The organism is Stappia sp. ABD4_338 (assembly GCF_056312175.1).
This window is the reverse complement of record NZ_CM149982.1, coordinates 1,581,607-1,636,245: the sequence shown is the minus strand read 5'-3', so window position 1 is coordinate 1,636,245 and position 54,639 is coordinate 1,581,607. Positions and strand designations below refer to the sequence as shown.

53 protein-coding genes, 1 tRNA gene and 2 riboswitches (1 of these 56 only partly in view) are annotated in these 54,639 nt (G+C 66.0%); of the genes, 21 read left to right on the top strand and 33 right to left on the bottom strand.

The features are described from left to right. Positions 1 to 1,099, top strand: partial view of a citrate synthase/methylcitrate synthase gene (locus ACYX4S_RS07545; RefSeq protein ID WP_476362451.1) — the 3' portion only. Its footprint begins 8 nt before the window's first position; 1,099 of the gene's 1,107 nt are visible here — the last part of the coding sequence; the start codon falls outside the window, past its left edge; it ends in the stop codon at positions 1,097 to 1,099. A 138-nt stretch (positions 1,100 to 1,237) separates the two neighbouring features. Here ACYX4S_RS07545 and ACYX4S_RS07540 read toward each other — a convergent pair whose 3' ends face one another. After that, positions 1,238 to 2,104 carry an alpha/beta fold hydrolase gene (locus tag ACYX4S_RS07540; protein ID WP_476362450.1) on the bottom strand — a complete coding sequence of 289 codons (867 nt, stop codon included), beginning with the start codon at positions 2,102 to 2,104 and terminating at the stop codon, positions 1,238 to 1,240. A gap of 103 nt (positions 2,105 to 2,207) precedes the next feature. Here ACYX4S_RS07540 and ACYX4S_RS07535 point away from each other — a divergent pair, with 103 nt between their 5' ends. Then, positions 2,208 to 3,080: a LysR family transcriptional regulator gene (locus ACYX4S_RS07535; protein WP_476362449.1), complete on the top strand. Its 873-nt coding sequence runs from the start codon at positions 2,208 to 2,210 to the stop codon at positions 3,078 to 3,080. 45 nt (positions 3,081 to 3,125) lie between these two features. Here ACYX4S_RS07535 and ACYX4S_RS07530 read toward each other — a convergent pair whose 3' ends face one another. The 9 genes from ACYX4S_RS07530 to aptA all read right to left on the bottom strand — a co-directional run bounded on the left by ACYX4S_RS07530 (position 3,126) and on the right by aptA (position 10,803). Continuing rightward, on the bottom strand, positions 3,126 to 4,007 hold the full coding sequence (locus ACYX4S_RS07530; RefSeq protein ID WP_476362448.1) for a nickel/cobalt efflux transporter: 882 nt from the start codon (positions 4,005 to 4,007) through the stop codon (positions 3,126 to 3,128). 12 nt (positions 4,008 to 4,019) lie between these two features. Further along, positions 4,020 to 4,283: a metal-sensing transcriptional repressor gene (locus ACYX4S_RS07525; protein WP_422068912.1), complete on the bottom strand. Its 264-nt coding sequence runs from the start codon at positions 4,281 to 4,283 to the stop codon at positions 4,020 to 4,022. A 117-nt stretch (positions 4,284 to 4,400) separates the two neighbouring features. Then, positions 4,401 to 5,057 (bottom strand): energy-coupling factor ABC transporter ATP-binding protein, encoded by a 657-nt coding sequence (locus ACYX4S_RS07520; RefSeq protein WP_476362447.1) that lies wholly within the window; start codon positions 5,055 to 5,057, stop codon positions 4,401 to 4,403. Continuing rightward, positions 5,041 to 5,838 (bottom strand): cobalt ECF transporter T component CbiQ, encoded by a 798-nt coding sequence (gene cbiQ, locus ACYX4S_RS07515; protein WP_476362446.1) that lies wholly within the window; start codon positions 5,836 to 5,838, stop codon positions 5,041 to 5,043. The genes ACYX4S_RS07520 and cbiQ overlap by 17 nt, the downstream gene beginning before the upstream one ends. 3 nt (positions 5,839 to 5,841) lie before the next feature. Beyond that, a complete protein-coding gene (locus ACYX4S_RS07510) occupies positions 5,842 to 6,474 on the bottom strand; it encodes a cobalt ABC transporter permease (RefSeq protein WP_476362445.1) in 633 nt (210 codons plus the stop codon). Beyond that, positions 6,471 to 7,097 carry a cobalt transporter CbiM gene (gene cbiM / locus ACYX4S_RS07505; RefSeq protein WP_476362444.1) on the bottom strand — a complete coding sequence of 209 codons (627 nt, stop codon included), beginning with the start codon at positions 7,095 to 7,097 and terminating at the stop codon, positions 6,471 to 6,473. Before cbiM ends, ACYX4S_RS07510 begins: the two co-directional genes overlap by 4 nt. A gap of 29 nt (positions 7,098 to 7,126) precedes the next feature. After that, positions 7,127 to 7,924 carry a DUF4198 domain-containing protein gene (locus ACYX4S_RS07500; protein ID WP_476362443.1) on the bottom strand — a complete coding sequence of 266 codons (798 nt, stop codon included), beginning with the start codon at positions 7,922 to 7,924 and terminating at the stop codon, positions 7,127 to 7,129. Between the two features lie 163 nt (positions 7,925 to 8,087). Then, positions 8,088 to 8,303: riboswitch (cobalamin riboswitch) on the bottom strand. Between the two features lie 125 nt (positions 8,304 to 8,428). Then, on the bottom strand, positions 8,429 to 9,292 hold the full coding sequence (locus ACYX4S_RS07495; protein ID WP_476362442.1) for an inositol monophosphatase family protein: 864 nt from the start codon (positions 9,290 to 9,292) through the stop codon (positions 8,429 to 8,431). Positions 9,293 to 9,459: 167 nt separating this feature from the next. Then, a complete protein-coding gene (aptA, locus tag ACYX4S_RS07490; protein WP_422068916.1) occupies positions 9,460 to 10,803 on the bottom strand; it encodes an omega-aminotransferase AptA in 1,344 nt (447 codons plus the stop codon). 134 nt (positions 10,804 to 10,937) lie between these two features. Here aptA and ACYX4S_RS07485 point away from each other — a divergent pair, with 134 nt between their 5' ends. Next, on the top strand, positions 10,938 to 11,507 hold the full coding sequence (locus ACYX4S_RS07485; RefSeq protein ID WP_293721440.1) for a cupin domain-containing protein: 570 nt from the start codon (positions 10,938 to 10,940) through the stop codon (positions 11,505 to 11,507). A gap of 17 nt (positions 11,508 to 11,524) precedes the next feature. Here the strand turns inward: ACYX4S_RS07485 and ACYX4S_RS07480 are convergent, their stop codons facing one another. Beyond that, a complete protein-coding gene (locus ACYX4S_RS07480; RefSeq protein ID WP_293721438.1) occupies positions 11,525 to 11,770 on the bottom strand; it encodes a hypothetical protein in 246 nt (81 codons plus the stop codon). A gap of 153 nt (positions 11,771 to 11,923) precedes the next feature. Next, the gene (locus tag ACYX4S_RS07475) at positions 11,924 to 12,715 is read right to left on the bottom strand and encodes an extensin-like domain-containing protein (protein ID WP_476362441.1); all 792 of its coding nucleotides are present in this window, start codon (positions 12,713 to 12,715) and stop codon (positions 11,924 to 11,926) included. A 165-nt stretch (positions 12,716 to 12,880) separates the two neighbouring features. Between ACYX4S_RS07475 and ACYX4S_RS07470 the strand changes: the two genes are divergently transcribed. Next, positions 12,881 to 14,185, top strand: a complete 1,305-nt coding sequence (locus ACYX4S_RS07470) for a DUF2254 domain-containing protein (RefSeq protein ID WP_476362440.1) — start codon at positions 12,881 to 12,883, stop codon at positions 14,183 to 14,185. Positions 14,186 to 14,230: 45 nt separating this feature from the next. On the opposite strand, the gene ACYX4S_RS07465 is transcribed toward ACYX4S_RS07470, so the two are convergent. Genes ACYX4S_RS07465 through ACYX4S_RS07440 form a run of 6 tightly spaced genes read right to left on the bottom strand, consistent with a single transcriptional unit; the run spans position 14,231 to position 19,594 of the window. Then, positions 14,231 to 15,331 (bottom strand): energy transducer TonB family protein, encoded by a 1,101-nt coding sequence (locus tag ACYX4S_RS07465; RefSeq protein ID WP_293721432.1) that lies wholly within the window; start codon positions 15,329 to 15,331, stop codon positions 14,231 to 14,233. After that, complete coding sequence (locus ACYX4S_RS07460) at positions 15,328 to 15,936, bottom strand: ExbD/TolR family protein (RefSeq protein ID WP_476362439.1); 609 nt, start codon at positions 15,934 to 15,936, stop codon at positions 15,328 to 15,330. Before ACYX4S_RS07460 ends, ACYX4S_RS07465 begins: the two co-directional genes overlap by 4 nt. Positions 15,937 to 15,940: 4 nt before the next feature. Continuing rightward, positions 15,941 to 16,324: an ExbD/TolR family protein gene (locus ACYX4S_RS07455; RefSeq protein WP_293721428.1), complete on the bottom strand. Its 384-nt coding sequence runs from the start codon at positions 16,322 to 16,324 to the stop codon at positions 15,941 to 15,943. Beyond that, positions 16,314 to 17,048: a MotA/TolQ/ExbB proton channel family protein gene (locus ACYX4S_RS07450; protein ID WP_293721426.1), complete on the bottom strand. Its 735-nt coding sequence runs from the start codon at positions 17,046 to 17,048 to the stop codon at positions 16,314 to 16,316. The genes ACYX4S_RS07455 and ACYX4S_RS07450 overlap by 11 nt, the downstream gene beginning before the upstream one ends. A gap of 9 nt (positions 17,049 to 17,057) precedes the next feature. Next, positions 17,058 to 17,513: a hypothetical protein gene (locus ACYX4S_RS07445; RefSeq protein WP_476362438.1), complete on the bottom strand. Its 456-nt coding sequence runs from the start codon at positions 17,511 to 17,513 to the stop codon at positions 17,058 to 17,060. A 17-nt stretch (positions 17,514 to 17,530) separates the two neighbouring features. Then, positions 17,531 to 19,594 carry a TonB-dependent receptor domain-containing protein gene (locus tag ACYX4S_RS07440; protein WP_476362437.1) on the bottom strand — a complete coding sequence of 688 codons (2,064 nt, stop codon included), beginning with the start codon at positions 19,592 to 19,594 and terminating at the stop codon, positions 17,531 to 17,533. A 417-nt stretch (positions 19,595 to 20,011) separates the two neighbouring features. Between ACYX4S_RS07440 and ACYX4S_RS07435 the strand changes: the two genes are divergently transcribed. From ACYX4S_RS07435 to ACYX4S_RS07420, 4 genes are all read left to right on the top strand, one after another. Then, positions 20,012 to 21,085, top strand: a complete 1,074-nt coding sequence (locus ACYX4S_RS07435) for a hemin-degrading factor (RefSeq protein WP_476362436.1) — start codon at positions 20,012 to 20,014, stop codon at positions 21,083 to 21,085. 96 nt (positions 21,086 to 21,181) lie between these two features. Further along, a complete protein-coding gene (locus ACYX4S_RS07430; RefSeq protein WP_476362435.1) occupies positions 21,182 to 22,066 on the top strand; it encodes a heme/hemin ABC transporter substrate-binding protein in 885 nt (294 codons plus the stop codon). Between the two features lie 15 nt (positions 22,067 to 22,081). After that, on the top strand, positions 22,082 to 23,191 hold the full coding sequence (locus ACYX4S_RS07425) for a FecCD family ABC transporter permease (RefSeq protein WP_476362434.1): 1,110 nt from the start codon (positions 22,082 to 22,084) through the stop codon (positions 23,189 to 23,191). Continuing rightward, positions 23,188 to 24,063 (top strand): heme ABC transporter ATP-binding protein, encoded by an 876-nt coding sequence (locus tag ACYX4S_RS07420; RefSeq protein WP_476362433.1) that lies wholly within the window; start codon positions 23,188 to 23,190, stop codon positions 24,061 to 24,063. The genes ACYX4S_RS07425 and ACYX4S_RS07420 overlap by 4 nt, the downstream gene beginning before the upstream one ends. 21 nt (positions 24,064 to 24,084) lie before the next feature. Here ACYX4S_RS07420 and ACYX4S_RS07415 read toward each other — a convergent pair whose 3' ends face one another. The 3 genes from ACYX4S_RS07415 to ACYX4S_RS07405 are packed head-to-tail and all read right to left on the bottom strand — an operon-like array spanning position 24,085 to position 26,253. Then, positions 24,085 to 24,516 carry a Fur family transcriptional regulator gene (locus tag ACYX4S_RS07415; RefSeq protein ID WP_293721412.1) on the bottom strand — a complete coding sequence of 144 codons (432 nt, stop codon included), beginning with the start codon at positions 24,514 to 24,516 and terminating at the stop codon, positions 24,085 to 24,087. After that, positions 24,513 to 25,364: a metal ABC transporter permease gene (locus ACYX4S_RS07410; RefSeq protein ID WP_476362432.1), complete on the bottom strand. Its 852-nt coding sequence runs from the start codon at positions 25,362 to 25,364 to the stop codon at positions 24,513 to 24,515. Before ACYX4S_RS07410 ends, ACYX4S_RS07415 begins: the two co-directional genes overlap by 4 nt. Beyond that, complete coding sequence (locus ACYX4S_RS07405; protein ID WP_476362831.1) at positions 25,354 to 26,253, bottom strand: ATP-binding cassette domain-containing protein; 900 nt, start codon at positions 26,251 to 26,253, stop codon at positions 25,354 to 25,356. Before ACYX4S_RS07405 ends, ACYX4S_RS07410 begins: the two co-directional genes overlap by 11 nt. A gap of 268 nt (positions 26,254 to 26,521) precedes the next feature. Here ACYX4S_RS07405 and ACYX4S_RS07400 point away from each other — a divergent pair, with 268 nt between their 5' ends. The 6 genes from ACYX4S_RS07400 (at position 26,522) to ACYX4S_RS07375 (ending at position 32,664) form a co-directional block, all read left to right on the top strand. After that, positions 26,522 to 27,589 (top strand): zinc ABC transporter substrate-binding protein, encoded by a 1,068-nt coding sequence (locus tag ACYX4S_RS07400; protein ID WP_476362431.1) that lies wholly within the window; start codon positions 26,522 to 26,524, stop codon positions 27,587 to 27,589. A gap of 201 nt (positions 27,590 to 27,790) precedes the next feature. After that, on the top strand, positions 27,791 to 29,005 hold the full coding sequence (locus tag ACYX4S_RS07395) for a GTP-binding protein (RefSeq protein WP_476362430.1): 1,215 nt from the start codon (positions 27,791 to 27,793) through the stop codon (positions 29,003 to 29,005). Positions 29,006 to 29,053: 48 nt separating this feature from the next. Beyond that, positions 29,054 to 29,265: riboswitch (cobalamin riboswitch) on the top strand. Between the two features lie 123 nt (positions 29,266 to 29,388). Beyond that, on the top strand, positions 29,389 to 29,871 hold the full coding sequence (locus ACYX4S_RS07390) for a DUF1636 family protein (RefSeq protein ID WP_476362429.1): 483 nt from the start codon (positions 29,389 to 29,391) through the stop codon (positions 29,869 to 29,871). Continuing rightward, positions 29,868 to 30,689 (top strand): ABC transporter ATP-binding protein, encoded by an 822-nt coding sequence (locus ACYX4S_RS07385; protein WP_476362428.1) that lies wholly within the window; start codon positions 29,868 to 29,870, stop codon positions 30,687 to 30,689. The genes ACYX4S_RS07390 and ACYX4S_RS07385 overlap by 4 nt, the downstream gene beginning before the upstream one ends. 37 nt (positions 30,690 to 30,726) lie before the next feature. Further along, positions 30,727 to 31,674: an ABC transporter substrate-binding protein gene (locus tag ACYX4S_RS07380; RefSeq protein ID WP_476362427.1), complete on the top strand. Its 948-nt coding sequence runs from the start codon at positions 30,727 to 30,729 to the stop codon at positions 31,672 to 31,674. Between the two features lie 3 nt (positions 31,675 to 31,677). Beyond that, positions 31,678 to 32,664, top strand: coding sequence for a FecCD family ABC transporter permease (locus ACYX4S_RS07375; protein WP_476362426.1), 987 nt, complete (start codon positions 31,678 to 31,680; stop codon positions 32,662 to 32,664). Positions 32,665 to 32,682: 18 nt separating this feature from the next. On the opposite strand, the gene ACYX4S_RS07370 is transcribed toward ACYX4S_RS07375, so the two are convergent. Continuing rightward, positions 32,683 to 33,156: an Lrp/AsnC family transcriptional regulator gene (locus ACYX4S_RS07370; protein ID WP_476362425.1), complete on the bottom strand. Its 474-nt coding sequence runs from the start codon at positions 33,154 to 33,156 to the stop codon at positions 32,683 to 32,685. A gap of 195 nt (positions 33,157 to 33,351) precedes the next feature. Here ACYX4S_RS07370 and ACYX4S_RS07365 point away from each other — a divergent pair, with 195 nt between their 5' ends. From ACYX4S_RS07365 to lpdA, 5 genes are all read left to right on the top strand, one after another. Further along, positions 33,352 to 34,503: an acyl-CoA dehydrogenase family protein gene (locus tag ACYX4S_RS07365; RefSeq protein WP_476362424.1), complete on the top strand. Its 1,152-nt coding sequence runs from the start codon at positions 33,352 to 33,354 to the stop codon at positions 34,501 to 34,503. A gap of 77 nt (positions 34,504 to 34,580) precedes the next feature. Next, positions 34,581 to 35,813, top strand: a complete 1,233-nt coding sequence (locus tag ACYX4S_RS07360; RefSeq protein WP_476362423.1) for a thiamine pyrophosphate-dependent enzyme — start codon at positions 34,581 to 34,583, stop codon at positions 35,811 to 35,813. A 1-nt stretch (position 35,814) separates the two neighbouring features. Then, on the top strand, positions 35,815 to 36,828 hold the full coding sequence (locus tag ACYX4S_RS07355; RefSeq protein WP_422068937.1) for an alpha-ketoacid dehydrogenase subunit beta: 1,014 nt from the start codon (positions 35,815 to 35,817) through the stop codon (positions 36,826 to 36,828). A gap of 3 nt (positions 36,829 to 36,831) precedes the next feature. Continuing rightward, complete coding sequence (locus tag ACYX4S_RS07350; protein ID WP_476362422.1) at positions 36,832 to 38,172, top strand: dihydrolipoamide acetyltransferase family protein; 1,341 nt, start codon at positions 36,832 to 36,834, stop codon at positions 38,170 to 38,172. Positions 38,173 to 38,176: 4 nt separating this feature from the next. Further along, the gene (lpdA, locus tag ACYX4S_RS07345; protein ID WP_476362421.1) at positions 38,177 to 39,568 is read left to right on the top strand and encodes a dihydrolipoyl dehydrogenase; all 1,392 of its coding nucleotides are present in this window, start codon (positions 38,177 to 38,179) and stop codon (positions 39,566 to 39,568) included. Positions 39,569 to 39,795: 227 nt separating this feature from the next. Here the strand turns inward: lpdA and ACYX4S_RS07340 are convergent, their stop codons facing one another. From ACYX4S_RS07340 to ACYX4S_RS07330, 3 genes are all read right to left on the bottom strand, one after another. Further along, a complete protein-coding gene (locus ACYX4S_RS07340; RefSeq protein WP_476362420.1) occupies positions 39,796 to 41,157 on the bottom strand; it encodes a TRAP transporter large permease in 1,362 nt (453 codons plus the stop codon). A 47-nt stretch (positions 41,158 to 41,204) separates the two neighbouring features. Beyond that, positions 41,205 to 41,732: a TRAP transporter small permease subunit gene (locus ACYX4S_RS07335; protein WP_293721392.1), complete on the bottom strand. Its 528-nt coding sequence runs from the start codon at positions 41,730 to 41,732 to the stop codon at positions 41,205 to 41,207. Positions 41,733 to 41,812: 80 nt separating this feature from the next. Further along, complete coding sequence (locus ACYX4S_RS07330) at positions 41,813 to 42,844, bottom strand: TRAP transporter substrate-binding protein (RefSeq protein ID WP_476362419.1); 1,032 nt, start codon at positions 42,842 to 42,844, stop codon at positions 41,813 to 41,815. A 387-nt stretch (positions 42,845 to 43,231) separates the two neighbouring features. Here ACYX4S_RS07330 and ACYX4S_RS07325 point away from each other — a divergent pair, with 387 nt between their 5' ends. Together ACYX4S_RS07325 and ACYX4S_RS07320 are read left to right on the top strand one after the other, a co-directional pair. Further along, entirely contained in the window at positions 43,232 to 43,693 is a 462-nt protein-coding gene (locus tag ACYX4S_RS07325) for an Lrp/AsnC family transcriptional regulator (protein WP_422068941.1), read from the top strand. Between the two features lie 259 nt (positions 43,694 to 43,952). Continuing rightward, a tRNA-Cys gene (locus ACYX4S_RS07320) sits at positions 43,953 to 44,028 on the top strand. Positions 44,029 to 44,173: 145 nt separating this feature from the next. Here the strand turns inward: ACYX4S_RS07320 and ACYX4S_RS07315 are convergent. The 8 genes from ACYX4S_RS07315 to ACYX4S_RS07280 all read right to left on the bottom strand — a co-directional run bounded on the left by ACYX4S_RS07315 (position 44,174) and on the right by ACYX4S_RS07280 (position 54,373). Next, positions 44,174 to 45,730, bottom strand: coding sequence for an amino acid adenylation domain-containing protein (locus ACYX4S_RS07315; RefSeq protein WP_476362418.1), 1,557 nt, complete (start codon positions 45,728 to 45,730; stop codon positions 44,174 to 44,176). A 15-nt stretch (positions 45,731 to 45,745) separates the two neighbouring features. Next, positions 45,746 to 47,092, bottom strand: coding sequence for a hypothetical protein (locus tag ACYX4S_RS07310; protein ID WP_293721388.1), 1,347 nt, complete (start codon positions 47,090 to 47,092; stop codon positions 45,746 to 45,748). A gap of 86 nt (positions 47,093 to 47,178) precedes the next feature. After that, positions 47,179 to 47,850: a YggS family pyridoxal phosphate-dependent enzyme gene (locus tag ACYX4S_RS07305; protein ID WP_476362417.1), complete on the bottom strand. Its 672-nt coding sequence runs from the start codon at positions 47,848 to 47,850 to the stop codon at positions 47,179 to 47,181. Positions 47,851 to 47,915: 65 nt separating this feature from the next. Beyond that, positions 47,916 to 49,199 (bottom strand): TRAP transporter large permease, encoded by a 1,284-nt coding sequence (locus ACYX4S_RS07300; protein ID WP_476362416.1) that lies wholly within the window; start codon positions 49,197 to 49,199, stop codon positions 47,916 to 47,918. Beyond that, positions 49,196 to 49,897, bottom strand: a complete 702-nt coding sequence (locus ACYX4S_RS07295; protein ID WP_476362415.1) for a TRAP transporter small permease — start codon at positions 49,895 to 49,897, stop codon at positions 49,196 to 49,198. The genes ACYX4S_RS07300 and ACYX4S_RS07295 overlap by 4 nt, the downstream gene beginning before the upstream one ends. Before the next feature lie 32 nt (positions 49,898 to 49,929). Then, a complete protein-coding gene (gene dctP / locus ACYX4S_RS07290) occupies positions 49,930 to 51,252 on the bottom strand; it encodes a TRAP transporter substrate-binding protein DctP (protein WP_476362414.1) in 1,323 nt (440 codons plus the stop codon). Positions 51,253 to 51,464: 212 nt separating this feature from the next. Next, positions 51,465 to 53,138, bottom strand: coding sequence for a dihydroxy-acid dehydratase (ilvD, locus tag ACYX4S_RS07285; RefSeq protein WP_476362413.1), 1,674 nt, complete (start codon positions 53,136 to 53,138; stop codon positions 51,465 to 51,467). A gap of 224 nt (positions 53,139 to 53,362) precedes the next feature. Beyond that, entirely contained in the window at positions 53,363 to 54,373 is a 1,011-nt protein-coding gene (locus ACYX4S_RS07280) for a LysR family transcriptional regulator (protein WP_476362412.1), read from the bottom strand. Between the last annotated feature and the right edge of the window lie 266 nt (positions 54,374 to 54,639).

The window sequence follows — 54,639 nt, the reverse complement described above, 5'->3', positions numbered from 1 at the left end:
CGACCTGACGTCCATCGAGCCGGGCCTTGATAATGTGGTCGCCGCCGAGACAAGGCTGTGTCTTGTCGATGGTGCGGCCGGCCGGCTGGTCCTGCGTGGCCATGATCTCGCCGACCTTGCGGACTGGAGCTTCGAGGCCGTTCTCGGCCTGCTCTGGGAAGACCTCGCCCCCGCCCCGACGACCGAGGACGACATCCGCAGAGCGCTCGGTGCCGCACGGCACACCGTCTTTGCCAGGACGGAAGCACTGCTCCCGGCGACCGACACACTCTCTCCGGTCGAGGCACTGCGGCTGCTGCTGTCGTCCCTGGCGGATTCCGAGGACACACCGCATCATGTCCTGGCCGTGGCCGCGACGCCGGTCTTTGCGGCCGCCATTGCGCGGCGCCGGGCCGGCAAGGCTCCACTGGAACCGGACGCTTCACTCGGTCACGCCCATGATTTTCTGCGCATGTTGCATGGCAAGACACCGGCTCCCGACCATGTCCGGGCCCTGAACGCCTATCTGGTCACCGTCGCGGATCACGGACTGAACGCATCCACCTTCGCCGCGCGGGTCATCTCCTCCACGCAGGCCGGGCTGCTTTCGGCTGTCGTCGGCGGCCTCTGCGCCTTGAAGGGCCCCCTGCACGGCGGCGCTCCCGGTCCGGTTCTCGACATGCTGGATGCCATCGGGAACGAGGCCTGCATCCGCCCGTGGATCGAGGCGGCGCTGGCGAATGGCGAGCGTCTGATGGGCTTCGGGCACCGCATCTATCGCGTCCGCGATCCACGTGCCGATGTTCTGAAAGGCGTCGTCGGAACGTTGCGCGATGGTGGCACACGCATCGCCTTTGCCGAGGCGGTCGAGGCCGAAGCGCTGGCGCAGCTTGCCCGCAAGAAACCGCTGCGCCCTCTGGAAACCAATGTCGAGTTCTACACCGCGCTGGTTCTCGAGGCGCTCGGCATCCCGCGCGACAGTTTCACCAACATCTTCGCAATCGGCCGCATGGCCGGGTGGACAGCCCATGTCCTGGAGCAGGAAAAACTGGGCCGGTTGATCCGGCCGCAATCACGCTATGTCGGCCCTATGCCTGGCGTGCAAACCCTGGCCGTATAGTCGGCAAACGCAAGAGACCGGGCGGCGAAAAGCACGGGAGGGAGCCCCCTCTCCTCCCGATGCCCGCCGCCCGGTGCGACTGACGGTTGTGAAGCCGTTTCCCTCACCGCGCGCCACGAGTTGCCGGGGAAAAGGCCGTCACGCCGCACGCCCCTGCCGGGATGCCTTGGCAAGGAAGGCGACCAGGAGGTCGGCGATCTCCTCGGGCCGGTCCTCGGGCGCGAAGTGCCCGGTATTTTCAAGCACGCTCAGCTCGGAACCCGGGATCGTGCGGTGCAGGCGCTCCGCCCACGTGACGGACTGCCAGGCATCATCCGCTCCCCAGATAATCTTCACCGGCAGCCTTCCAAGTTCGGGCAGGCGGTCCGCCACTTCCATCGTGTGCTTCGCCTGATAATGGCGCGCCTGATGCTGAAAGTAGCTGCCCTGACCGATCGGCCCCGAAATCATGTCGACGTAGGTCTCGAGCGGCCCTGCCGCAAAGGCCTCCTTGTCCCAAACCGCCGACAGCAGCCACTGGCGGAAATGGGCACGATGCTCGTCGTCGGGCGCCTTGATCAAGGCTTCAAGCCCCGCGGCCAGTTGCTCCTGGGCCTGCCTGGAGGGGGAACTGTCGAAACAGACCGCATCCATGAGCGTGAGCGAACGCAGCCGATCAGGATGGAAAACACCGAAACGTTGCGCGATCCCGCCGCCGAAATCATGGCCGACGAGATGCACCGTATCCAGGCCCCAATGCGCTAGGAACTTTTCCAGCAGCGGAACCTGCGCGCTGACCGAGGTATCCACGGACGAGTCCACGGGGCGCTCGGACTGGCCATACCCCAGCAGGTCGTAGACGTGCACCTTGTATCCGGCCGCCACGAGACGTGGCACGACGTTGCGCCAGATCAGGGAGGAAGACGGCGTCCCGTGCAAGAGCACGACCGGCTCGCCTTCCCCATGCACCCCATAGGCCAGCCTGTTTCCATCGACTACGGCATGATTTTCCAGAATATGGCTCATCTCGGTCTCCAGTTGCGGTTGCCGAGCGCAATCTAGGTCACGGACGAAAGTGACAAAAATGAATTGATTTCCTGTTTTAAGCGATATCTGTCATGTTCACGACATGACTCCGAAACTCGACATCGGCGCACTTCAGGCGCTCTGCGCGATCAGGGACCACGGCGGCGTGACGCGGGCGGCACACCATCTGGGTCTCTCCCAGTCGGCCGTGTCCCACAAGATCCGGCGCCTTGAGGAAGGACTTGGCTGCACGCTTCTCAACCGTCGGCCCGGACAATCGGTCTTCACGCCGGAGGGGGAGCGCCTTCTCCACTACGCCCGTCGCATTCTGGCGATCAACAATGAGGCCGTCGCAAGCCTGAGCACCGATCCGCTGAGTGGCCTGATCCGCCTTGGCATCACCGAACAGGCAACGCATGGCGCATTGGCCCGCGTCCTCGGACACTTCACGCGATTGCAGCCCGACGTCACGGTCCTTACCGACGTCGCCCAGAGCCTGACGATTGCCGCCCAGCTTGACCGGGGCGAGATCGATATCGGCATCTTCCAGATTTTCCGGGACCGGAAGCGCCACGATGACCTTCTGCTCTCCGAGAGCGAACTGGTCTGGGCGAAGTCGCGCGACCTGGAGCTCGACTGGCAACAGCCGATCCCGTTCCTCGCCTTCGATGACACCTGCTTCTATCGCCGCTGGGCCATGGAAGCGTGTCCGCTGCCTCCGCATGGCTTTTCGACCGTCATGAGATGCGCAAGCCTTGCCGGCATACTGTCCGCTCTAAAGTCCGGCCTGGGCGTCACGTTGATCAGCGCTGATCATGTGGGCCCTGAAATCGAGGCCATTGCAGACGGCTTCGCGCCTCCGCCCCACGTCGCAACCGTCGTACGTGTCGGCAGGAATGCAAGCTCGCGGGCGGTTCAGGCACTCGCAAGACAGATCATGGGCGAGGAAGGGTATCGCTCCGGCAAGGCTGCCTGACCGGCGATCTGGAGGGCCGGCCAAGGGTTCCCATCTATGACGGCATCAGGGATGACCGTGGCCGATCGCGGAGACGATCATCACGATGCCGAGCAGACAGATGAGGACGGCCGACGCGAAAGGGGCCTTCTGCAAGAGCCTGTCGAGCCACGGCGTCCGGTGGGCTGCATAACGAACTCCCACGGCCGCCGTGACGCCGACGGCAACGAGCGTCACCGCCAGGCCAATACTGAATGCGGCAACCAGCGTGAGGCCAAGGGCCATCTTCTTGAGCTGAAGGCACAGCAGAAGCACCGTGATCGCGGCGGGACAGGGTATCAACCCGCCGGAAAGGCCGAGCAGGATGGTCTGCAGCGTCGATGTCCGGCCATCCTGCACCCGAGCCTCGATCTGGCGAGCATGTGCCATCGTGTGAGCATCCGCCTGCGCGATGTCGCGGGGATGCCGGTGACCGGCGCTCCCCCCATGGGCATGAGCGTGAAAATGATCATGCCGATGAGGGGCCGCATGATGCGCGGACACTCCGGCCGGAACGGCATGGTGTCTGTGAACGGGCTCATGTGAGAAGTCGCGGCGGTGCCCTCTCCGCTCCCCAAGGGCCTGCCGCAGGACCCAGAGGCCCACGCCCACGATGATGACGCCGGAGACCGCCATGAGAACCGGCTCGAGATCGTCCCCGATCAGTTCATTGCCATAGCGGAGTCCGAGGATCGCAAGCAGCCAGACGATGACGACATGCGAGGCCGCCGCCGAAAGGCCAAGCAACAACGCCTGAAACGCGGTGCCGCGGATGGCGATGATATAGGCCGCCATCATGGTCTTGCTGTGCCCGGGCTCAAGCCCGTGCAGGGCTCCCAGCACCAGCGCCATTGCAAACAGCAGCAGCGGATTCTCCGCCCCCGCTGCGACGGCAGCGTTGATATCCATCGCACACGCCTCTCAAAGATACTTCGAGATCTCGCGAAACTCGGCGACGAGAGCGGCCTGATCCCTCGGTTCGTTGGCGCTGCCCTCGAGACAGTGATCGATGTGATCGTGGATGAACACGCGCTTCGCCTGCTCGATCGCCTTGCTTACGGCATGGAGCTGCTGGGCGACGTCAACGCAGGACCGCCCGTCCTCGATCATCGAGATCGTTTTCTGCAAGTGGCCGGATGCCCGCTTCAGGCGCTTGACCACATCACCGTGCGTTTCGTGCTTCATGCCTGTATCCTATCCCCCTGGAGGGGATATGCAAGAACGGATATTACACGCATTTCCGGCGCAGCCACCCCTTCCGCCAAAACCGCGAACGGCATGACTCGTTTATGAGGGCGTCACCTAGGCCCTTGCGACAAGGCCCCCGTGCTCCAGGCGCAGCGCACGGGTCGCGAGCCGGGCCCGGAAATCGGCATCGTGGGAGACGACGATCATCGCCTGGGGCAGTCCGAGAAGGATCTCGATAAGCCGCGCCTCGTTCTTCTCGTCGAGCGCATTCGTCGGCTCGTCGAGAAGCAGGACATCCGGCTCCATGGCAAGCACCGTCGCGAGGCTGACGAGCCGCTTCTCTCCACCTGAAAGCTTGTACGTGATCCGGTCCCGCAGAAACGTCAGGTCGAGCTGCTCGAGCACCTCGTCAACGATCCGCGACGCTTCCGTCCGGCTCTTGCCAAGGTTGAGCGGGCCGAAGGCCACATCCTCCGCCACGGTCGGACAGAAAAGCTGGTCGTCGGGATCCTGGAAGACGAAGCCGGCGCGGCGCCGGACGTCATGAAAGTCGGCCTCCTCCCGACACTCGCGCCCGAAGGCGCGCACCATGCCCCGGGACGGCTTCAGCAGTCCGACGATCATCCGCAGCAGCGTGCTCTTGCCCGCGCCATTGTGACCGCTGATCGCCAAGCGCTCGCCCGTGTGCAGGGTAAGCGAGGCCCCTCTCAACACGGGCGCATGGCCGTGATAGCCGAAGTGGAGGCCATCCAGTTCAATAAGCGGTGCCATTGCCCCACTCCAGGATAAGCAGCGTGCCGCCGACGACAGACGCCAGCGCCGCGAAAACGGCATCGCGCTTCGAGAAACGCATCGCATCGAGAAGCGGAATGGCACCCGTGAACCCTCGGCATTTCATCGCCGCGAGGATCCTTTCGGAGCGATCGACGGATCGCACGAGCATCATTCCGACGAGGAATCCGATGGACTTGTAGGTATGAAGCGAGTTGCGAAGGCGGAATGAGCGCACCTTCATCGCACCGCGCAGCCTCTGGTACTCCTGATGAAGCACCGAGATGTAGCGCACGGTGAACATCAAAAGATGCACGAGTGTCTCGGGTGTCCTGAGCCTGTGCAGCGCATGTCCGAGCGTCACCGGCTCCAGCGTTCCCACGAGCACCATGAGCATCAGGATGACCGCATTGGCCTTGAGCGCGATCTCCGCTGCCTTCAGAGCGCCCTCGAGCGAGAACGGAAAGCCGAATACGAAGAAGAGCGGCGTGCCCGGAACCGTGAACGGCAACAGCACGAGCATGAAGATGATAAAGCCGTCCATCGCCGCCATGCGCCGCAGCGTTCCCTTCAGCGGCAGACGGGTGGCGAGCAGCATGGCCAGCGAAACGCCGAAGCCGAGCGCCAGCACGGCCAGGCTCTTGAGGCTGACGACAAGGACCGCGAAGAACAAGGCGGCCAGAAGCCGGCTTCTCGGGTCGAGACCGTCCAGAAAGTTTTCGGTACGCGCGCCGTCCGCACCGATCAGAACCTTCGGACCCGACGAGACGAGGTGTCCCATCGGTCAGGTTCTGGCCATCTTGCGCCGCGCGGCGACATAGAAGAACACGCCGAACAGACCGGCGATATAGCCCATCCCGCCAAGGATCGTCTGCAAGTCGTTCTTCTCCTTGTAGGCGGCGATCTCGCGGCGCAAGGGCGTGACCTCCCTGTGGATCATCTCGCGAAGGAGTTCCCGGTTTTCAGCCAGAACCGCCGCATCGGCCGCGGCACTATTCGTGTTCGCCGCAACGGATACGCTTCCGGCTCCCGGGCTCTTCGCCGCATCACCGGACACGCCGGGGGCCGTGGCCGACCCGGCTCCTGCAATCCGGGGCAGTTCCTCCAGGCCCATGCGAACCTCGGCGACGTGCCCTGCCCCCAGGTTCGCCCTGAACACATGCACAACCCGGCTAGTCGGCGTGAACGAGAAGAAGCCGTCCTCGTCGGTCGTTGCCTCGCCGAGCTTGGCGCCGTCCTCGTCGAACACCTCGACCAGCGTGTTTGCGGCCATGTCACCGTTCGAGAAGCCGACTTCCCCCTCGATCATGCTGCCGCTTGCAAAGACCGAGGCAATGACCTTGTGGGCAAGGGCCGACTGGAAGGAGGCCAGGGCGAAAACCAGTCCGACGATGACGGACACTGTCACCTGTTTCATGCGACGCTCTCCGAAGATGCCTGCAGTCCGATAAAAAGCTCCGGCTTGACCTTGCGCGCCAGGTAGACGGCGAAGCCGGTGAGGATGCCCTCGATTGCCATGACCGGGATGTGGGCGAAGAACACGAGCTTGGCGGCGGGCATGAACTCCTCACCGCTCATGGCAAGCGAAAGGCCGACGAGGAGCGTCGTGAAGACGATCGAGAGCGCACCGCCAATTCCGCCCACGACGGCAGCGACAACCGGTGATCTCGCGGCCAGCCCCGACCGACACAGGTAGTAGACCGCCACCGCCGGCAGCGCGATGTTCACCGTGTTGACGCCCAGAACGGTAAGGCCGCCGAAGCCGAAGAAGATCGTCTGCAGAAGCAATCCGACGAAAAGCGCCGGAAAGGCAGCCCAGCCGAGCACGAGCCCGGCCAGACCGTTCAGGATCAGATGGACGCTCGAGGGCCCGATGGGCACATGGATCAGGGATGCCACGAAGAACGAGGCACTGAGCACTCCGGCCGCGGGGATTTTCTCCATGGGGAGCTTGCGCAAACCCATCGCGATGCCGCCGGCGGCCAGCACGGCCCCGGCAACCACCACACCATGCGACAGTGCGCCGTCGACGATATGCATGCACGCCTCCTCCGGCCCGGGCCTGCCCCTTACTCGACGTCGTAGGCGCGGACCCAGATAACCGCATCCTGGCTGAGTTCCTTGCCCTCATGCTCCTTCACGGGACCGGAACCAAGCGCCGCGAACCCCCAGAATCCCGCCTTGGGAATGCCGAAGGTGAAGTATCCGTTCTCGTCCGAGATCGCGACCACAGCACCGCCCGGCATCGGGGATGCCTTGGGCGCCACCGGCGTGTTTGCGTTCATGTCGGGCTCGGCCGCCATGTATTCGATCTCGATCTCGGCGCCGGGGACCGGCTTGCCCTCGGACAGGACACGCCCGGAGAACGTCGAGCCGGCAACGATGTTGGTCGGCCGGTTCAGCGGCAGGATCTCCGTGACAAGTCCCTGCGGCTCCATCCAGTCGGTCGGCATCTCGTTGCGGTTCACGTAGGACTTCGTGATCTGCTGGATGAAGATGTCCTCGCTCTCCTCGTAGTAGGGAGCGGGCTCCACGACGAGCACGTAGTCGCCGCTGCGTTTCACCGGCAGCGTCGCGTCGAAGGCCGCGGCCTCGTTCTCCGTTCCCGCGAAGGTGATCGGCTTCAGGGATCCCTTGAGATCGATCTTCTCGCCGCGATGGACGGCGTAGAACTGGATCGGGTCGCCCATGTCCATGACATGACCGTTCTCGAAGGGGTGCCAGAAGATGAGTTTGACCGGAACGTCACCTGCCTTTTGCAGGTTCACCTCGGGCGTATAGGCGAGCTGGAAATGCGCCTGCGCGGCAAGCGGAGCGAGAAGAGATGCGGCGCAAAGCGCACCGAGTCCGAGCCTCGAGAAATTCATGTAGCGTCCCTCTCAATGGGCCGCCGGCTTGAACAAGCCGGCACGGTCGACTGAAAGGACGATCGGGGAAGGATGCGGAAAGCGGAGACGGAATTCACCTGTCGCTCACCCGCGTGACGCTCACCCCGGCGTCCGGTTGCGGTGGTCACGAGGCTGCCCAAGGCAGATCGTGACATCAGCGGCAGGTCTCCTGGCTTGCGGGTCATCGCCTGAACCGGCCTTCCCGGCGCATAGCGCCAGTGGCATCGTCGGTTCCGGCTCTCCGCTCACAGTTGCGGGGGCAGCCACGGTTTCGGTCCCTGTTGGGTACGCCTCACCGTGTTCCCTTTTAATCCCAGGGCCAGACCTGACCCCGAGAACCGTTGACGCGACAACATGGCCCCGGCCGTTCCGGCTTGTCAATCACAAGTCGCGACCCAGTTGAGACACGCCGGGCAAGGCGACGCGTCAACATCGCCCGCATCAGCGCGGAACATCTACCGGGACACAGGAGAAGACCCTACGTCAGCCCTTGGTTGAAGCCATTCGCGCGACATCGAGCGCGACATCCCTGCTCGAAGCGATGATGAGCGGACCGTCACTGCGTGCCGGCAGATAGGGAGCGGTTCCTGCAACCGTTGCGTGCCCGCCCGCCTCGGCGACGATCAGCGCACCGGCGGCGTGGTCCCACGGCTTGGGTTCCGGAGAAACCGCGTAATCGGCGTAACCGAAGGCGATGGTGCGATACTCGTGGCAGGAGCAGCGCAGGGCCCGGGTCGGCCCGAGCGGAGCGAAGCGGGCCATCACCGGCGCCCGGTCCATCGGCTCGAACAGGTCGACCGGAACGAATCCCTGCAGCCGGCCCGCCGGCGGACGAGGCCGGGTCGTGAGACGGCGAGGCGTACGGCCGGGCGCCGAGAACCAGGCTCCCTGCCCCTTGTGCGCGACGATCCAGTCATCGAGGACCGGATCATACAGAAGGCCGAACACCGGCTGCCCGCGCTCGACAACGCTCAAGATGACGCCAAAGGCCGCGATACCCGACGCGAAATTGCTGGTTCCGTCGACGGGGTCGATGACCACACAGGTCTTCGCATCTTCCATCAGAGCAAGAAGATCGGGCGTCTCGGAGACCGCCTCCTCGCCGATCACGAGCGCGTCGGGAAGAAGATCGCGCGCGGCGATGGTGATTGCCGCTTCCGCCGCGTGATCGGCGATGGTCACGAGATCATCCGGCCCGGCCTTGGTGTCGATCTCCTCGTCCGCCAGGTTCCGGAAGCGGGGAAGGATCTCCCGCGCTGCCGCAGCCCGAACGATCTCGATCAGCGCCGCCCCGGTCGCCTCGTCAATGCCGGCCACCAGTCCCTCGCCCGTTGCACCATCGTTCACCGCATCATCCTTTCGTACCCGTGACGGGCTGCATGTGCTTCGTCAGCAACCCGTTGATTCGACGCGAGAGTCTAAAGCCCCGTCATTGCGATTTGTTGTCAGAGTCAAAAGCGCCCGGAGGCTGAGCCTCCGGGCGCGGCAATCGCTGCGGTGCGGCGATCAGACGATCATTCGCAGACCTTCAGGGCATCACGGACACATTCCGCCATGCGTGCGACTTCGCCCGGCTCCACGATCAGCGGCGGCGACAGCGCGATGATGTCGCCGGTCACTCGGATCAGGACGCCTTCCTCGAAACAGCGCGTGAAGACCTCGTAGCCACGCGCGCCGACCTGACCGGCCCGCGGCGCCAGTTCGATGCCCGCGACCAGGCCGATGGTGCGCACATCGATCACATGCGGCTCTCCGCGAAGCGCGTGCATCGTGTCGCTCCACAGGGTCTCGAGCTCCGCCGCGCGGGTCAGGAGCCCCTCGTTGGCGTAGATGTCCAGCGTGGCAAGGCCGGCCGCGCACGCGACCGGATGGCCCGAATAGGTGTAGCCGTGGAAGAGTTCGATCGCGGCCTCGTCGCCCTGCATGAGCGCGTCGTGCACGTGGTCCTTGGTGAAGACCGCGCCCATCGGCAGCACACCGTTGGTCAGCGCCTTGGCGGTCGTGAAGATGTCCGGCTCGACGCCGAACCGGTCGACCGCGAACGGCGTTCCAAGACGGCCGAATCCCGTGATGACCTCATCGTAGATCATGAGGATGCCGTGCCGGTCGCAGATCTCCCGCAGGCGCTTGAGGTAGCCCTTCGGCGGCACCAGAACGCCCGTGGACCCCGCGACGGGCTCCACGATCACCGCCGCGATGGTGTCGGCGCCATGAAGGCCGACCAGCCGCTCCAGATCATCGGCCAGTTCCGCACCGTGTTCCGGCTCGCCGACGCTCCACGCGTTGCGCTCCAGGTCATGTGTGTGGCGCATGTGATCGACGCCGGGCAGCATCGCGCCGAACTGGCGGCGATTGCCCATGATGCCGCCGACGGACATGCCGCCGAACCCGACGCCATGGTACCCGCGCTCACGGCCGATGAACCGGGTGCGGGTCCCCTCCCCGCGAGCCCGGTGGTAAGCGAGCGCGATCTTCATTGCGGTATCGGCGGACTCGGACCCCGAACCGGTGAAGAAGACGTGGTTGTAGCCCTCCGGCGCGAGATCGGTCAGCCGCTCGGCGAACTCGAAGGCGATGGGATGGCCGAGCTGGAACGACGGCGCATAGTCCAGCTTCTGGAGCTGCCGGTACACCGCTTCCGCGATTTCCTCGCGCCCGTGACCCGCGTTGCAGCACCAAAGGCCTGCGGTGCCGTCGAGCACCTCGCGTCCGTCATCCGAGCGGTAATACATGCCCTTGGCCTCGGCGAGCAGCTTGGGAGCCGCCTTGAAGCGCCGGTTCGAGGTGAACGGCATCCAGTAGGCGTCAAGCGGGCGATTGTGGCCGGCCTGTCCGGCTCCGGGCAATGTCTGGTCCATTTGGCTGTTCCTTCTCGGAAGTGTCCCCTCTCACGAGAGAACACGGTTCCGGATCGGGGAAACAGTCTGTTTCTTCCATGTCATAACTTATTGATCTAACATATCGCGAGCTCCAAACGTTCAGGATCGTAAACATGCAAGGCGATGAGGACGAGTTCGTCAGGACCCTTGGCCCCCGCCTGAAGGCGGTGCGGGTCTCGCGCGGCCTGTCCCAGCGTGCGCTTGCGCGCAGGGCCGGTGTCACCAACGGCACGATATCTCTGATCGAATCGGGGCGCATGAACCCCTCCGTCAGCGCCCTGAAGCGAGTGCTCGACGGCGTTCCCATCGGCCTGTCCGAGTTTTTCGCCTTCGAACCGGAGCCGGAGGAGCAGGTGTTCTTCGCGGCGGAGGACCTGACCGAGATCGGTCGCGGCGGCATTTCCTATCGGCAGGTCGGCGGCTCCCTCTTCTCGCGGTCGCTGCAGATCCTGCACGAAACCTACCAGCCGGGCGCCGACACGGGCCGCGTCATGCTCACCCATACGGGCGAGGAAGGCGGTGTCATCGTCAGCGGCCGGCTGGAGGTCACGGTCGGCGAAAGCCGGAAGATACTGGGACCGGGAGATGCCTATCTCTTCGACAGCACGCGGCCGCACCGTTTCCGGGCGGTCGGCCGCGAGCCCTGCGTCGTCGTCAGCGCCTGTACACCGCCGACGTTCTGAGGCGGGAGCGGGCCCGGTCAGGACTGACCGGACCAGAGGCCGCGCGAGGTCACATAGACAAGACCGAAGAGGTAGATCCCCGTCAGGGACAGCATCGTCACGATGAGCAGGGGATATCCGAACCACGCCAGCGCGATAAACCAGAGTGCCGCGATGTTGAAGGCGAAGGCATAGCGCTCGAAGGTTCCGCCGAGCCTGGCGCTGCGCAGCATCCAGCCGAGCACGGGAATGTATTCGAGAAGGCGGGTGGGCCTGTTCGTCATGGGGGTATCCGTCCGTTTTGTCAGATGCCGGTCCGAACGCCCGCACACCTTGCGCGGAAGCGCCCTCCTGAGGACCGGCTCACCCGCGCAAATTCGTGCGCCCCGCCCTGTTGTGCCATGCGACGCACCGCCCCTGCGACAAAAGGCGCGGTCCTAGCGGCAGTAGGGCGAACGCCGGGGCTTGGTGTCGAAATGCAGATGGTCGTCGTGATAGGCGTCCGCGCCAGGACCCAGAACCGTGGTGAAGGGACCGCATGCCGCCGCACGCAAGGCACGCTGGAACCTTGCACCGGCATCGTCGTCCCCGGCTTCCAGGGGACGCACGTCCCACCGCGCGCCGTTTTCCAGCACCAGCCCACGCACGTCGATCGCACGCCCGAAGGCATGTTCGCTGAGCTGTGCACCGGACTGCCGGTTGCGCCCGCGACACTCGTAGGCCCCCGCGACACGAACCGCCGCGACGGGACTGGACAGGGTTTCCTCGGCCATCGGAAAGAGCTTGGTCGCGGTGAAGGTCGCGAAGGCGAGCGCGGTCCGGCAGGAAAGCTCGGCCTCGGGCGAGATGCGCATCCCCCCGACGGCCGAAAGCGCGACCGGCTCGGTCATCCCGCAGTCGCCGGGCGCCTCTCGCGCCTCCAGCGGGCGCACGCGCGCGCCGAGATCGGATAGCGCCGCGAGGCACGCCGACAGGGCGTCCGAACCCGACACCTCCGGAGCCGGCTCACTCCTTTGCGGTGTTTCCGGCTTCTGGCGAGGCAGGTCCTTCCGTCCGGCCCCGGAAACGTCGGCCTGCCCCTGCTCCGGAGCCACCGCGCCCTCCCCCGGTTTGTCGCGCGGCACCTGGGCATTGAGTGCCTGCGGCACGGCGATCATGGCCACGACAAGACCCAGGCGGACAAGACCCGCCCTTGAACGGTTTGCGGCGACGGGGCGATGGCCAGGCATGGGGTGCTCCTTGGTGAAAGGGATGGCCCCGGCCGGCGCTGCCGCCCGGAAAGCGTGAGATGGACTCGGCGCAAAGGGCGCCTATCCTGCGGGATGTCGACGGCGCCCTTTTGAGGGGAACTCCTCACGGCCTGGAACGTTCCCACACGGTAGCGGAGAAAACGCGTGGATCCATCAACTCTTGCCGTCCGGCTGCGTCGTCTGGTGCGCGGTTTCTTTTTCCTCCCCGGCCTTCTCGCCGGATGCGGCGTCCTGCTGGCGGCCGCGACGGTGGCCTTCGACCGCACCCAGCTTGCCAGCGACCTGTTCCGCGAGCTTCCCTATCTCAAGATAAGCGCCGTGGGCGCGCGCTCCGTGCTCGGCACCATCGCCGGCGCGATGATGACCGTGCTCAGCCTGGTCTATTCCCTGACACTGGTGGTGTTCACGCTTGCGGCGGGAAACATCGGGCCGCGCCTGCTCGAGACCTTCACCGACAACCGGGTCAACCAGACCACCATCGGCCTGCTGGGTGCTACGTTCCTGCATTCGCTGATCGTTCTCTACCTGCTTGCCGACGGCGACGTGCCCAGGCTCGCGGTCGCCGTCGCCATTGCGCTTGCGACGGTGAGCTTCTTCTGGCTCGTCTATTTCGTCCACGACACGGCAAGCAGGGTCATGGTGGACAACGAGATCGCCCGCACCCAGCGCAGCCTTCGCTCCGCCGTTGCGCGCCTCCTCGCGGATGAGCCCCGCGAGGCTCCCGACGACCGGAAGAGCCTGCCGGACGAACCGGGCACGCCGGTCAGGTCCACCCGTTCGGGCTATGTGACGGCCGTCCAGCAGGACCCGCTTCTCAAGACCGCGAAGGAGTGTGACGGCTTCATCCGCATGGTCGCGAGCCCGGGGCACTTCTTCATCGCGGGCCAGCCGCTTGCCTATGTCTGGGGGGAGCCGGACGAGAAGGCGATCCGCGCCGCGGTGTTCATCGCGGACGCGCGCGCGCCGGACGGCGATCTCCAGTTCAACATTCATCTCAATGTGGAAATCGCGCTTCGAGCGCTCTCGCCCGGAATCAACGATTCCTATACGGCGATCAGCGCGCTCGACCAGCTCTCGGCATCACTTGCCCTGATCCTGCAACGCGGCGTGCCCTCGTCGCTTGTGTGCGACGGCGACGGAAACCCGCGTGTCTGGATCGAATTGCTCGAGGTCAAGGACATGGTCGGCACCGCCCTTCATCCGCTGCGCCGGGCCACGCGTGGCAACGTCATGGTCAGCCTGCGCCTTGTCGAGGCCATCGGCCGCATGGCGCTCGTCACCAGGCCCGAGCACGTGCCGATCCTGACGAGACACCTGACGCTGATCGCCGAGGACGCCCGCGCCGCGATCCCAAACTCCGGCGATCGAAGCGCCGTGGCCAATGCCATTCGCCGTGCCCGCGAGGCTCTTGGCCACGCAAGGCGCCATAACGACGATGATGCGGGCTGATTCAGCGCGGCGTCCCACGCCCCGCGTGCAACCGCCAGCCGGATATCACTTGACCCCGATCGGCACGGTGAAGGGCATGGAGCGGCGCCCGAGTGCGGGCGGGATCGGCGGGAACGGCGCGGCACGACGCACAAGCGACAAGGCGGCGGAATCGAAGCGTCCGTTTCCGGAGCTGCGGACAAGCTTTATCGAGCTGACGCCACCGGATGATGTGACGACGAACCTCACATGCGCATCCCGATTGGCGTGACGCAGATCCCGAACGCTCCGCCTGGCCCTCTGCAACCGGCGCAGGACCTGCCCCTGATAATTGGAAACACTTGCGTTTCCGGCTTCGACGCGAGCCGTCCTGCGCTTCGCGCCACCGGCCTGCGCGGTCGCCTTGGCGCGACCGCCGGCCCCCTGCGAGCCACCGCTCTTGCGGGCCCGTGCCGGGGCTTTCTTCTGCCGGTTGACCGTCTTGGCCTTGCGGGCCGGAGCCTCGCGCTTCACCTCGGCAATCTTGAGATCCTTGGGCCGGCCGCGCGGCATCGGCACGGCCTGCGGGGTATCCGCTTCAACGACATCCTCGCTCGTCACGGGCTTCGCGACTGCGGTCTCGGGCTTCTTTGCCTCGCTTGTGTCCTCGGCGCGCGCCGTTTCGACGGGTGCCGCCACGGCATAGGCGACCTCGGCAGGAGCCGAGGACGACAGCTCCGGCCCCTTGGCCGCAACCGTTTCGACCGGCTCGGCATCCGTGGCGGCGGGTGCCTGCACGGTTTCCGGGGCTTCCACCGGTGTTTCGGTGGCTTCGGCGGTGGAGACTTCGGTCGCCGTTTCAAGAACGGGAACCTCGGTCGGATCCGTGGCCTCGGGCGAAACGGACTCCTCGAGCGCGGTCGATTCCTCAACCGCCTCATCCGCTTCGGGCGCGTCGACGGGCTCGATCACCTGCTGAACTTCGGTCTCGGTGACCTCTTCCCCCTCTTGTGAGGTGCCGGCCTGGATGACGTCGGCGAAAACCTCGCCGATCTCAGCCGACATGGCCGGGCTGCCGCCGGTCATCAGGGCCGGTTCGCTGCCCGAAAGATACACGCCGGCGGCGCCCGCGTGCAGGGCAAGGGACGCACTGAGCGCCACCGCCAGATGCCAGGTGCGAAGCTTCATTGCTCGGCTCCCGCTGTTGCCGGAGCAGCGGCGCCCGACGGAACGGCCACGCCGTCCGCATCGTCTTCGGTGGCCGCATTCTCCGTGGTCTCCGCCCCCGGCTCCACGTTCTCGTCCTGCCCCGTGGTGACAAGCGACACCTTTGCCGCCCCGAGCCTGTAGAGCCCGTCGACAACCTCCAGCAGCCGGTCGGCGGCGAGATTGCGGTCGGCGGCCAGCATGACAGGCGGACCGTCACGCGGCGCGGGGCCGGAGACCGTCTCACCGCCCTCTTCGGGCGCGACCGTTGCCGGAACCGGATCGGCCAGCGCGGCGGGCGTATTGTCAGCCTCGCGCTCGGCCTCCTGGCGCCTCAGCACCATGTAGGCCTCGGGCGTGATCGCGTTGCCGCGATAGCGCAACTCTCCCTCGGCGCTCACGAAAAGAGCATCGGGCGGAGGCAGCGGCGGCGCTTGCTCGGTGCGCACGAGTTCCACTTCCGGGTCGACCGGCGGCGAAAGCTGCCCGGCGATCAGGAAGAAGATCAACATCAGGAACACGACGTTGATCAGCGAAATCGTGCTTTCCGCCTTACGCTTCTCGACCGGATTTGGAAGTCTGATCATAATCTTATCTCGCCAGAACGACCTTGAGCCGTCCGCCTGCCCGCATCATCTCCAGCGCAGAGACGAGGTTCTGCGCCGTCGCGCCCTCACGCGGCACCAGAAGCGCGGACGTCGCGCCACTCTGCAGCAGTGCTTCGACCATCACCCTCCCCACGTCCGGATCGGGAATGCGCTCCCCGTTGATCGAAAGCCCTTCGGCATCGACGGTGGCGAACACATCCGGCCTTGCCGCCGACCCGCCACCGCTTCCCGGAGCCGAGAGCTCCACGCTGTTGAAGCGCGTGAAGGTCGACGAGAGCATGAAGAAGAGCAGAAGCAGGAAGATCACGTCGATCAGCGACGTCAGCGACACCCTTCGGCGCGCCGGACGCGGCATGTCAATACGCATGGGCGACCCGCTTTACCGGCTGCACCTGATCGGCCATGTCCTCACGCCCGGCGATGGACGCCATGTCCGCCTCGACCTCGGCCGGATTGCGCGTCGCCTCGAGGATCACGGCCGAGGACAGCGTCTCGATCGCCACCCGCTCGTTCTCGATCAGACCCTCGAAGAAGGTCACGACAAGCGAAACGGGCATGGCAAGCGCAAGGCCGGCCGCCGTGGTGAGAAGCGCGACCCAGATACCGCCCGCGAGCAACGAAGGATCGACCGCATTTCCGGCCCCCTGAAGCTTCTGGAACGCCTCGATCATGCCCAGCACCGTACCGAACAGGCCAAGCAGCGGCGCAAGCTGCCCGATGGTGTCGAGTGCGCGGATGCCGCGTCCGAGACGGTGCAGGCGGATGGTGGCGATACGCGCCACCTCGTCCTCGATCCACGCCTTGTCGGCACCATGCTCGCCAGCCGCCGACATGGTCGCGGAGACCGCCTGGCCGGTCGGTCCGCGCGCGCCCGCGAGAAGCTGACGCGCCTCGATGTGGCGGCCATGCACCCAAAGCCCCACGGAACGCTCGGCCGCCCCCCTGCGCCCCACGCCCTCGATGAGGAACTGCACCAGCTTGATGAGGATGATGGCCAGCGCCACGACGGACAGGGCGCCGATCAGGCTGACGACCGGGCCACCGAGCACGAGAAAGTCGGTGACCTGGGCCACGAGGTCGGAAAACGGCATGTCGCGCTCCTACTGCACGAGGGAAATGTCGGCGCGGCTGGCAAGCTCGAGCCGGGCCGAACAATGGGGAGCCGATCCGTCTCCGCACTGGGCCGGACCATTGACCAGGATGCGGCCGAGACCGTCGCAGGAAACGCCTGCGAGGTCGAACTGGCGTACCGAGGTCTTGCCTTCGGCAAGGGCGCCGAAGTCGAAGGTGGTCAGCCGGTCGACGAGCCCGTCCTTGTTGAACAGGACGAACTCGTAACGCGGCTGCGGCACCTCGGCGCCGGTGCGGTTGGAGACGACGAATGTCAGACGGCAACCGCCCGAGGAGGTCGCCGCGAGCGTGTTGAGCTCGATCGCCAGCCCGTTCGCCCTGGTACCGGAGGCGGGCTCCGCCGCCTCCTGCGCCCTTGCCGTTCCCGACCAGGCCGCGACGAGGGTCAACACCACCGCCGCCGCCAGTTCAATGCGTCGTCCCATTGCAGGCTCCCTGAGGTTCACCAACCGATCGTCTTGGCGAGGGTCAGCTTGAACGTCCGCCCCTTGCCGTCGTCGCCGGCCAGATTGTTTTGGTACCGCTTGTCGAAGAGGTTCTCGACGGAGGCCCGGAATTCCAGGCCCGCGAGCGTGCCCTCGTCCGGCTTCCAGTCGGCGAAGAGGTCATGCACCGCGTAGCCCGCGAAGGGGCCGGTCGTCGCACCGGTGGAAATCGACCCGGCGAACAGGCCGCGCCAGCCGACGGCAAGATCGTACTGCGGGATCTTGGCGCCGAGCGTCATGGCCAGGGTGTCGGCCGGGATCGTGTTCAGCGTCGCGCCCGTCGACTTGTCCTCGCCGTGAACGTGGCTGTACGCCAGGCTGGCGAAGGCATAGTCCGCGTCATAGGCGGCCTCGACCTCGACACCGTAGATCTGCGCGTGCGTGACGTTCTGGTAGTAGGTGACCGGCGTCGGCAGCCCGGTGTTCGGGTTCGGCACGATCATGTCGCGCAGGTCGTTGAAGAACGCCGTGGTCTTGAGCTGCAGGCTGTCGCCGTCGCGCACCAGATCGTATCCGGAAATCGCGAAACCGGCCTCGACTGCGTTGGACGTCTCCTTCTGGAGGCCCAGGCTCATCGTGCGCCCGCCAGGGTAGTCGCCATTGGGGGCGTTGGAGGAGAACAGTTCGTCAAGCGTTGGAACGCGCTCGGTGTGAGCCACAGACCCGAACAGCGAGAAGGTCTCGTTCAGCTTGTACATGGCTGCAAGCTTGGGGGAGAACGCGGTCTCGTTCCGGGTGCTGGCTCCGACGATCCCGTTCGCGGGATCAAGCGTGATGAAGTCGACGCGCGCGCCAGGAATGATCGTCAGGCGGTCGTTCCAGGTGAATTCGTTCTGGAAGAAGACACCGAACTTGGTGTCCGTTCCTTCCGGATGGAAGGAAGCCGGCCCCATGGTCGTGGTCGCCGTGCGCTCCTGATAGGAGCCCTGGGCACCGACGGTCAGGTGATTTGTGTAGCTCTCGCCCGTCCACTCGAAGGTGTTCTCGACGCGCGCGGCATAGGTCCGGTAGCCGTAGTCGCTGTCGGCGAACAGCGGGCTCGGGATCGGCGCGGACGCGTTGCCCTGCCAGACCTGGGTGTCGGAGACCGAGAGATTGATCTTGAGGTCGAGCCAGGGATTGTCGCTCGCCGGGTTCTCGTAGGAGAGAACAGCCGTCTGGTCGGTGATGTCGCGGTCGATCGTGCCGAAGACCGGGAAGGTGCCCGTCTGCGAATAGTCGGTGTCGTTGTCGTTGCTCTGCCAGCGCTCGTAGGAGAGCCGCAGCACCTGCTCGTTGTTGACGCCGAAGCGGTGCGTGACCTTGGCAAGGCCGGAGAAGGACTTGAACGCGGAGCCGGAGACCTTGATGCCGCCGCCGGCGTCATAGTCGTTCGAGCGGCGGAAGTTGCCGTTCAGGAGGACTTCGGTCTGCTCGGAAAAGGCATAGGCGGCGGTCAGGGACGCAAGCACGCCGGCCTTGTTGGAATCATACATGGTCTTCAGGCGCACGGCGCCCGTCTGGCCGTCCGCCAGCAGGTCCGAGGCATCCTTGGTGGTGAAATTCACCACACCGCCGATCGCGCCGGCGCCATAGAGCGTGGAGGACGCCGGCCCGCGCAGGACCTCGACACGCTTGTAGAGCTCGGGATCGGAGAAGAAGGAGCCGACGCGGTACTGCTCGTAGAACTTCACCGCGCCGTCGACACTCACGATGATCTTCGATTCGTCGGCCGAGGTGAGGTCGCCGATGCCGCGAATGTTGAAGGACTGGCCCGCCACGCGGTCGGAGCCGACCACGGTAACACCCGGAACCTGCCGGAAAATCTCGCCGATCGTCATCGGCTGCTCGGCATCGATCGCCTCCTGGTCGAGAACGGTCACCGCCTGCGGCGTGTCGATTGCGACCTTCTCGAGGCCCGCGCCGATCACGACACGGTCGAGAAGCGTTGAATTCCCGGATGCCTGATCCGCGTCATTCCGGTCTTCGCCCGCCACTTCCGTCCGGTCTGCCTGCTGGGCGTAAGCGGCACCCGCCGCCATGAAAACACCTAGCGCAATTCCACCGGACAGCAGAGCAAGACGCCCCGCCAGGACGCTGCTTCCACTTGAGCTCACGACACCCATTCCCCTGTATCTCCGCACATTCTGTCGTTCGCTAGCTGGCGTGCGCTTGCTTGCTTTCGGATTGTTGAAAAAAGTTGAGACCTCAACTCAGGTATTGAACCCGATACAAAACATGAGTTATTCAGTCAAGTAACAGATCGTTAGTTCGATCTCGTCCACAGCCTCCGGCCCGCTAGCCAGCGACACTCGCCCGCCAAGCCTGAAACGACGGCACCCGGCGAACGCCAGCGAAGGATCGGAACCATTTGAGTTTCGCGCCATCCGCGCTGGTACCCGTGCTCCGCTTCGGCGACCGGGCCGGTTTCGCGGCCTCGCGCCGAATGAGGTGACCTGATGACCACACCGACGACCGACTTCGAGAAGATCAGGCGGATGCGCCGCGAAAACCCGAAGATGCGCGAGCGCGATCTTGCCAACACCCTTGAGGTGAGCGAGGCCGACCTCGTGGCGGCCGAATGCGGATTGGGCGCGCGTCGAATCGAGGTTCGCTTCGACGAGATCTTCAAGGGCCTGGCCGACGTGGGTGAAGTGCTGGCGCTCACCCGCAACGAAAGCGCCGTGCACGAGAAGCCGGGCGTCTACGACCGCTTCATCCCCGGCAAGGGCGCCGCGATGATGCTTGGCGCGCAGATCGACACCCGCATGTTCCCCGCTGTCTGGAAGCATGGCTTTGCGGTCGAGAAGACGGCTGAAGACGGCTCGGTGAAGAAGAGCCTTCAGTTCTTCGACAAGCACGGCGACGCCGTGCACAAGATCCATACCCGCGAGGCCACGGACATGGCGGCGTGGGATGCGCTGGTCGAAAGCCTGGTCGCCGGTGACCAGGCGCCGGTCCTGTCGCCCGCCGCGGTTCCGGCGGAAAAGACCGAGCGGACGCCGGCCGATCCCTCCAAGGCCCCGGAGCTGCGCGAGCGCTGGCAGGCCATGACCGATACGCATCAGTTCCACGGCATGCTGCGCGAACTCGAGCTCCATCGTCTCGATGCCCTGGCCATGACCGGCGAGGAGCGCGCCTGGAAGCTGCAGTCCGATGCCGTCGTGACCATGCTGCACAAGGCGGCGGAAACGGCCGTGCCGATCATGTGCTTCGTCGGCAGCCGCGGCTGCATCCAGATCCACACCGGGCCGGTCTCCAGGATCGCGGCCATGGGCCCCTGGATCAACATCATGGATCCGGGCTTTCACCTGCACCTTCGCACCGACCACATCGTCGAGGTCTGGGCGGTTCGCAAGCCCTGCGACGCCGGCCATGTGACCTCCATCGAGGCCTATGACGCCGATGGCACGCTGGTCATCCAGTTCTTCGGAGAGCGCAAGGAAGGCCTCGACGAGTTGCCCGATTGGCGCACCCTCGTCGAGGAGCTGCCCCGCGCGACCGAGAACGAAACCGTTCTCGAACCGGCCTGACCCGGTCGACCACGCCACGAACGTCGTCTTTTCCGGCCCTGCCGCGACCTGTTTCGCCAGCGCGCGTCGCGGGGCCGGAGCATGAAGGAATTTCGAATGCGGTTCTTTTCCTCAACCCGCGCCCTGGCGCCCCTCGCCGGTGCCGCCCTCACCTTTCTCGCCGCCGCTCATCCGGCGGTCGCCGATGGCGATCTTTCCGGCGCACAGCGGATCGTCTCCATCGGTGGCGACGTAACCGAGATCGTCTACGATCTCGGCGAGCAGGACCGGCTCGTCGCCCGCGACACCACCAGCTCCTTCCCGGAGGCGGCGACGGACCTGCCGGACGTCGGCTACATGCGTGCCCTTGCCCCGGAAGGCGTTCTGTCGGTGAAGCCCGACGGCATTCTCACCATCGAGGGCAGCGGACCTCCTCAGGCGCTGGACGTTCTCGCCCGCGCCGGAGTTCCGGTCGCGACCATTCCCAACGGTTTCACCCGTGACGCGGTCGTGGCCAAGATCGAGGCGGTCGGCAAGGCGCTCGGCGTTCCGGAAAAGGCCACCCCCCTTGCCGAAAAGGCCGGGAAGAGCCTCGACGAGGCCATCGCGGAAGCCCGGGCGATCGACCGCGACACCCGCGTGCTCTTCATCCTGTCCATGCAGGGCGGACGCATCATGGGTGCCGGTTCCGATACGGCCGCGGCCGGCATTCTCGAGCTTGCGGGCCTGACCAACGCCATCACCGGCATGACTGGCTACAAGCAGCTCAGCGACGAGGCCGTGATCGCGGCGGCACCGGATGTCGTGCTGATGATCGACCGTGGCGCGGGTCATGTGGTCGACCCGGAGGAGCTGTTCTCCAACGCGGCGCTCTCCCAGACGCCCGCCGGCCGCGAGCACCGGCTCGTGCGCATGGACGGTCTGTTCCTGCTCGGCTTCGGTCCGCGCACGGCGGAGGCGGTACGCGACCTGTCCTCGCGCCTTGCCGCCGACGGCCTCTGAGATCGGAGCGCAGCAATGACCGTCGCCTCGCCCCCCGACATGCCGGTACGCACGGGCGTGCTGGCCGAGGCGCGCCAGGGAAATCGCGAGCCGCTCGCGCGGCTCGCGATCCTTCTCCTTGGCCTGTTTCTTGTGCTGGTCTGCGCGCTCGCGCTTGCAACGGGACCGCTTGACCTCGATCTCTTCCGGGTTGTCGGGGAGCTCTTCGGCGACCGGCGCGAGGATGCCGTCGGCGCACTTCGCGACAGCGTCATCCTGTGGCAGGTACGCCTGCCCCGCGTGCTTCTGGGCGCCTGCGTCGGTGCCGCCCTCGCCGTGTCCGGCGCGCTCATGCAGGGCCTGTTCAGAAACCCGCTCGCGGATCCGGGTATCGTCGGTGTTTCGGCCGGCGCCGGCCTCGGCGCGGCATTGATGATCGTGCTCGGCGGAACGATCCTGGCTCCCTTCTCGGCCTTTGCCGGGTTTTACGCGCTGCCGTTCGCCGCGTTCATCGGCGCCCTTCTGACCACCTTCACCCTCTACCGGATCGGCACGCGCGGCGGCTTCACCTCGGTCGCCACGATGCTGCTCGCCGGCATCGCCCTCGCGGCCCTCGCCGGTGCCGCCACGGGCCTGCTGATCTTCGTCGCCGACGACCAGCAGTTGCGGGACCTGAATTTCTGGGGCCTCGGCTCGCTTGCCGGCGCGACCTGGGAAAAGCTCTCGGCCGTCGCGCCGATCATCGCCATCGTCTTGTTGTCGATGCCCTTCTTCGCGTCGGGCCTCAACGGCCTGCTCCTGGGCGAGGCCGGCGCGGCGCACCTTGGCGTGCGGGTGCAGCGCCTGAAGGTCGGCAGCATCGTGGCCGTGGCGGCCGCGACTGGAGCTTCGGTGGCGGTCAGCGGCGGCATCGGGTTCGTCGGCATCGTCGTGCCTCATCTCCTGCGCCTGACAATCGGACCCGACCACCGGCACCTTCTTCCCGCCTCGGCCCTTCTCGGCGCGAGCCTCCTGATCCTCGCCGACACGGTAAGCCGCACGGTCGTCGCACCGGCCGAACTGCCGATCGGCATCGTCACCGCCATCGCCGGCGCACCCGTCTTCCTGTGGATCCTTCTCGGCCGAAAGGGCCTGACAAGCCTATGACCGCAAAGCTCGCCTCAATGACGCCGGCCGCCCCTACCCCACGCCATGTCCTGGAGGCTCGCGACGTCTCGCTTGCCTATGGCAAGCGTACCGTCGTCGACCAGGTCAGCCTGACCGCCGAGGCCGGCGCGCTCACCGTGGTGATCGGCCCCAACGGATCCGGCAAGAGCTCGCTTCTTCGTGCCCTCACGGGCGAGGCCGCGCACACCGGCGAGGTGGAACTCAACGGCCGGTCGCTTTCCGGAATCGCGCCCGAGGAACTGGCGCGCGACCGTGGTGTCCTGGCCCAGCACACCGCGCTGGCGTTTCCGCTTACGGTCGCCGAGGTCGTGCGCCTCGGGATTCGCCGCAATCTCTCCATGTCGGCACGACAGGCGCACGCACGCATCGCAGAGGCGCTTGAAAAGGTGGACCTCTCCGGTTTCGCGCCGCGCCCCTACCACAGCCTGTCCGGCGGCGAGCAGCAACGCGTGCATCTTGCCCGCGTGCTGTGCCAGGTCTGGGAGCCCGTGTCCGACCATGGCCCGCGCTGGCTGTTTCTGGACGAGCCGGTGTCGAGCCTCGACATTCACCACCAGATCATGATCATGGACGTCGCGGCGGACTACGCCCGCCGGGGCGGCGGCGTCGTGGCCGTGCTGCACGACCTCAACCTGACGGCCCTTTTCGCCGATCAGGTTCTGGTGATGAAGGAAGGACAGTTGCTGGCGCGGGGACGCCCGGCAACGGTGCTGACCGACGCGATCGTGTCGGAGGCTTTCGACCATCCCTTGCGCGTCGGCGCCGTTCCGCGCGCGGGAATGCCCTTCATCCTGCCGCAAACCTCCGGCGACAACGCCACGCAGGGGGCAACCGCCGCAGCGCGCGGCTGAGACGCGGCCTTTGCCCGGTGATCAGGCCGGTGCGTTCACGCGCTGCCCGCTGCGGCACTGGCCGCAGCGCCCCCTCAGCTCCACCGTCGACTTGCGCAGGGCAAAGTCAGCCTCCAGCGCAATCCCGTCGAGAGCGTGGGACAATGCATGGTCGTTCAGTTCCGACACCTGACCACAGATGTCACAGATCGTGAAGGCCACGGTCGAATGGGTCCCGCAACCGGGATGGCTGCAGGCGACGAAAGCGTTGATGCTTTCAAGCCGGTGCACCATGCCGATCTCGACCAGCTTTTCCAGCGCCCTGTAGACCTGCGGCGGCGCGCGAAAGCCCTCGGAGCGAAGCTGGTCCAGGATCGTGTAGGCGGTAAGCGGCGCATGGGCCCGCGAGAGCGCCTCGAACACCAGCGCCTGATTGCGCGTCAGATCCGCACGGCTCGCGTCATTCAGGGTCATTGTCCGCTCCTCTCGTCATTCGGCGCCGGCGCGCGATCGCGCCCGCGCAGCACCCGCATCAGCATACCGGCGGCCGGTGTCATCGCCAGGATGAACAGTGCGAGCGCCGCCACCACGATCGACGGCCCGGACGGTGTATCCCAGTTCAGCGAGGCTTCCAGCCCCCCGATCACCGCGATCACGCCAACGAGACCGGCAAGCACGGCCATCTGTTCCGGGCCCGCCGCCAGACGCCGGGCGGTTGCAGCGGGGATGATCAGCATGGCGGTAATGAGCAGAACGCCCACGATCTTCATCGATATGGCGATCACCGTCGCCATCAGCACCATGAAGATGAAATCCGCCCGTTCCGGCTGAAGCCCTTCCGCCTCGGCCACGTCGCGGTTGACCGTCGCGGCGAAAAGCGGCGTCCAGATCAATGCGAGAATCGTCAGCACGACGGCCCCGCCGCCGTAGATCAGCGCGATGTCGAGGCGCGAAACGGCCAGGATGTCGCCAAACAAAAAGCCCATGAGATCGATGCGGACCCAGCTCATGAAACCGAGTGCGACGAGCCCGAGCGCGAGCGAGGAATGCGCCAGAAGCCCGAGCAATGCGTCCGACGAAAGCGTTGCCTTGCGCCTCAGGAGCAGCAGGGCGAGCGACACCAGAACCGCGGTCACGAAGACGGCCAGCGTGACGTTGACCTGCAGCAGGAAGGCCAGCGCCACACCCAGCAGGGCGGCATGGGAAAGCGTATCGCCGAAATAGGCCAGCCGCCGCCACACGACGAAACAGCCGAGCGGCCCCGCCACGAGGGCCACGCCGATCCCCGCGACGAGCGCGCGGGTGAAGAAATCATCCAGCATCGCGCCTGCCCTCCCCGATCCCGTGGTCATGTGTGTGACCGGGCTCATCGCCATGCCCGTGGTGATGGCCGTCTTCCGGGTGACAGTGTTCCGTGATCGACCCATCGGCGTGGCGCACGCGCCCGTCGGGCAGATGGGTGTGATCGTGATGATGCTCATAGACGGCCAGCGCCGGGCTCGCGCGACCACCGAAAAGCCGGCGGTACGCCTCGCTCGAGGCAACCGCCGTCGGCGCGCCGGAACAGCACACGTGTCCGTTGAGGCAGATGACGTGATCGGTTGCCGCCATGACCACATGCAGGTCGTGGGAGATCAGCAGGATACCGCAGCCAAGGTCGTCGCGGATGCGTCCGATCAGGTCGTAAAGCGCGCTCTCGCCGGAGAAATCGACGCCCTGCACGGGCTCGTCGAGCACCAGCAGATGCGGCTTTCGCGCGATGGCGCGGGCCAAAAGCACTCGCTGGAACTCGCCGCCGGACAGAAGCCGGACCTCCGCGCGGGCGAGATGGGAGACGCCTGTCGCGGCAAGCGCCGCCTCCGCCTCGTCGCGGGGCACCGGCCCGGTCAGGCGCATGAAGCGCATCACGTCCAGCGGCAGGGTCCAGTCGACCGTCACCTTCTGGGGCACGTAACCGACCCTCAGGCCGGCGCGACGTTCGGAACGCCCCTCGGTCGGCTTCAAAAGCCCGAGCGCCATCCGCGCGGTGGTGGACTTGCCCGACCCGTTGGGGCCGATCAGGGTCACGATTTCCCCCGGCCTCACGGCCAGGTCGACCCCGCGCACCAGCCAGCGCCCGTCGGCGAACACCCCGGCCCGCTCGAGCGCCACAAGCGGCTCGCTGCCGCCCGCACCGGCAGGCGCGGCACCACGATCACGCTCCTTGCTCATTTCGTCATCCATGTGCTCTCGCCAGCCGCCCCGGCTCGCCGGTTCCCTGCGCTGCGAACGGGATAGCGGGACTGTCCACCGGCGACAAACAAAACCTGTTGCCTCCCCTTATCTCACACGTTATAGAGTAACACAACAACGTGATATTATAACAAATCAAGGCTGAAAGTTGACGCGTGGAAGCACTGCGCGTCATCGAAATTGACGTCCGGCCCTGGCTCGGACGCCCTCTGAAAAGACCCAGACCCGAAAACGGAAAGTTTGCGCCATGCCCCTTCTTCGCAGCTCAATCGTGTCCGCGCTGCTCCTGTGCTCGACAAGCACGATGGCCCTGTCCGAGACACCGAATGTGGTCGCCTCGATCAAGCCGGTCCACTCTCTGGTCGCGACGATCATGCAGGGCGTGGGAAGCCCGCAGCTCATCCTGGAAGGCGCGAGCTCGCCCCACACCGCGAGCTTCAAGCCCTCGCAGGCCGGGATGCTGGAACAGGCCGACATCGTCTTCTGGATCGGCGAGGACCTCGAGCCCTTCCTGGAAAAGCCCATCGAGACCATCGGCTCGAAGGCGCATGCGATCGCGCTCGGCGAAGCCCAGGGTGTCACGCATCTCGCTCCGCGCGAGGGCGGCGCCTTCGAGGCACACGATCATGACCACCACGGCCATGCGGATCATGACGATCACGCCACGCACGATCATGATCACGGCGATCACGATCACGGGCATGACCATGAGGAGCACGCCCACGAGGGTCATGACCACGATCACGACGGGCACGATCACGATTCCCACGCAGGCCATGAGCACGGCCACGGCGAGGTGGACCCGCATGTCTGGCTCGACCCGGAGAATGCCCGCGCGATGGCCCGTGTCATCACAGAAGAACTCGTCGAGCACGACCCGGACAACAAGGCCGCCTACGAGGCGAACCTTGCAGCGCTGAACACGCGCCTCGACACCGAGACCGCAGAAATCCGCGACATGCTGGCGCCGGTGAAGGACAAGGGCTTCATCGTCTTCCACGATGCCTACCAGTACTTCGAGAAGCGCTTCGGGCTCGCGGCGGCCGGATCGATCACCGTCAGCCCCGAGGTCATCCCCGGAGCCGAGCGCGTGAGCGCTATCAAGGCCAAGATCGGCGAGCTGGGGGCGACCTGCGTCTTCGCCGAACCGCAGTTCGAACCCAAGCTGATCACCGTCGTCACGGAGGGCACCAACGCGCGCACCGGCACGCTCGATCCGCTCGGCGCCGCCCTGCCCGCCGGCCCCGACCAGTACTTCGGGCTGATGAACGATCTGGCCACCTCGCTGAAGGACTGCCTCGCCGGCGAGAGCTGACCCGGCATCCGGTCCTGGCCGGGCACGCCCGTCCGGCCAGGGTCGCCCCGACGCCGTGCCGCCACCAAACCGCGCAGCGGAGTCCGCGCGGCTTTCTTTCGGCCAGATTTGTTATGTTATCTCATAATATAGAGATGACAACGGGGCCTGCCGTCCGCTCACAGGACCGCCCTCCCACTTCCGTCTCTTGAGGACACCAACATGCCTTCCCTTCCCGAAAAGCTTCCCGTGACCGTCCTGTCCGGCTTTCTCGGCGCCGGAAAGACGACGCTCCTGAACAGGATCCTCTCCAACCGTGACGGACTGCGCGTCGCGGTGATCGTGAACGACATGAGCGAGGTCAACGTCGACGCCGGTCTCGTGCGCGATGGCGGCGCGGATCTCTCGCGCACCCGCGAACAGCTCGTGGAGATGACCAACGGCTGCATCTGCTGCACCCTGCGCGAGGACCTGCTGACGGAGGTCTTCCGCATTGCCGGGGAGCAACGCTTCGATCATCTGCTCATCGAGGCAAGCGGAATTTCCGAGCCGCTTCCGGTCGCGGCGACCTTCGCCTTTCGCGACGAGAACAATGTCAGCCTCGAGGATGTGGCGGAAATCAACTCCATGATCACGGTCGTCGATGCGGCGAACCTGATCGCGAACTACGGCTCCAACGCCTTTCTCGCCGAGCGCGGACTGGAGGCGGCGGAAGGCGACGACCGCAGCCTCGTCGACCTGCTTGTCGAGCAGATCGAGTTCGCCGACACCATCGTGCTCAACAAGGTGAGCCTCGCGGACGCGCGCGAGTTGCAGGCGGTGCGCAAGATCGTGCGCGCGCTCAACACCGACGCGCGCGTGCTGGAGACGGATTTCGGCAACATTCCGGTTCCCGAGCTTCTTGGCGCGAAGCACTTCGATTTCGACCGTGCCCAGTCCCATCCGCTCTGGTTCAAGGAGCTCAACGGTTTTGCGGACCACGTGCCCGAGACCGAGGAATACGGCATTCGCTCCTTCGTCTATCGCGCCCGGCGCCCCTTCGCGCCGCAGCGATTGAAGGCGTTCATCGATCGCTCCTGGCCAGGCGTCGTGCGCACCAAGGGCTTCTTCTGGCTTGCGACCCGCCCGCGCCACGTCGGGGAAATCAGCCAGGCGGGCGCCCAGGTGCGCACGGAAAAACGCGGTCTGTGGTGGTCGGCGGTTCCCAAATCCTACTGGCCGGAAGACCCCGCCTGGGCGTCGGCCATGCGCCCGATCTTCGATTCCCGGTGGGGCGACCGGCGCCAGGAGATCGTCTTCATCGGCCTGGACACAATGGACGAGGCAGCACTTCGCGCCGACCTGGATTCCTGTCTGGTCGACGACGACGATTTCCGCCCCGACCTCTGGACCGGGTTGCCGGACCCCTTTCCCGCCTGGCAGGCCGGGACCGACTGAACGGGACGGCAGGCAAGGCGAAAGCGGTTGCCGCGGGGCGGCCAATCTGCCACTTTTCGTGGTGATGGTTGCCTGCGGAGAATCTCCAAGGGCATGAAAAGGGAACACGGTGAGGCGTACCCAACAGGGACCGAGACCGTGGCTGCCCCCGCAACTGTGAGCGGAAAGCCGACCCCATGTGCCACTGTCCGGACAGGACGGGAAGGCGGGGGAGGCAGCGACCCGCGAGCCAGGAGACCTGCCATCATGGTTTCACCAATTACCGGACGGGGTGTTCCGGGAAGGCGACATGGCAATATCCGGACAGTGCAGGCTTTCCATCTTGCATCGTCCCCCGGCCATCGGTCTTCCCCTGCCCCGCTCCCTCGACCGGCAGGATAAGGATGGCCAGCGACCTGACCTCCTCCATCATCGGGCATGACGACCCGGCACGCTCCGGCACCGCAAGCGCGATCGTCACCGTCTGCAAGACCTGTCGCGCCCGGCACGTCGACGAGGATGGCGCCACGCACTACGGCGAACGCGTCGGCGAGGATGTCTCGAGACGTCTGGCCGAGGCCCTGTGCGCGCTTGAGCTCGATGAGCGCGTCGCCCTTGCCGACGTCGGCTGCATGGCCGGTTGCGGGCGCCCCTGCTCGGTCGCGGTCCAGGCCGTCGGCAAGGCGGGATATCTCTTTGGCGACATCGTCACGGACGAGGAGGTGGCGGCAATCGCCGCCTTCGCGGGCCAGCACATCGGCCTCGAGGACGGATGGTGCTCCTCGCTTCAACGCCCCGAGGCACTGAAGCGCAAGACACTGGCACGTCTTCCCGCTCCCCTTCCCCTCCCGCCGCTGGCCGGCGCCCTTCGCGAGGCAGCGGAATGAGCCACGAGACCGGACAGGAGGTCACCCTCGAACTTCTCGGCCTGGGCTATGCCACCGCACGCGGCGACGCCCTTGTCGCGGATGTGTCCTTCCACGTCCACGCCGGCGAGATCCTTGCGATCGCGGGGCCCAATGGCGCTGGCAAGAGCACGCTGGTGCGCATGATCGCCGGGCTGATGCCCGCCGGCTCCGGCGAGATCAGGCTCGGCGGGCGCCCCCTGACCGATATTCCGATCGCGGAACGGGCCCGCTCCGTCGCCTATGTCGGCCAAAGCGAGGAGCCCGACGGACGCCTGTCCGTCACCGAATATGTCGCCCTCGGGCGGTTGCCGCACCGGCGCGCGCTGGATGCCCGCGCCCATCGCACGGCGGTCGCCGAAGCGCTCGCCGTCGCCGGCCTCTCCTCCCTTGCGCCTCGCACCATCGGCAGCCTGTCCGGCGGCGAGCGCCAACGTGCCAAGATCGCCCGGGCCGTCTGCCAGACACCGAAGCTTCTGGTGCTGGACGAGCCGACCAACCACCTCGACCCGCGTGCCCGGGGCGATCTGCTCAGCCTCGTTGCCCGCCTGGGCATCACCGTCATCGCCGTCCTGCACGACCTGACGCTGATCGAGGATTTCGCCAGCCACGTTGCACTCATCGACGACGGACGCCTAGCCGCCTACGGCCACCCGCAAGAGGTCCTGTCCGGCGCGAGGGTACGCGAGACCTTCGAGGTCGACATGCACCGGCTGCCCCACCCCTTCGAGGACCGGCTGCTCTGCGCCCTCGACATCCCCATCAGCCGGCCCATCAACCGGCCCGTCCCCTCGCGCTGAACCACAAGTCCCTCCGCCTCTGACCGAAAGACCCGTCATGCTCCGCATCCCGACCGCTCTCGCCGCCCTTCTTCTCGCGGGGACGGCACAGGCCGCTCCCGTCACCGTCGACAATTGCGGCGAGCCGCTCACCTTCGAGACCACGCCCGAGCGCATGGTGACCCAGGACATCAACATCTCGGAGATGGCCTTCGCCCTTGGCCTTCAGGACCACATGGTCGGCGTCAGCGGCATCAGCGGCTGGTACAAGACCACGCCCGATTTCGAGAAGAAGCGCGGTGACCTGCCGGAAATCGCGCCGAAGTACCCTTCGATGGAGAACCTTGTCGCCTCCGGCGCGGATCTCTTCTTCGGCGGCTGGTACTACGGGATGAAGCCGGGCGGAGACGTGACGCCGGAAACGCTTGGCCGGCAGGGCATCAAGACGCTGATCCTCACCGAGAGCTGCATCCACGTCGACAAGGAGCGCCCCGCCGCATCCCTCGACCTGCTTTACGGCGACGTCGAGCGGCTGGGAAAGATCTTCTCGCGCGAGGACGAGGCCAACGCTCTGGTGGAGGGCTGGAAGTCCCGTGTCGCGGCCGTTCAGGAAGCTGTCTCCGGACGCGAGCCCGTCAAGGTGTTCCTGTATGATTCCGGCGAGGACAAACCCTTCACGGCGGGCCGCTTCGCCATGCCGACCGCGATGATCGAGGCCGCCGGCGGACGAAACGTCACCGCCGACATGGAGACGAGCTGGGGAACCACCTCTTGGGAGGCGGTCGCCGCCGCCGACCCCGATTTCATCATTCTGCTCGACTACCAGGACAGCGGCGGCGCCGACAAGCTGTTCGCCTTCCTGCAGGCCCATCCCGTTCTCGGGCACCTCAAGGCGGTTCAGGAAAACCGTACCCTGCCCCTGCGCTACGAGGAACTGACGCCCGGCCCCGCGAACATCGACGGCGTCGAGAAGATCGCCCGCGCCCTCTATCCGGACGCCTTCTGAGCCATGCGCCTTGTCTTGCTCGCGACCGTCGGCGTGCTGGCGGTCGCGATTCTCGTCATCGCAGCCATTGTCGTGGGCTCGACGCCGCTGCCGCTGGAAACGGTGATTGGCGCGCTTGCGGGCGGGCCACAGGCGGAGACGCCGCTCGGGCGCATCGTCACCGACCTGCGCCTGCCGCGCGCCCTGCTTGCGCTGCTGACGGGCGCCGGGCTCGGTATCGTCGGCTGCCTGCTCCAGACCACCACGAGAAACGATCTGGCCGACCCGTTCCTGTTCGGGCTCTCGTCGGGTGCCGCGGCCGGCGCCGTGTTCGTCATCACGGTCACCGGCGACCTGCTCGGGATCTGGACGCTTCCCGCCGCCGCCTTCACCGGCGGCATGGCCGCCTCCATCGTCGTGCTGGCGCTCACGGCAAGGCTCGGCGACAAGGGACCGGCCCAGCTCGTGCTTGCCGGTCTCGCGGTCTCCTTCCTGTTCATGGCGCTGACCAACTACCTGGTCTTCGCCGGCGACCAGCGCGCCGCCCATTCGGTTCTGTTCTGGACGCTTGGCGGCCTCGGGCTCGCCCGCTGGGAAATCCTTCCGGTCGCGGTGGCCGGCCTTGCCGCCGTCCTGGCCTTCGCCGGCCTCAACCACCGGCGGCTCGATGCGGTTCTGGCCGGGGAGGACACCGCCCGCACGCTCGGTATCGACGTGGGGCGGCTGCGCAAGATGACCTTTCTCGTCTGCGCCTTCGCGACCGCCGCCTTCGTGTCCCTAACCGGCGTGATCGGCTTTGTCGGCCTCATGGTGCCGCACATGGCGCGCGCGCTCACCGGACCGCTGCACGGCGGGCTGATCGCCATCGCCGCGCTCATCGGCGCGGCACTCCTTCTTGCAAGCGATATCGCCGCACGCACCCTGCTCGCCCCCCAGGAACTGCCCGTCGGCATCGTCACCACGGCGCTGGGAGCCATCTTCGTGCTGGCCCTCGTCGGCCGCCGGTCCTGATCCGCTGGCGCCCCGGGTTTACACCTCTTCCGGAACGCAGGAGGTGACCCGTTTCAGGCAGCGCAACGAGAAGCTGGAGCGCGAGTTGCGTAACCCCTCGACGCCAAAGAGGTGCTCGCGCAGGAACTGCTCCACACCCTTGGTGCCATTCGCGGCGATCTTGACGAAATAATCGTACTCACCCGCCATCATGTGGACCTCCAGCACGTCCGGAAGCGCCGCCATCGCCTTGCCGAAGCTCTCCAGCGCCGTGGCATTGTGCCGGTCGAGAGAGACCTCGATCATCACCGTGTCGTCGAGGCCGAGCGCTTCGTGGTCGAGCACCGCCGTATAGCCGGCGATCACCCCCTCCTCCTCCATTCGGCGCACCCGCTGCCAGCACGGGCTGGGTGACAGCCCCACCTTTCGCGCAAGATCCGTGTTGGACAGCCGGCCATCCTCCACCAGCGCCCGGAGAATCTTGCGATCTATCTCGTCGAGTTGTCGGCTCATGAAATTTTCCTCTGAGATGTATGGCCGGTCCGGGACAGCCTTTCTCATATTGGCGGTTTCGAAGCAAATTCGAAAAGATATTCCGATGCGTTCCAGCCACACTCTCCGAAGTCGGGCGGCCGGGTGCCGTCACGGGTCGGGGGGGAGCCGGCCCGGACTGTTCCGTGGCCCGTGATACGTTGAGGAGGCGTCTTCATGGAATTTGCCCTGTCGGAAGAACAGGCCCTCATTTTCGATACGGCCCGTGCCTTCGGCGCGGATGCGATCGCGCCCCACGCCTATGACTGGGAGAAGGAAGGCACCATCCCCCGCGAGGTTCTGCGGGCCGCCGGCGAGCTCGGCTTCGGTGCCCTCTACGTTCCCGAGGAGCTTGGCGGAACGGGGCTTACCCGCCTGGACGCGACGCTTGTCTTCGAGGCGCTTTCCATGGCATGCCCCTCCGTCGCGGCCTTCATTTCCATCCACAACATGTGCCTCAACATGATCGCCAAATACGGCGGCGAGGCCCTGCGCGACCAGTGGATGGAGAAGCTTGCGAGCCTGGAGGCGGTCGCCTCCTATTGCCTGACCGAGCCCGGCGCCGGCTCCGACGCGGCATCGCTTCGCACCCGCGCGGCGCGCACGGACACCGGCTGGTCCCTCACCGGCAACAAGGCATTCATCTCCGGCGGTGGCTACTCGGACGTCTATGTCGTCATGTGCCGCACGGGCAACGCCGGCCCGAAGGGCATTTCCACCGTCCTCGTTCCCAACGGCGCCGAGGGCCTGAGCTTCGGCGCCTTCGAACGCAAGATGGGCTGGAAGGCCCAGCCCACCGCGCAGGTGCAATTCGATGCCTGCGAGGTGCCCGCCGACCATCTCCTGGGCGAGGAAGGACGCGGCTTCTCCTACGCCATGGAAGGGCTCGACGGCGGCCGTCTCAACATTGCCGCCTGCGCGCTCGGCGGAGCCCAGGCCGCCCTCGACGCCGCCCTTCGCTACACGGGCGAGCGCACCGCCTTCGGCCAGAGCCTCGACCGCTTCCAGGCCCTCCAGTTCCGGCTTGCCGACATGGAAACGGAGCTTCAGGCCGCACGTGTCTTCCTGCGCCAGGCCGCCTGGAAGCTCGACACGGGGGCCGGCGACGCGACCAAGTTCTGCGCCATGGCGAAGCGCTTCGTCACCGACACCGCCTCGCGGGTCGCCAATGACGCGCTCCAGCTCTTCGGCGGCTATGGTTATCTCGAGGACTACGGGGTGGAGAAGATCGTGCGCGACCTCCGCGTCCACCAGATCCTCGAGGGCACAAACGAGATCATGCGCGTGATCGTCGCGCGTTCGCTTCTGGTCGAGCGCGACAGGTCCTGAACCGTTTCGCCGCCCGTGCGTTTGACTGTGAGGGGGCATCCGGCGGATCCCCCGGCTTTTCACGAGAGGGAGGTCCCATGACTGCTCCACGCCCGCTCTCCCTGCATGTTCCCGAGCCGGGTTGCCGGCCGGGCGACACGCCGGACTTTTCAGAGTTCGAGATCCCTCGCGCCGGTGCCGTGCGCCGGCCCGATGTGGACGAGGCGCCCGAAAACATGCGCGACATGGCGTTTTCCGTCGTGCGCGTCCTGAACAAGGCCGGTGAGGCCGTCGGTCCGTGGTCGGGGCTTCTCGACGCCGATGCCCTGCGCGACGGGCTGAAGCACATGATGACCCTGCGCCAGTTCGACGAGCGCATGCTCAAGGCGCAGCGGCAGGGAAAGACCAGCTTCTACATGCAGCACCTGGGCGAGGAAGCGGTTTCCTGTGCCTTCCGCATGGCACTCGAGGACGGGGACATGAACTTCCCCACCTACCGCCAGGCGGGCCTGCTGATCGCGGGCGGCTATCCCATGACCGACATGATGAACCAGATCTACTCGAACGCCGCCGATCCGCTGAAAGGCCGGCAGCTTCCGGTCATGTACTCCTCGCGCGAGCACGGCTTCTTCACGATCTCCGGCAACCTGGGCACCCAGTTCATCCAGGCCGTGGGATGGGCGATGGCCTCGGCGATTTCCGGGGACACCAGGATCGCGGCCGGCTGGATCGGCGACGGCTCCACCTCGGAAGCCGACTTCCACGCGGCCATGGTCTTCGCCTCCAGCTACAAGGCGCCGGTCATCCTCAACATCGTCAACAACCAGTGGGCGATCTCGACCTTCCAGGGCATGGCCCGCGGCGGCGCGGTCACCTTCGCCGCGCGCGGCCACGGGTTCGGCATTCCGTCCATCCGCGTCGACGGCAACGACTATCTCGCCGTTCACGCGGTCTCGAGCTGGGCGGCGGAACGGGCACGCTCCGGCCTCGGCCCGACGCTGATCGAGCACGTCACCTACCGCGCGGGCGGGCACTCCACCTCGGACGACCCCTCCGCCTACCGCTCAAAGGACGAGTTCAGCGCCTGGCCGCTGGGCGATCCGGTGGACCGGCTCAAGAAGCACCTCGTCACCATCGGGGAATGGTCCGAGGAGCGCCACACCCAGGCGATGGCTGAGATCAACGACACGGTTCGCGCCTGCCAGAAGGAGGCCGAGGCGAACGGCACGCTCATTTCGGGCCGCAAGCCGTCGCCCCGGGCCATGTTCGACGACGTCTACGCCGAGATGCCTCCGCATCTCCATCGTCAGCGCCAGGAAGCGGGGTTCTGACATGGCACGCATGACCATGATCGAGGCGATCCGCAACGCCCATGACATCGCCATGGAACGCGACAAGCGGGTCGTCGTGTTCGGCGAGGATGTCGGCTACTTCGGCGGCGTGTTCCGCTGCACGGCCGGCCTGCAGAAGAAGTACGGCTCCAACCGCTGCTTCGACGCGCCGATCTCGGAAAACGGCATCGTCGGCGCCGCCATCGGCATGTGCGCCTACGGGCTCAAGCCGGTCGTGGAGATCCAGTTCGCCGACTACATGTACCCCGCCTACGACCAGATCGTCAGCGAGGCAGCCCGCATGCGTCACCGCTCCGCCGGCCAGTTCACCTGTCCGATGGTGATCCGGATGCCGTCGGGCGGCGGCATCTTCGGCGGCCAGACCCACAGCCAGAGCCCCGAGGCGCTTTTCACGCATGTGGCCGGGCTGAAGGTGGTCGTGCCGTCGAACCCGCGCGATGCGAAGGGACTGCTGCTCGCCGCCATCGAGGATCCGGACCCGGTGATCTTCCTCGAGCCGAAGCGGCTCTACAACGGCCCCTTCGACGGCCACCACGACCGTCCGGTCGTTGCCTGGAAGAACCATGAGCTCGGCGACGTCAGCGAGGACCACTACACCGTGCCGCTCGGCAAGGCGAAGGTCCGCCGCGAGGGCGAGGCCCTCACCGTGCTCGCCTACGGCACCATGGTCTATGTGGCCCAGGCGGCGGCCGAGGAAGCCGGCATCGACGCGGAGATCATCGACCTGCGCACGCTACTTCCGCTCGACATCGAGACCATCGAGGCATCGGTCAAGAAAACCGGGCGTTGCGTCATCATCCACGAGGCGACGAAAACCTCCGGCTTCGGCGCGGAGCTGAGCGCACTCGTCCAGGAGGCCTGCTTCTACCATCTCGAGGCCCCGATCCTGCGCGTGACCGGCTGGGACACGCCCTATCCGCACGCCCAGGAATGGATCTACTTCCCGGGTCCCGATCGCATCAAGCGCGCCTTTGCCGCGGTACTGGAGGGCTGAGACATGGGGCTTTTCACCATCACCCTACCCGACATCGGAGAAGGCATCGCCGAGGCGGAGCTGACCGAGTGGGCGGTCTCCATCGGCGACACGGTTTCCGAGGATGACATCCTCGGTGTCGTCATGACCGACAAGGCCGCCGTGGAGGTTCCCTCCTCCGTTGACGGCAAGGTCGTGTGGCTGTGTGGGGAACCCGGCGACACCGTCGCCATCGGCGACCGTTTCGCGCAGATCGAGATCGAGGGCGAGGGCAACGACACGCAGGCAGCTTCGGCGTCATCCGCCCCGCCTCCGGAGGCGGAGACGAAGTCCGACGACGGCAACGCCGACAAGGCCGAAGAGACCGGCAGCGCGGAAGACACCGACGAAAAGGCGCAGCCCGCCCCCAAGGCGGACAAGCCCGCGCCGGCCGAGGCCACGCCCGCGAGGAAAGCCGGGGCCCAGCCGGTTGCACGACAGCCGCTTGCCCGGGGCGAGAAACCTCTCGCCTCCCCCTCGGTTCGCCGCCGCGCGCTGGAGGCCGGTGTCGATCTAAGGCTCGTCGGCGGGTCCGGGCCGGCCGGGCGCATCCTTCAGGAGGACCTCGACGCCTACCTGGAGCACGGACCGGCAGTCGCCACCTCGAGCGCCCGTGTTCCCGCGACAGGCACGCGCGAGATCAAGGTCATCGGAATGCGCCGGCGGATCGCCGAAAAGATGGCGCTCTCCAAGGCCCGCATTCCGCATATCACCATCGTCGAGGAGGTCGACATGACCGCCCTCGAGGATCTGCGGGCCGCGCTCAACTCCGAGCACGGGTCCGGCCGGGGCAAGCTGACGGTGCTGCCGTTCCTCGCCCGCGCCATGGTTCAGGCGATCCGCGCCCAGCCGGAGATGAACGCCACCTTCGACGATGACGCAGGCGTCATCCACCAGTCGGAAGGCGTGCACATCGGCATCGCGACACAAACCCCCGCCGGCCTTGCCGTTCCGGTCGTGCGCCACACGGAGGCCCTGTCCCTGTGGGACACGGCCGGCGAGATTGCCCGTCTGGCAACGGCCGCGCGCGATGGCAAGGCGGCACGCGACGAACTGTCCGGCTCCACCATCACCATCACCTCGCTCGGCCCGCTCGGCGCAATCGCGACGACACCGATCATCAATCACCCGGAAGTGGCGATTGTCGGCGTCAACAAGATGGCCGTGCGACCCATGTGGGACGGCGAGGCGTTCCGTCCGCGCAAGATGATGAACCTGTCGTGTTCCTTCGACCACCGGGTCATCGACGGCTGGGACGCGGCCGTTTTCGTGCAGAAGCTGAAATCGCTTCTGGAAACCCCTGCCCTCCTGTTCATCGAGGAGTGAGCCGATGAGCGACCTGACCTGCAAGCTCCTGATCATCGGAGCCGGCCCGGGCGGCTACATCTGCGGCATCCGCGCCGGCCAGCTCGGCATCGACACCATTGTCGTGGACGACCAAAAGCCCGGCGGCACCTGCCTCAACGTGGGCTGCATTCCCTCCAAGGCGCTGATCCATGCCGCCGACGAGTTCCACAAAGTGAAACGCTTTGCCGCCGGCAACACGCCGCTCGGCATCAGCTCGGCATCGCCCGCGATCGACCTGGCCCAGACGCTGGACTGGAAGAACGGCATCGTCAGCCGGCTGAACGCCGGCGTTGCCGGCCTTCTCAAGAAGGCCGGAGCGAGGCTGATGGCCGGGCGGGCGACCTTCCAGGACGGCAAGACCGTCAAGGTCACTTCCGACGGGAGCACGGTGCAGATCCGTGCCGAGCATGTTGTCATCGCCACCGGCTCGGCACCGGTCGAACTGCCGTTCCTGCCCTTCGGCGGCAAGGTGATCAGTTCGACCGGGGCACTCGCCCTGACGGAGGTTCCGGATAAACTCTGCGTCGTCGGTGGCGGTTACATCGGACTGGAGATCGGCACCGCCTTCGCCAAGCTCGGCTCCACCGTCACCGTGGTCGAGGCCGCCTCCCGCGTTCTCCCGCAGTACGACAATGCCCTGACCCGTCCGGTGATGAAGTCGCTCAAGTCGCTCGGCGTCGAGGTCATGACCGACACCAAGGCAAGGGGGCTTGGCGAAGCCGGTCTCCTGATAGAGACGGCCGACGGCGCCGAGCGCGAGATCGCGGCCGACAAGGTTCTCGTCACGGTGGGCCGGCGGCCGCTGTCGGACAGCGGCAACATCGCAAGCCTGGGGCTTGCCACCGACGGCCCCTTCCTCCGTATCGACGATCAGTGCCGGACATCGATGCAGGGCGTTTTCGCCATCGGCGACGTGACCGGGGAGCCCATGCTCGCGCATCGCGCGATGGCCCAGGGCGAGATGGTCGCCGAGATCCTCGCGGGACACGCCCGGCGCTGGGACAAGCGGTCCATTCCCGCCGTGTGCTTCACCGATCCGGAGATCGTGAGCTGCGGCCTGTCGCCCGACGCCGCCAAGGCGGAAGGGCATGAGGTCACCACCGGCCTCTTCCCCTTCTCGGCCAATGGCCGTGCCATGACCATGGAAGCCGAGGACGGCTTCGTGCGCATCGTCACCCGCAAGAGCGACAACCTCGTGCTCGGCCTTCAGGCCGTCGGCCACGGTGTGTCGGAGCTGTCCGCGTCCTTCTCGCTCGCCATCGAAATGGGCGCGGTCACCGAGGACATCGCCGGCGCGATTCACGCGCATCCGACCCAGAGCGAGGCGCTGCAGGAAGCCGCCTTCGCGGCACTTGGACACGCCTTGCACATCTGAGACACGGCGCAATGCGGCGCCCCGCCGCGCGTTCAAATGCGAAGAAAAAGCCCGGCCCAGGCGGCCGGGCTTTTTGCTTGGCCTCGATCCCCGAACGACATGCAAGGCGTGCCGGGCGACCACTCGCCTTCGCCATCCCGCCCGGAGACGTAAAACGCGACGGGCGGCGCGATCCTGTCGGGAATCGCGCCGCCCGCTGCCGGGTCCCGTCGGGTTGCAGCCGAGCGTCAGTCGAACATCTGGTTCGGCAGCCACATGGCCACGTCCGGCCACATCACCACGACGGCTAGCGCCAGAAGCTGCAACAGCACGAAGGGAATGATGCCCTGGTAGATCTGCTGCAGCGACACGAGGGAGCGCGCCGTCCCCTTCAGGTAGAACAGGGCAAATCCGAATGGTGGTGTCAGGAAGCTGGTCTGGAGGTTGATCGCGACCAGGATCGCGAACCAGTAGACCGCATCGCCCTGCCCCACATGGCCGCCGAAGTCGAGATGCGACACGATCGGCGCGAAGATCGGCAGGATGATGAGCGTGATCTCGATCCAGTCGAAGAAGAAGCCCAGCACGAAAATGAGCAGCAGAAGCGCCGCCAGCACGCCCCACGGCCCCATGCTCGACGCATCGGCCAGCGAAAGCACCAGATGCTCGCCGCCGAAGCGGCGGAAAAGGTAGCTGAAGGCCGTCGCTCCCACGAAGATGAAGAAGATCATCGCCACGGTGTTGAGCGAGCGGCTGAGAACGTCATGCAGGCCGGGCAGGTCCAACCGCCGACGGAACAATGCCAACGCCAGCGCCCCGAGCGCACCGACGCCGCTCGCCTCCGTCGGCGTCGCGAACCCGCCGAGGATGGAGCCCAGCACGAGGCCGATGAGCAGCGCCGGCGGCACCAGCCCGGCGGCGAGCTTGCCGATCAGCTCCCGTCGCTCCTCAGGTGTCAGCGGCTCGCTCGTGCGCGGCGCGAGGTTCGGCCGCAGGGCGCTCGCGCTGACGATATAGATCAGGTAGAAGGCCGAGAGCATCAGGCCCGGGAAGAGCGCGGCCATGAACAGCTTGCCGACGGAGACCGTCAGCAGATCGCCCATGATCACGAGCATGATCGACGGCGGGATGAGAATGCCGAGCGTTCCCGAGGCCGCGATCGTGCCTGTTGCCAGCGAGGGCGCGTAGCCCGAGCGCAGCATCATGGGCAGCGCCAGCAGAGTCAGCATCGCCACCGAGGCGCCGATGATGCCCGTCGAGGCGGCGAGGATCGTGCCCATCATGGTCACGGCGACGGCCAGTCCCCCCGGAACCCGGCGCAGCAGTGTCTGCAAGCCGTCCAGGAGATCTTCCGCGATGCCGCTCTTTTCCATGAGCGTGCCCATGACCACGAACATGGGCACGGCCACCATCACGGAATTCGATATGATCCCGCTGAAGATGCGGTTCACGAGCAGCGGCAGATGGGCGAAACGGATTTCTCCGAGCGCCAGGCCGATGCCGGCGAAGACGAGCGAGACCCCGCCGAGAACGGCCGCCACCGGCAGGCCGCTGAAGATGAAGAGTACCAGGCAGACGAACATCAGCACCGGCAGCATTTCCGCAAGCATTCGGTCGCGTCCTTCGATCTTTGATGTGGAATGCAGGGGCCGGGACGTCAGTCCTCGACAAAGGGCATCGAGGTTCCGTCACGGTCGCGCAGGCAATCGATGGCACGCAGCAGCACCGCGACGGCGGAGAACACCACCAGCGCGAAACCGATCGTCAGGAACGACTTGATGATCCAGCGGTGCGAGAGCCCCGCGCCGGCAACCGATCCCTCCCCGGTGACATAGGCGCGCACGACGTAGTCGATGGAGAACCAGAATAGGATCGACGCGTAGGGGATCAGGAAGAGGACGATGCCGAAGATCTCCAGCCAGAGCTTGGTGCGCCGGGTGAAGTTCTCTCTGAACAGGTCCACCCGCACATGCGCGTCGCGGAGATAGGCGGCTCCCAGACCGAGCATCAGCGCGGCGCCGTGCAGGTGCCATTGCAGGTCCTGCAGCATGATCGAGCCGGTGTCGAAGAACTTGCGGCCGAGAACGTCGTAGCCGATGACGAAGGCCAGAAACAGGAGAAGCCAGCTTCCGATGGCATGGGCGCCTCGCGGCAATGCCGCGGCGAGACGGGCCAGTCTTTCCATGTCGCGATTCCTTGCAGTCAGGAGTGGGGGCGCCGGTCCGCACGGACCGACGCCCCCCGAACTCATGGCTCAGGCGCGTGTCAGCGCATGTAGCCGAGATCGCGCCACTCGGCGTAGCCGTCACGGAAATCGGAGTAGGACTTCCACACGCGGGCGAAGTCCTCGTCCTCCGCCTTCATCTCCTCGACCACCTCGAGCCATGCGGCTTCCATCGCCTCGAGAATTTCAGGCGACCACTTGTGGGTGATGACGCCCTTCTCCTTGAGCTCGCTGAGCGCCTTGCCCTGGATGGCCTCGCCCCAGGCGATGGATTCCATCACCGCCGAGCGGCACACATGGTTGATCGCCGCCTGCTCCGTCTCGCTCAGGCCGTCCCAAACGTCCTTGTTGATGATGAGGGAGTAGAGCGAGGTCTGCTGGTGCCAGCCGGGGAAGTAGTAGTGCTTGGCGTAGTCCTGCATGCCCAGCATCTGGTCGAGCGCGGGCATGGACACCTCGGCCGCGTCGATGGTGCCGAGTTCAAGCGCGGGAACCGTGTCGCCGACCGGCAGCGTCAGCGTCTGGACGCCGAGCTTCTCCATCACGCGCGCGCCGAGACCGTAGAAGCGCATCTTCATGCCCTTCAGGTCTTCGAGGCTCTCGATCGGCTCGCGGAACCAGCCCGACGCCTCGGGAGGCGTGGTCGTGCAGACGATGCTGACGATGTTGTGCTTCGCCGCGATCTCGTCCCAGATCTCCTTGCCGCCGCCCTTGTAGTACCAGGCCAGGTACTCCGGCGCCTCGGGACCGAAGGGCACCGAGGTGAACATGGCCGCCGACTTGATCACGCCCTGCGCGAAGCCGGTGGAATACCAGGCCGCGTCCACCGCGCCCGTCGAGACGGCGTCCCACGCCTCGGGCGCGGGAACCAGCGCGCCCGGCTCGTTGAAGGTGAAGGTCAGCGAACCGCCCGTCAGCGTCGAGACGCGGTTGCCGAGATCCTTGCCGATGTCGCCGACGATCGGGAACGATCCCGGGTAGACACTCGTCATCTCGAGCGTCTTCGCGCCGGCCGGAACGGCGGCCAGGGTCACGAGGGCGGTGGCAAGGCTGAGACGTTTTTTCCAGGACATTTCGGTTCCTCCCTTAAGTCACTGAACAGGCGATCGCCCCGCGGGCAGTCGCGAAGGCATCGCATCGCGCGACGCGCGGCAGGACCGGACACCGGCGTCTTGGCCGGATCATGCAGGATCGGGGGGATGACGGCGCACGCCGGGTCGCTTGAAAAGAACGGGACCCGCGGAGGAAAAGCCTCCGCTCGCGGCACTCTCGCAGGACCGGAAAACCGATCAATCTCAATAAGCTCCGGACGAATCCGGCACCCTCCCCGACCGGCGCTCCCCCACCGGTCCTTCGCCAGAATATAGAAGCGGGAAATCGAATATTTTTGTCTTTTTGCGGGTCACAAAGCCGCCTCTATGCATATAATTCGCGTGAAAGTTACAAGTGGAGGAATATGCATGTCGGCACTCGACGAAACGGACCTCAAGATCCTGCGAGTCCTGCAAAAGGATGGCTCGCTGACCGTTTCAGAAGTCGCCGAACGCGTGAGCCTTTCCCAGTCTCCCTGCTCGCGCCGCATCGGCAGGTTGCAGGGCGAGGGCATCATCATGGGCCGCTCGGTTCTCCTCGACCGGCGCAAGCTCGGATTCCATGCGGTCATCCTGGCGCGCATCCGTCTCACCGAGCACGGGCGTCAGTCGATTTCCGTCTTTCAGGAAGCAGCTTTCAGAATACCCGAGGTACAGGTGGTCCAGCTCATGCTGGGAGACTTCGACTTCCATCTGCGCGTCGTCGTGCGCGACATGGACCATTACCAGATCCTTCTGCGTGAGAAGCTGGTCATGATGCCGGGCGTCCGGGAAATCCAGAGCACGGTCATTCTCGAGGAAATGAAATACACCTCGCTGCTGCCAATCTGAGGTTGGTCCGGCCGCGCCGCGCTCCGCCCGCTCCGATCGCCCCGCGGGAGGCCCGCCCTTGCCCGGCTGACCGCGACGGGACGCGGGCAACCGGCGTGCCGGACACGCTCCCGGGTTGCATTTCGCCGGACCGTCCAAATGTCAAAATGAATATATCTGGATACCATCCGGTCTGTTGACCGGAGTGACGAGGGACAATACCTTCAAATCAGGATCAATATTGTCAAATATAGATCCCGCAAGAGACGAAACTATTCATGGCCTCGTGGCGGAACTGGCTACGCGAAGGGATTGCAACTCCCTTGATCCTGGTTCGAATCCAGGCGAGGCCTCCATTTCCCTGATCCGGAAACGCGATGCGCGGGCACGGCGTCTCACAGGCGCCGAGCCATGAAGCTGCAGTCGCACAAGAGACAAGGGCCGGAGATCAACTCCGGCCCTTTCATCTTTCATCGTTCGGTTTCCCGGGATGGTACGGCCTCAGCCCGCGCCCGCCATGGCCTCCACACGCCGCAACGCCTGGCGGTCGAGCTTTCCCGTCGACGTGCGCGGTAGCCCCTCGCGGAACTCCGCGCTCTCGGGAACCATGTAGGCCGGCAGCCGGCCGGCGCAGTGGCGACGCAGCGAGCGCAGATCGGGCGCCTCCTGCTCCGAGGCAAGGACGAGAAACGCTTTCAGGCTCCTGTCTCCCTCGCCGTCCTCGATATCCGTGACGGCGGCTTCGGCAATCGCCGGATGAGCGGCGAGCGCCTCCTCGACCTCGCCGAGGTTGACCCGGTTTCCCCGGATCTTCACCTGCGTGTCACGGCGGCCGACGTAGCGCAACGTGCCGTCCGCGCCGATCTCGACAAGGTCGCCCGAGCGGTAGACCCTGTCGGGAAAAAGGTCATGGCCTGGATGCTGCGCGAACCGGGACGCGGTCGCCTCCCCGGCGCGCCAGTAGCCCAGCGCCACCGTCGGCCCTCGCGCACAGAGTTCGCCGATGGCTCCCGCCTCGCTGAGGATCGCCCCCGCGTCGTCAACCACCAGAACCTGCATGTGAGAACAGGGCCGCCCGATGGGAAGCGGCGTATCCTCGACGGTCTCGCCGATCTCGTGGAAGGTGACGTCGTTCATCTCGGTCGATCCGTAGATGTTCACCATGCGCGTATGCGGCAACTTCATGCGCAGATTGCGCAGCGCCTCGGGCGGAAAAGGTTCACCGGCGAAGAAAACCAGCCGTAACGGCGCAAGGGCGGCATCGCCGGCCTCCAGATGGCGCACCATCAGCCGCAGGACGGAGGGCACCGACTGCCAGACGGTGATCGCGTTCTGCGTCACGAACCGCACCAGGTCGACACCGAGAAAGCTCAACCCTTGCGGCACCAGGCAGACACAGGCGCCATGGGCCAGCGTGGTCCAGACGTCGAAGAGAGACAGGTCGAAGTGAAGCGGCGCATGGGCCGACACCCGGTCGTCCTCCCGAAGGGCGAAGAAGTCCCCGGCCCAGTCGGAGAAGGCGGCGATGTTGCGATGCGAGATCACGACGCCCTTGGGCTGCCCGGTCGACCCCGAGGTGTAGAGCAGGCAGGCCGGATCGTCCTCGCATGAGCGGACCGTATTCAGCGGAACGGTTCCGGCGAGCGCGGCCTCGTCATCCGCGTCTCCGAGCACGAGAGCTGGCGGCAGATCGCCCGCCTCGGCCTCCAGGGCGTCGAGTTTCCGCCGCTTGGTCGCGCCCGTCACCAGGGCGGCCGGCTCGCTGTCGGCAAGGATGGCGGACAGCCTCGGCGGCGGCCCGGTCGGATCCAGGGGCACATAGGCCGCTCCGGCAAGCCAAGCCCCCAGAAGGCCCGCCACCGCATCCGGGGACTTGTCGAGCAGGACCGCCACGCGGTCGCCCGGAGCCACCCCGATGTCGACGAGCCGCGCGGCGATACGCCCCGCGCGATCCAGAAGCTCGCCGCGTGAAACGCACCGCCCCTCGAAGGCCACGGCGGGCCGGCCGGGATCGCGGGCCGCAAGCACCGCGATCTTTGCCGCAACGGTTCGGGTCATGCCGTCCCCACCCGCTCAGCCGACCGGCCGGTTCATGATCCAGGCGAAATACTCCATCCTCTCGCCGAGGAAGCGCTCCGCCTTGGCCCACATGTCCGCATCCGTGATCGGGCTCGGATACTTGCGCCCCACTTCGGACCGCTCGAACAGCGGACGCAGGCACGTCAGCGCGACGATGTAGAACAGGTCGTGATCCATCTTGTAGCTCTTCCGCCGGTCCCCGTCCCACTCGTTGCGGATCGCATCGCGGTGCTTCCTGAGCAGGAAGAAATGGGGAATGAAGCAGCTCCACATACGCTGCGAGACAGCGCGGATCTCCTCCTCCGGGATCTCGGGGAAATAGCCGCCGATCTTGGCCGCGACGGGGTCGAACTCCATCAGGTTGGTGAGCGTGTACTTGCCCAGCGCCGTCGGATAGCCGAGCTTGGCAATCATGCGGTAGATGGCGCTGGCGAGATCGCGCCACACCTGCATCGGACGCACCGCTTCCGGCAGCCCGTTAAGGTCCTGCACGGAGTCCAGGTCGATCAGGAACAGCTCCTTGCTTTCGGTCGAATAGACGAAATTCCCCCAGTCGCCCGAGTAGCGGTACATCTCCGCAAGCGAGAAGTCGTGCAGCAGCTTTCCGGCCTGGCGCGCCAGTTCCCGGATGACACGCAGCCGCACCCGCTCGTCGTCCGGATCGCCCTCGATGCCGAGCGCTTCCCGCATTTCGTCATAGTGCGCGTCGAAGGCCGGATCCGTGCCGCGCTCCATGGCCGAACCGAACAGAACTTCCGAGATGCGATAGGCGGCCGCTCCCGGCGAAAGCGTGATGACCGCGCCCATGGGCTGGTCCTGGAACCGCAGGCTTTCGTCGTACTGGATCACGCAAAGCGGCGCGATGCTCGGCACCCCCGCCTTGACGAGCCGCTCCGACGACCAGAACTCGCGGTGCGCGCGTTCGTGCACGATGCCGCCGATCGGGCTCGGCGACGAATAGGCGAACTTGTACTCGCCCTCGTTGGAAATGCCGAAGTGCGGATAGGTGATGAGATATTCCAGAAGGTCCGTGAGCGGCGGCACCGGTTCGTTGCCGGCATCGTCATGCAGCTTGTTGGAAAACTCCGCATCGCCCGGCAGCACCGGATTCCACAGGCCCACGCCCTTCAGCTTGGCCGCGTGATAGACCCGGCTCGGGTCGTCCTTCAGCGCGACGGGGGCCGACAGCATCTCCCATGCCCCCCGGCCCCGGCGGTTGAAATGCGGCACGGCGCCATTCCAGCTCGCGATGTTCAGGAGCCGGCGGAACTCGTCCTCCGAAATGTCGAGGCCGTCGAAGTGATGCGTGACCTCGTAGTTGAGCTTCTGGTGCATGTTCATGTCGGTCTGGTCTCCCGAATGGGTCCGGGCCGCGTATCCCCCCGGCCCTCGCAATGCGCTTGTCGATAGGTCCTGTGGTCCGCCCCTCAGGCGTAGGTGCGCGCCCCGAAGATCGCCGAGCCCACCCGAACGCTCGTGGCGCCGTGCAGGATCGCCGTCTCGTAGTCTCCGGACATGCCCATGGATCGCCTGGAAAGGCCTGCCTGGTCGGCGAGTTCCGCCAGCTTCTCGAAGAACGGCGCGGGCGGTTCGCCGGACGGGGGAATGCACATCAGCCCCTCCACCTCCAGCGCGTGAACCTCCCGGCATCGACGGGCGAAGGCGACCGCCTCATCCGGGTCGATGCCCGCCTTCTGCGGCTCGCGTCCGATGTTCACCTGCACATAGACGCGCGGGCGACGCCCCTGGCGATGCGACTCGCGCGCGATCTCGGCGGCGATCTTCTCCCTGTCCACCGTCTCGATGACGTCGAACAGTGCCACCGCGTCTCGGGCCTTGTTCGATTGCAGGGGGCCGAGAAGACGCAACTCGATGTCGGGATACGCCTCCTTGAGCTCCGGCCACTTCTGCTGCGCCTCCTGCACCTTGTTCTCGCCGAAGACGCGCGCGCCCGCCTCTATGACGGGACGGATCGCGTCGCCGGGAAAGGTCTTACTCACGGCGACCAGGGTCACCGGGTCTCCGCCCGCCTCCCGCGCTTCCTCCGCGGCCGCGACCTTGCGCAGGACGGATGTCAGCCGTTCCACCATCTCATCCATTGTTCTCACTCCCAGGCTTGGTTCGTGCGGGAGCCGCGCTCCCGCGAAGATGTTGCGTGACGCGCTCACATGCCGGCGCCCAGCCAGCGCGGCACCGCCAGCGTGAAGATCGGGAACACCGCGCAAAGGATGACGATGACCACATGCGCCAGCGCGAAAGGGGCCGCCTCCCGGACCGCGCCCTCGTAGGGCGCATTGGCTATTCGCGCCGCCGTCATCAGGGTCAGGCCGACGGGCGGCGTGATGTTTCCCAGGTTGAGGGCAAGCAGCATGACCATGCCCGCATGAAGGGGATGGAACCCGAGCTCCACCAGTGCGGGGGCTAGCACCGGAACGGCGACGATGATCGCCGGCAGCACATCGATGAACATGCCGATGACGATGAGCAGCGCGGCGACCGCGAGGATCTGCAGCACCGGGTCGCTGCTCATCGCGGCGATGGTCTCCGCCGCGTGGCGGGCCACGCCCGAGCGGGTGACGTACCAGCCCAGCACGTTGGAGGCGCCGAGAAGCAGGAACACCACGCCGGAAAAGCTGACCGTCGAGACGAGCGCCTCCCACATGTCCCGCCGCCCCAGCCTGCGGTAGACCAGTCCGCCCAGCACGAGCGCGTAGATGCAGGCGAGCACCGAGGCTTCCGTCACCGTCGTCAGGCCGGACAGAACGCCCCCCAGGATGACAAGCGGGATGCCCATCGCCGCAAACGCGCTCGCCCCCGTCGACAGGACACGGGACAGGCGCACCCGGTCGTTGCCGGCGAATCCGCGCTTCCAGGAGATGATCCCGCTGACCAGCAGCATTCCGCCGCCCATCATCAGGCCCGGCACGATGCCGGCAGCGAACAGCCCGAGGATCGAGATGTCACGCAGCGTCGCCGCATAGGCGATCATGATGATGCTTGGCGGAATGATCGGCCCCACGATGGCCGCGCAGGCGGTCACGGCCGCGCAATAGGACGCGCTGTAGCCCTCCCGGCGCATGGACGGGATGAGCGTCCTGCCGATCGCCGCCGTTTCCGTCACCGCCGCGCCGGTCAGTCCGGCGAAGAGAAGGCAGGTGGTCACATTGACGTGCGACAGGGCACCCGGCACGCGGCCGAAGAGCGAACCGGCGAAGGCGATGAGCCGTTCGGTCAGCCCGGCGCGGTTCATCACTTCCGCGGTGATGATGAAATAGGGCACCGCGATGAGCACGTAGCCGGAAACACCGGAGAAGAACCGGTCCGCGAGAATGGCGAGAAAGTCGGGCCCGCCGATGGAAACCGCGCCGACGAGCCCCGCCGCCGTCAGCACGAGGCCGAGCGGAAGGCCGATCATCATCAAGAGGGCGAAAGCGATCGAGGCGCTCATCCGTGACCTCCGGCAGCCTGGGAAGCGATCTTGGCCGACCCCGCGGGCACCGCGCCCTCCCCGTCATCGCCAAGCGGCGCATCGCCGTCTCCCCTGACGGGATCGGACAGCGCGCCGGCTGTGTGGGGCTGCATGGGGTCCTCGAGCGAAAGCACGCCGCGCTCCTCCAGAAGCGCGAGCCCGTCCACCAGATGCAGCGACAAAACGGCGCCCGCGACCGGGACCGCCGCCGCCGTCCAACGCTGCGACACCTGCAGCGTGTCGGACAGGATCAGCACGTTGGTCGCCCCGGAGGCGAACTCCACCCCGTACCAGACGAGCGCCACGGCAAAGAGCGCGATCGCGGTGAAGCAGATCCACCGCACGAGGCCGAGCGCGGCGCGCGGCAGACCGCGCCGCAGGGCGAGGATGGCGATGTGTTCGCCGTATTTGAACGCCACGGTAATCGAGAGCATGGCGAACCAGGGCAGCAGCAGGCTGAACAGGGACGGCCGCGTGTTGCGGTAGAGCCAGGCGAGCGCCCCCTCGTGGAAGATCTCCGCCTGCCCCGCCCTCTCCGCAGCGGCAAGGGCAAGTTCGAGAACGACCGAGGCGGCGGAGATCACCAGCATCAACGCCAGCAGCACGGCGCAAACGGCGATCACCACACGGTTGACCACGTCGCTGGTTCGCCTCAATGGCGACAGCAGGGGCGTCATCGGCTTGTTCCTTCTGGAGGTGGGGAGAGCGCTCAGTCGAGATAGTTCTCTGCGTCGGAAGCCTTCAGCTTGCCGTGAATGCGCGAGACCTCGGCGCGCAGGTCGTCATAGAGCTTGGCGCGCGGGCCGAACTCCTCCACCAGCCACTCGCGGTAGATAGGCTGCGCGATGGCGCGCATGCGCTCCTTCTCCTCGTCGGGAAGGATGTAGCAGTCCTCGAACTTCGCGCAGGAGTTCGTCCAGCCGATCACCGTGATCTGCGTGGCGATGCCGTGCGCCATGGTCACCGCCTCGCGCGCGGCGGAAACGACAATGCGCTTGTAGTCGTCCGGCAGGGTCTGGAACCACGCCTCGCTGACGCTCCAGGTGATGGTGTTGTAGACATGGCCGGACCACGTCGTGAAATCGGCCACGTCGTAGATCTTGAAGATGTCGTTGACGCCCGGCGCGTGGAAATGTCCATCGATCAGCCCGGTCGCAAGACCCGTCTGCATCTCGCCCCAGGGCAGCGGCGTGGGCGCAGCGCCGAGCGCGCGCATGATCGTCATGTGCGCCTGGTTGCCCTCGACGCGGATCCTCATGCCCTTGAGGTCCTCCACCGTTCGGATCAGACGCTTGTTGTTCGCGAAGGCGACAAAACCGCCCCCGTCATCGAGCGTGCCGAGGTAGCGCAGCCCCGCCTCCTGCACCATCGGTTTCATGAACTTCGCGAACCACGGACTGTCGAAGAAGGTCCAGGCCGTCCTGTAGTCGGGAAACAGGAAGGGCGAGGTGATCATCTCGTAGTCGCGGAAGAAGGTCGCCTGGGTGCCCGAGCCCAGCATGATCGACTGGATCGTCCGGCCGGCCCTTGCCTGCTGGGCGATCTCGACCTCGCCTCCCAGCGCGCCATTGCCGAACACCTGGACGTCGATGTCGCCCTTCGTCGCCGTTTCGACAAGCTGCTCGAAATGCTTCAGCGCCGGGGCGGTCTCGTTGTTGGTCAGGTCGTCGGGATAAAGGTGGGCGATGGTCATCGTGTAGCTGGCCGACAGCGCGCCGGCTGGAAACAGCGCCAGACAGGCGAAGGCTGCCCCGGCGAGCAGGCGGCGGACCGCGAGCCGCCCGCCAAACGGGCCTGGAGCCCGACGCCGGGGTCTTTCTCCGCCGCGCGCCCGCGACGAAGCAGATGCGGGTGCGCGCGTCTGCACGTCCCTTGCCGAACGCACCGGCATTCGCGACGATCCGCCGTAGGCAAACTCGAGCCCGTAGTCGCCCGGCCACGCATCGAGGGAAGCACGCGCCGCATCGGCGACATCATCCGCACGCCCCGAACGACACGCAGCTTCACCTGAACAGATCTCGCCTGAACGCATCCCACCCTCCATGAAGAACCGAGAATTGCTTCGCAATACGCAGGATAGAAGATAGGAAATACGGCTCGGAAGGGTCCAATTCTCTTTTTCTATTTATCTTAATCTTGAAGCCGCGAAGTAAGTTTGCAAAACACGGCATCAAGGCGAGCGTCCACGCCCGGCCTCGTCAAACGGAGGCCGGGACGCGTCTCTCTCGTTTATGGGGCCACACCCTAGCCGGTGACGGCCCCCTTGTTCGCCGGCGCGGCAAGCTGGGAAAACTTGCCCAGCACGCCGGTGCGATAACGCGGCTCCGGCTGCTTCCAGGTCTTCCGGCGCTTTTCCAGCTCGGCGTCGTCGACCTCGAGCTGAAGGAGATGGCGCGATGCGTCGATGGTGATCGTGTCGCCCTCCTCCACCAGCGCGATGGTTCCCCCCTCGAACGCCTCCGGGGTCACATGCCCGACAAGCATCCCCCAGGACCCGCCGGAGAAGCGGCCGTCCGTGATAAGCCCGACATCGGCGCCGAGACCACGACCGATGATCGCCGAGGTCGGCGCCAGCATCTCCGGCATTCCGGGTCCGCCGCGCGGCCCCAGGTAACGCAGGACGAGGACGTCTCCCTTGCGGATCCTGTCGGACAGGATCGCGTCCATCGCGGACTGCTCGTCGTCGAAGACACGCGCGGGTCCGGTGATCGAGGTCGACTTGAGCCCGGTGATCTTGGCCACGGCCCCACCCTCGGCGAGATTGCCGCGCAGCACGGCCAGATGCCCCTGCTGGTAGAGCGCCTGGTCGATCGGACGGATCACGTCCTGGTCCGCCGGCGGCTCGTCCGGCACATGGGCAAGCTCCTCGGCGAGCGTCCGTCCGGTGACGGTCATGCAGTCGCCGTGCAGGAGACCCGCATTCAGCAGGAGCTTGAGAACCTGCGGAATGCCGCCGGCCTTGTGCAGGTCGACCGCCATGTATTTGCCCGAGGGCTTCAGGTCGCAGATGACGGGGATCTTGCGCCGCACGCGCTCGAAGTCGTCCAGCGTCCACTCGACGCCGGCCGCGTGACAGATCGCCAGATAGTGCAGCACCGCATTCGTCGAACCGCCCGTCGCCATGACGAGGGCGATGGCGTTTTCCACGCTCTCGCGCGTGACGATGTCGCGCGGCTTGAGCCCCTTCTTGACCGCCTCCACGAGCACGCGGGCGGACTCGGCCGTCGACTCGAATTTCTCCTGGTCGATGTTCGCCATCGTCGAGGAATAGAGCAGCGCCATGCCGAGGGCCTCGAAGGACGACGCCATCGTGTTGGCGGTGTACATGCCGCCACAGGCGCCCGAGGTGGGACAGGCATTGCGCTCGATGCCCTCGAAGTCCTCCTGGCTCATGCGCCCGGCCTTGATCGCGCCGACCGCCTCGAACGCGGAGATCACGGAAAGGTCCTGCCCCTTCCACTTGCCGGGCTTGATCGTTCCGCCATAGACGTAAACCGCCGGGACATTGGCACGCACGATGCCGATCATGCCGCCCGGCTTGTTCTTGTCGCAGCCGCCGATGACCAGAACCCCGTCCATCCACTGGCCCTGAACCGTCATCTCCACGCAGTCGGCGATCACCTCCCGGGAGATGAGCGAGTACTTCATGCCCTCGGTGCCCATCGCCATGCCGTCCGAAATGGTCGGCACGCCGAAGAGCTGGGGATTGGCTCCCGCCTCCTTGATGGACTTCACGGCAACGTCCGCGAGCGGCTGCAGGCCGGCGTTGCACGGCGTGATGGTCGAGTGACCGTTGGCCACGCCGACCATGGGTTTGTCGAAATCTTCCTTCGTGTAGCCGAGGCCATAGAACATGGCCCTGTTCGGCGAACGCTCGATCCCTTGCGAAATCGTCTTCGATCGCTCGTTGTATGGCACCCCGTTTCCTCCCTGAAGGGCAGTGACACAATACGGGCGACCGCTCCTCCCGCACCTCGCGACGGTCGCCCGCAGAAGGCGTCCGCCCCGCCGGAATCTCCGGTTGTCCGGGGCGGATTTCGCTTTCCGGTCAAAACGATAGACGCTCGCCAGTTATTTCGGAAATATCTTTGTCATGTTTGATTGAGACATTTTCCATATAAGTGGCGAGACGCCTGCCCCCTTCATTCCGGGCGCGCCGCACCGTTCACCACGGCGCTGTTGCGCAGGATCGCGGCCGGTGCGCCTCCGGGAAGCGACGCGGATGTCCCCGCGCCGCCCGACCGATCCACCTTGCTCGAGACAAGCCGCGCGATTTCGACAAGGCGCGACACCGTCGGCGTGGCATCGTCCTTGCGCCACACGAGCCCGGTCTCGATGGTCGGCGCCCGCCCCTGAAGCGGCACATACCGGACACCCGAACGGCCGAGCTTGCGCAGGGAGCCGGGCACCAGCGCCACCCCCATGCCGGCCGAGACGAGACTGATGATCGTCTGCATCTGGATCGCTTCCTGCCCAATGGTGGGCTGGATGCCGTTCGACACGAAAAAGGTCGTGATGATGTCGTGAAACGCAGGGGCACTGCGGCGAGGAAAGAGCACCAGCGGCTCGTCGGCGATGTCGCGCAGGCCGATGGCTCCGTCGGTCAGTTCCACCCGGCCGGACCGCAGCCACTCCTCGGGCACGGCGGCCAGCAACGGCTCACGCATCAGCGGCAGGTAGGACAGCGAGGTGTGCAGGGTCTGGTGAAGCGGAATGATCAGCCCGGCGTTCAGGTTCCCCTGCATGAGCGCCTCGACCTGAAGGTCGCTGGTCATTTCCTTCAGCGACACCCGCACGTCCGGATAGGCGCCGGAATAGCGGCTGATGAGATCCGGGAGCAGGTTGTAGTCCGCCGTCGTCACGAATCCCAGCTTCAGCGAACCGATCTCGCCGCGCGAGAGCTGGCGGGCCAGTCCCGGCAGCGCCTCCACCTCCTCCAGCAGCTTCGTCACGTGGGACAACAGGTGCTCGCCCACCGGGGTCAGCGCCACATTGCGCTTGGTGCGCTTGAACAGCGTCACCGAGAGTTCCTCCTCAAGCGCGAGAATGGCCTGACTCAGCGGGGGCTGCGTCATGCAGAGCCGCTCGGCGGCCCGCCCGAAGTGCAACTCCTCCGCTACCGTCACGAAAAACTTCAGCCGACGAAGATTCATCTGTTCCCTCACTCCCTCAGGCAACGGCTCCGGACGCTTTCTTCCGAACGCATCGACACAAAGGCCTCCCCGGTCATATCAGCCGACCGGCCCTCCTTGCACATTCCGCTCGCATGTCCGGCGAGCGACCCGCGACGTCAATCCTCAGCATTCAGTCGTTATCGGTCTTTTTTCCGGCGCGAAACGCCTGCTCCTCCACTTAGACAAAAACACATTCTATGGTTGTATAATCCACACAAACGCGTTTTCCGATAAATCCTAATACA

Excerpts from the sequence above, each read along its gene's own strand:
- ACYX4S_RS07540 (WP_476362450.1), bottom strand. The coding sequence starts at position 2,104 with ATGAGCCATATTCTGGAAAATCATGCCGTAGTCGATGGAAACAGGCTG.
- ACYX4S_RS07535 (WP_476362449.1), top strand. The coding sequence starts at position 2,208 with ATGACTCCGAAACTCGACATCGGCGCACTTCAGGCGCTCTGCGCGATC.
- ACYX4S_RS07530 (WP_476362448.1), bottom strand. The coding sequence starts at position 4,007 with ATGGATATCAACGCTGCCGTCGCAGCGGGGGCGGAGAATCCGCTGCTG.
- ACYX4S_RS07525 (WP_422068912.1), bottom strand. The coding sequence starts at position 4,283 with ATGAAGCACGAAACGCACGGTGATGTGGTCAAGCGCCTGAAGCGGGCA.
- ACYX4S_RS07520 (WP_476362447.1), bottom strand. The coding sequence starts at position 5,057 with ATGGCACCGCTTATTGAACTGGATGGCCTCCACTTCGGCTATCACGGC.
- cbiQ (WP_476362446.1), bottom strand. The coding sequence starts at position 5,838 with ATGGGACACCTCGTCTCGTCGGGTCCGAAGGTTCTGATCGGTGCGGAC.
- ACYX4S_RS07510 (WP_476362445.1), bottom strand. The coding sequence starts at position 6,474 with ATGAAACAGGTGACAGTGTCCGTCATCGTCGGACTGGTTTTCGCCCTG.
- cbiM (WP_476362444.1), bottom strand. The coding sequence starts at position 7,097 with ATGCATATCGTCGACGGCGCACTGTCGCATGGTGTGGTGGTTGCCGGG.
- ACYX4S_RS07500 (WP_476362443.1), bottom strand. The coding sequence starts at position 7,924 with ATGAATTTCTCGAGGCTCGGACTCGGTGCGCTTTGCGCCGCATCTCTT.
- aptA (WP_422068916.1), bottom strand. The coding sequence starts at position 10,803 with ATGGACCAGACATTGCCCGGAGCCGGACAGGCCGGCCACAATCGCCCG.
- ACYX4S_RS07485 (WP_293721440.1), top strand. The coding sequence starts at position 10,938 with ATGCAAGGCGATGAGGACGAGTTCGTCAGGACCCTTGGCCCCCGCCTG.
- ACYX4S_RS07480 (WP_293721438.1), bottom strand. The coding sequence starts at position 11,770 with ATGACGAACAGGCCCACCCGCCTTCTCGAATACATTCCCGTGCTCGGC.
- ACYX4S_RS07475 (WP_476362441.1), bottom strand. The coding sequence starts at position 12,715 with ATGCCTGGCCATCGCCCCGTCGCCGCAAACCGTTCAAGGGCGGGTCTT.
- ACYX4S_RS07465 (WP_293721432.1), bottom strand. The coding sequence starts at position 15,331 with ATGAAGCTTCGCACCTGGCATCTGGCGGTGGCGCTCAGTGCGTCCCTT.
- ACYX4S_RS07460 (WP_476362439.1), bottom strand. The coding sequence starts at position 15,936 with ATGATCAGACTTCCAAATCCGGTCGAGAAGCGTAAGGCGGAAAGCACG.
- ACYX4S_RS07455 (WP_293721428.1), bottom strand. The coding sequence starts at position 16,324 with ATGCGTATTGACATGCCGCGTCCGGCGCGCCGAAGGGTGTCGCTGACG.
- ACYX4S_RS07450 (WP_293721426.1), bottom strand. The coding sequence starts at position 17,048 with ATGCCGTTTTCCGACCTCGTGGCCCAGGTCACCGACTTTCTCGTGCTC.
- ACYX4S_RS07445 (WP_476362438.1), bottom strand. The coding sequence starts at position 17,513 with ATGGGACGACGCATTGAACTGGCGGCGGCGGTGGTGTTGACCCTCGTC.
- ACYX4S_RS07440 (WP_476362437.1), bottom strand. The coding sequence starts at position 19,594 with ATGGCGGCGGGTGCCGCTTACGCCCAGCAGGCAGACCGGACGGAAGTG.
- ACYX4S_RS07435 (WP_476362436.1), top strand. The coding sequence starts at position 20,012 with ATGACCACACCGACGACCGACTTCGAGAAGATCAGGCGGATGCGCCGC.
- ACYX4S_RS07430 (WP_476362435.1), top strand. The coding sequence starts at position 21,182 with ATGCGGTTCTTTTCCTCAACCCGCGCCCTGGCGCCCCTCGCCGGTGCC.
- ACYX4S_RS07425 (WP_476362434.1), top strand. The coding sequence starts at position 22,082 with ATGACCGTCGCCTCGCCCCCCGACATGCCGGTACGCACGGGCGTGCTG.
- ACYX4S_RS07420 (WP_476362433.1), top strand. The coding sequence starts at position 23,188 with ATGACCGCAAAGCTCGCCTCAATGACGCCGGCCGCCCCTACCCCACGC.
- ACYX4S_RS07415 (WP_293721412.1), bottom strand. The coding sequence starts at position 24,516 with ATGACCCTGAATGACGCGAGCCGTGCGGATCTGACGCGCAATCAGGCG.
- ACYX4S_RS07410 (WP_476362432.1), bottom strand. The coding sequence starts at position 25,364 with ATGCTGGATGATTTCTTCACCCGCGCGCTCGTCGCGGGGATCGGCGTG.
- ACYX4S_RS07405 (WP_476362831.1), bottom strand. The coding sequence starts at position 26,253 with ATGAGCAAGGAGCGTGATCGTGGTGCCGCGCCTGCCGGTGCGGGCGGC.
- ACYX4S_RS07400 (WP_476362431.1), top strand. The coding sequence starts at position 26,522 with ATGCCCCTTCTTCGCAGCTCAATCGTGTCCGCGCTGCTCCTGTGCTCG.
- ACYX4S_RS07395 (WP_476362430.1), top strand. The coding sequence starts at position 27,791 with ATGCCTTCCCTTCCCGAAAAGCTTCCCGTGACCGTCCTGTCCGGCTTT.
- ACYX4S_RS07390 (WP_476362429.1), top strand. The coding sequence starts at position 29,389 with ATGGCCAGCGACCTGACCTCCTCCATCATCGGGCATGACGACCCGGCA.
- ACYX4S_RS07385 (WP_476362428.1), top strand. The coding sequence starts at position 29,868 with ATGAGCCACGAGACCGGACAGGAGGTCACCCTCGAACTTCTCGGCCTG.
- ACYX4S_RS07380 (WP_476362427.1), top strand. The coding sequence starts at position 30,727 with ATGCTCCGCATCCCGACCGCTCTCGCCGCCCTTCTTCTCGCGGGGACG.
- ACYX4S_RS07375 (WP_476362426.1), top strand. The coding sequence starts at position 31,678 with ATGCGCCTTGTCTTGCTCGCGACCGTCGGCGTGCTGGCGGTCGCGATT.
- ACYX4S_RS07370 (WP_476362425.1), bottom strand. The coding sequence starts at position 33,156 with ATGAGCCGACAACTCGACGAGATAGATCGCAAGATTCTCCGGGCGCTG.
- ACYX4S_RS07365 (WP_476362424.1), top strand. The coding sequence starts at position 33,352 with ATGGAATTTGCCCTGTCGGAAGAACAGGCCCTCATTTTCGATACGGCC.
- ACYX4S_RS07360 (WP_476362423.1), top strand. The coding sequence starts at position 34,581 with ATGACTGCTCCACGCCCGCTCTCCCTGCATGTTCCCGAGCCGGGTTGC.
- ACYX4S_RS07355 (WP_422068937.1), top strand. The coding sequence starts at position 35,815 with ATGGCACGCATGACCATGATCGAGGCGATCCGCAACGCCCATGACATC.
- ACYX4S_RS07350 (WP_476362422.1), top strand. The coding sequence starts at position 36,832 with ATGGGGCTTTTCACCATCACCCTACCCGACATCGGAGAAGGCATCGCC.
- lpdA (WP_476362421.1), top strand. The coding sequence starts at position 38,177 with ATGAGCGACCTGACCTGCAAGCTCCTGATCATCGGAGCCGGCCCGGGC.
- ACYX4S_RS07340 (WP_476362420.1), bottom strand. The coding sequence starts at position 41,157 with ATGCTTGCGGAAATGCTGCCGGTGCTGATGTTCGTCTGCCTGGTACTC.
- ACYX4S_RS07335 (WP_293721392.1), bottom strand. The coding sequence starts at position 41,732 with ATGGAAAGACTGGCCCGTCTCGCCGCGGCATTGCCGCGAGGCGCCCAT.
- ACYX4S_RS07330 (WP_476362419.1), bottom strand. The coding sequence starts at position 42,844 with ATGTCCTGGAAAAAACGTCTCAGCCTTGCCACCGCCCTCGTGACCCTG.
- ACYX4S_RS07325 (WP_422068941.1), top strand. The coding sequence starts at position 43,232 with ATGTCGGCACTCGACGAAACGGACCTCAAGATCCTGCGAGTCCTGCAA.
- ACYX4S_RS07315 (WP_476362418.1), bottom strand. The coding sequence starts at position 45,730 with ATGACCCGAACCGTTGCGGCAAAGATCGCGGTGCTTGCGGCCCGCGAT.
- ACYX4S_RS07310 (WP_293721388.1), bottom strand. The coding sequence starts at position 47,092 with ATGAACATGCACCAGAAGCTCAACTACGAGGTCACGCATCACTTCGAC.
- ACYX4S_RS07305 (WP_476362417.1), bottom strand. The coding sequence starts at position 47,850 with ATGGATGAGATGGTGGAACGGCTGACATCCGTCCTGCGCAAGGTCGCG.
- ACYX4S_RS07300 (WP_476362416.1), bottom strand. The coding sequence starts at position 49,199 with ATGAGCGCCTCGATCGCTTTCGCCCTCTTGATGATGATCGGCCTTCCG.
- ACYX4S_RS07295 (WP_476362415.1), bottom strand. The coding sequence starts at position 49,897 with ATGACGCCCCTGCTGTCGCCATTGAGGCGAACCAGCGACGTGGTCAAC.
- dctP (WP_476362414.1), bottom strand. The coding sequence starts at position 51,252 with ATGCGTTCAGGCGAGATCTGTTCAGGTGAAGCTGCGTGTCGTTCGGGG.
- ACYX4S_RS07280 (WP_476362412.1), bottom strand. The coding sequence starts at position 54,373 with ATGAATCTTCGTCGGCTGAAGTTTTTCGTGACGGTAGCGGAGGAGTTG.